The 54,552-nt window shown below is 65.9% G+C and carries 57 protein-coding genes and 1 riboswitch (1 of these 58 only partly in view); of the genes, 34 read left to right on the top strand and 23 right to left on the bottom strand.

Annotated elements, in window-relative coordinates:
• A protein-coding gene (locus tag Mrose_RS03710; protein ID WP_119276083.1) for a M20/M25/M40 family metallo-hydrolase crosses the window boundary here: on the top strand, positions 1–653 show its 3' portion. 376 nt of this gene lie to the left of the window's left edge; the window shows 653 of its 1,029 coding nt (coding positions 377–1,029); its start codon lies off the left edge, out of view; it ends in the stop codon at positions 651–653.
• Between the two features lie 147 nt (positions 654–800).
• Entirely contained in the window at positions 801–1,307 is a 507-nt protein-coding gene (locus Mrose_RS03705; RefSeq protein WP_119276082.1) for a DUF402 domain-containing protein, read from the top strand.
• Positions 1,308–1,314: 7 nt separating this feature from the next.
• Here the strand turns inward: Mrose_RS03705 and ddrC are convergent, their stop codons facing one another.
• Positions 1,315–1,998, bottom strand: a complete 684-nt coding sequence (gene ddrC, locus Mrose_RS03700; RefSeq protein ID WP_220452276.1) for a DNA damage response protein DdrC — start codon at positions 1,996–1,998, stop codon at positions 1,315–1,317.
• A gap of 127 nt (positions 1,999–2,125) precedes the next feature.
• Between ddrC and recF the strand changes: the two genes are divergently transcribed.
• Positions 2,126–3,148, top strand: a complete 1,023-nt coding sequence (gene recF / locus Mrose_RS03695) for a DNA replication/repair protein RecF (RefSeq protein ID WP_119276081.1) — start codon at positions 2,126–2,128, stop codon at positions 3,146–3,148.
• 2 nt (positions 3,149–3,150) lie between these two features.
• On the opposite strand, the gene Mrose_RS03690 is transcribed toward recF, so the two are convergent.
• Positions 3,151–3,900, bottom strand: a complete 750-nt coding sequence (locus tag Mrose_RS03690; protein WP_182482660.1) for a sulfite exporter TauE/SafE family protein — start codon at positions 3,898–3,900, stop codon at positions 3,151–3,153.
• A gap of 84 nt (positions 3,901–3,984) precedes the next feature.
• Here Mrose_RS03690 and Mrose_RS03685 point away from each other — a divergent pair, with 84 nt between their 5' ends.
• Entirely contained in the window at positions 3,985–4,791 is an 807-nt protein-coding gene (locus tag Mrose_RS03685; RefSeq protein ID WP_182482659.1) for a DciA family protein, read from the top strand.
• Between the two features lie 91 nt (positions 4,792–4,882).
• Complete coding sequence (locus Mrose_RS03680) at positions 4,883–5,842, top strand: branched-chain amino acid transaminase (RefSeq protein WP_119276079.1); 960 nt, start codon at positions 4,883–4,885, stop codon at positions 5,840–5,842.
• Positions 5,843–5,855: 13 nt separating this feature from the next.
• Here the strand turns inward: Mrose_RS03680 and Mrose_RS03675 are convergent, their stop codons facing one another.
• Positions 5,856–8,273, bottom strand: coding sequence for an AAA family ATPase (locus Mrose_RS03675; RefSeq protein ID WP_119276078.1), 2,418 nt, complete (start codon positions 8,271–8,273; stop codon positions 5,856–5,858).
• 367 nt (positions 8,274–8,640) lie between these two features.
• Here Mrose_RS03675 and Mrose_RS03670 point away from each other — a divergent pair, with 367 nt between their 5' ends.
• Complete coding sequence (locus Mrose_RS03670; RefSeq protein ID WP_119276077.1) at positions 8,641–9,882, top strand: LeuA family protein; 1,242 nt, start codon at positions 8,641–8,643, stop codon at positions 9,880–9,882.
• 11 nt (positions 9,883–9,893) lie between these two features.
• Here Mrose_RS03670 and Mrose_RS03665 read toward each other — a convergent pair whose 3' ends face one another.
• A complete protein-coding gene (locus Mrose_RS03665) occupies positions 9,894–10,097 on the bottom strand; it encodes a type II toxin-antitoxin system HicA family toxin (RefSeq protein ID WP_119276076.1) in 204 nt (67 codons plus the stop codon).
• A gap of 134 nt (positions 10,098–10,231) precedes the next feature.
• Here Mrose_RS03665 and Mrose_RS03660 point away from each other — a divergent pair, with 134 nt between their 5' ends.
• The 6 genes from Mrose_RS03660 (at position 10,232) to Mrose_RS03635 (ending at position 14,280) form a co-directional block, all read left to right on the top strand.
• On the top strand, positions 10,232–11,488 hold the full coding sequence (locus Mrose_RS03660; protein WP_119276075.1) for a 3-isopropylmalate dehydratase large subunit: 1,257 nt from the start codon (positions 10,232–10,234) through the stop codon (positions 11,486–11,488).
• Positions 11,481–11,981: a LeuD/DmdB family oxidoreductase small subunit gene (locus Mrose_RS03655; protein WP_119276074.1), complete on the top strand. Its 501-nt coding sequence runs from the start codon at positions 11,481–11,483 to the stop codon at positions 11,979–11,981. The genes Mrose_RS03660 and Mrose_RS03655 overlap by 8 nt, the downstream gene beginning before the upstream one ends.
• A 23-nt stretch (positions 11,982–12,004) precedes the next feature.
• Positions 12,005–12,313, top strand: coding sequence for a paraquat-inducible protein A (locus tag Mrose_RS03650; RefSeq protein ID WP_119276073.1), 309 nt, complete (start codon positions 12,005–12,007; stop codon positions 12,311–12,313).
• A gap of 103 nt (positions 12,314–12,416) precedes the next feature.
• Entirely contained in the window at positions 12,417–12,581 is a 165-nt protein-coding gene (gene lysW / locus Mrose_RS03645; RefSeq protein WP_018467475.1) for a lysine biosynthesis protein LysW, read from the top strand.
• 77 nt (positions 12,582–12,658) lie between these two features.
• A complete protein-coding gene (gene lysX, locus Mrose_RS03640) occupies positions 12,659–13,504 on the top strand; it encodes a lysine biosynthesis protein LysX (RefSeq protein WP_119276072.1) in 846 nt (281 codons plus the stop codon).
• Positions 13,505–13,629: 125 nt separating this feature from the next.
• Positions 13,630–14,280 carry an NYN domain-containing protein gene (locus Mrose_RS03635; protein WP_119276071.1) on the top strand — a complete coding sequence of 217 codons (651 nt, stop codon included), beginning with the start codon at positions 13,630–13,632 and terminating at the stop codon, positions 14,278–14,280.
• Between the two features lie 14 nt (positions 14,281–14,294).
• On the opposite strand, the gene Mrose_RS03630 is transcribed toward Mrose_RS03635, so the two are convergent.
• A complete protein-coding gene (locus tag Mrose_RS03630) occupies positions 14,295–14,864 on the bottom strand; it encodes an endonuclease dU (protein ID WP_119276070.1) in 570 nt (189 codons plus the stop codon).
• A 178-nt stretch (positions 14,865–15,042) separates the two neighbouring features.
• Here Mrose_RS03630 and argC point away from each other — a divergent pair, with 178 nt between their 5' ends.
• The 5 genes from argC (at position 15,043) to coaBC (ending at position 19,860) form a co-directional block, all read left to right on the top strand.
• On the top strand, positions 15,043–16,083 hold the full coding sequence (argC, locus tag Mrose_RS03625; protein ID WP_119276069.1) for an N-acetyl-gamma-glutamyl-phosphate reductase: 1,041 nt from the start codon (positions 15,043–15,045) through the stop codon (positions 16,081–16,083).
• Between the two features lie 91 nt (positions 16,084–16,174).
• The gene (gene panB, locus Mrose_RS03620) at positions 16,175–17,014 is read left to right on the top strand and encodes a 3-methyl-2-oxobutanoate hydroxymethyltransferase (RefSeq protein ID WP_119276068.1); all 840 of its coding nucleotides are present in this window, start codon (positions 16,175–16,177) and stop codon (positions 17,012–17,014) included.
• Positions 17,015–17,860 (top strand): pantoate--beta-alanine ligase, encoded by an 846-nt coding sequence (gene panC / locus Mrose_RS03615; protein WP_119276067.1) that lies wholly within the window; start codon positions 17,015–17,017, stop codon positions 17,858–17,860.
• Positions 17,861–17,875: 15 nt separating this feature from the next.
• Complete coding sequence (locus Mrose_RS03610; RefSeq protein WP_119276066.1) at positions 17,876–18,640, top strand: type III pantothenate kinase; 765 nt, start codon at positions 17,876–17,878, stop codon at positions 18,638–18,640.
• Positions 18,637–19,860, top strand: coding sequence for a bifunctional phosphopantothenoylcysteine decarboxylase/phosphopantothenate--cysteine ligase CoaBC (gene coaBC / locus Mrose_RS03605; protein WP_119276065.1), 1,224 nt, complete (start codon positions 18,637–18,639; stop codon positions 19,858–19,860). The genes Mrose_RS03610 and coaBC overlap by 4 nt, the downstream gene beginning before the upstream one ends.
• Positions 19,861–19,912: 52 nt before the next feature.
• On the opposite strand, the gene thiD is transcribed toward coaBC, so the two are convergent.
• The 10 genes from thiD to Mrose_RS03555 form a co-directional block, all read right to left on the bottom strand.
• A complete protein-coding gene (gene thiD / locus Mrose_RS03600; RefSeq protein WP_119276064.1) occupies positions 19,913–20,716 on the bottom strand; it encodes a bifunctional hydroxymethylpyrimidine kinase/phosphomethylpyrimidine kinase in 804 nt (267 codons plus the stop codon).
• Positions 20,717–20,732: 16 nt separating this feature from the next.
• The gene (gene thiC, locus Mrose_RS03595; protein ID WP_119276063.1) at positions 20,733–22,043 is read right to left on the bottom strand and encodes a phosphomethylpyrimidine synthase ThiC; all 1,311 of its coding nucleotides are present in this window, start codon (positions 22,041–22,043) and stop codon (positions 20,733–20,735) included.
• A 19-nt stretch (positions 22,044–22,062) separates the two neighbouring features.
• A complete protein-coding gene (locus Mrose_RS03590; RefSeq protein ID WP_119276062.1) occupies positions 22,063–22,968 on the bottom strand; it encodes an FAD-dependent oxidoreductase in 906 nt (301 codons plus the stop codon).
• Positions 22,965–23,762 carry a thiazole synthase gene (locus Mrose_RS03585; protein ID WP_119276061.1) on the bottom strand — a complete coding sequence of 266 codons (798 nt, stop codon included), beginning with the start codon at positions 23,760–23,762 and terminating at the stop codon, positions 22,965–22,967. Before Mrose_RS03585 ends, Mrose_RS03590 begins: the two co-directional genes overlap by 4 nt.
• Before the next feature lie 2 nt (positions 23,763–23,764).
• Positions 23,765–23,971: a sulfur carrier protein ThiS gene (gene thiS / locus Mrose_RS03580; protein WP_119276060.1), complete on the bottom strand. Its 207-nt coding sequence runs from the start codon at positions 23,969–23,971 to the stop codon at positions 23,765–23,767.
• Entirely contained in the window at positions 23,958–24,584 is a 627-nt protein-coding gene (gene thiE, locus Mrose_RS03575) for a thiamine phosphate synthase (protein WP_119276059.1), read from the bottom strand. The genes thiS and thiE overlap by 14 nt, the downstream gene beginning before the upstream one ends.
• A gap of 59 nt (positions 24,585–24,643) precedes the next feature.
• A riboswitch (TPP riboswitch) is annotated at positions 24,644–24,750 on the bottom strand.
• A gap of 199 nt (positions 24,751–24,949) precedes the next feature.
• Positions 24,950–25,783, bottom strand: a complete 834-nt coding sequence (locus Mrose_RS03570) for a hypothetical protein (protein WP_147371562.1) — start codon at positions 25,781–25,783, stop codon at positions 24,950–24,952.
• A gap of 92 nt (positions 25,784–25,875) precedes the next feature.
• A complete protein-coding gene (locus Mrose_RS03565) occupies positions 25,876–26,253 on the bottom strand; it encodes a hypothetical protein (RefSeq protein WP_119276057.1) in 378 nt (125 codons plus the stop codon).
• On the bottom strand, positions 26,250–27,095 hold the full coding sequence (locus Mrose_RS03560; protein WP_147371561.1) for a hypothetical protein: 846 nt from the start codon (positions 27,093–27,095) through the stop codon (positions 26,250–26,252). Before Mrose_RS03560 ends, Mrose_RS03565 begins: the two co-directional genes overlap by 4 nt.
• Positions 27,096–27,199: 104 nt before the next feature.
• Complete coding sequence (locus Mrose_RS03555; RefSeq protein ID WP_119276055.1) at positions 27,200–29,926, bottom strand: eCIS core domain-containing protein; 2,727 nt, start codon at positions 29,924–29,926, stop codon at positions 27,200–27,202.
• A 94-nt stretch (positions 29,927–30,020) separates the two neighbouring features.
• On the opposite strand from Mrose_RS03555, the gene Mrose_RS03550 reads away from it, so the two are divergent.
• From Mrose_RS03550 to minC, 6 genes are all read left to right on the top strand, one after another.
• Positions 30,021–31,121, top strand: a complete 1,101-nt coding sequence (locus tag Mrose_RS03550) for a phospholipase D-like domain-containing protein (protein WP_119276054.1) — start codon at positions 30,021–30,023, stop codon at positions 31,119–31,121.
• Between the two features lie 175 nt (positions 31,122–31,296).
• On the top strand, positions 31,297–31,902 hold the full coding sequence (locus Mrose_RS03545; protein WP_119276053.1) for a Maf family protein: 606 nt from the start codon (positions 31,297–31,299) through the stop codon (positions 31,900–31,902).
• Positions 31,899–32,693 (top strand): rod shape-determining protein MreC, encoded by a 795-nt coding sequence (gene mreC / locus Mrose_RS03540; protein WP_119276052.1) that lies wholly within the window; start codon positions 31,899–31,901, stop codon positions 32,691–32,693. The genes Mrose_RS03545 and mreC overlap by 4 nt, the downstream gene beginning before the upstream one ends.
• Positions 32,694–32,734: 41 nt before the next feature.
• On the top strand, positions 32,735–33,214 hold the full coding sequence (mreD, locus tag Mrose_RS03535) for a rod shape-determining protein MreD (RefSeq protein ID WP_119276051.1): 480 nt from the start codon (positions 32,735–32,737) through the stop codon (positions 33,212–33,214).
• Complete coding sequence (locus Mrose_RS03530) at positions 33,207–35,042, top strand: penicillin-binding transpeptidase domain-containing protein (RefSeq protein WP_119276050.1); 1,836 nt, start codon at positions 33,207–33,209, stop codon at positions 35,040–35,042. The genes mreD and Mrose_RS03530 overlap by 8 nt, the downstream gene beginning before the upstream one ends.
• A 165-nt stretch (positions 35,043–35,207) precedes the next feature.
• Complete coding sequence (gene minC / locus Mrose_RS03525; protein WP_119276049.1) at positions 35,208–35,750, top strand: septum site-determining protein MinC; 543 nt, start codon at positions 35,208–35,210, stop codon at positions 35,748–35,750.
• Between the two features lie 269 nt (positions 35,751–36,019).
• Here minC and Mrose_RS03520 read toward each other — a convergent pair whose 3' ends face one another.
• Positions 36,020–36,487, bottom strand: coding sequence for a CHRD domain-containing protein (locus tag Mrose_RS03520; RefSeq protein WP_119276048.1), 468 nt, complete (start codon positions 36,485–36,487; stop codon positions 36,020–36,022).
• 191 nt (positions 36,488–36,678) lie between these two features.
• On the opposite strand from Mrose_RS03520, the gene Mrose_RS18760 reads away from it, so the two are divergent.
• The 3 genes from Mrose_RS18760 (at position 36,679) to surE (ending at position 38,860) form a co-directional block, all read left to right on the top strand.
• A complete protein-coding gene (locus Mrose_RS18760; RefSeq protein ID WP_182482658.1) occupies positions 36,679–36,828 on the top strand; it encodes a hypothetical protein in 150 nt (49 codons plus the stop codon).
• A gap of 131 nt (positions 36,829–36,959) precedes the next feature.
• On the top strand, positions 36,960–38,060 hold the full coding sequence (locus Mrose_RS03515; protein ID WP_119276047.1) for a fatty acid desaturase family protein: 1,101 nt from the start codon (positions 36,960–36,962) through the stop codon (positions 38,058–38,060).
• 53 nt (positions 38,061–38,113) lie between these two features.
• The gene (gene surE, locus Mrose_RS03510; RefSeq protein ID WP_119276046.1) at positions 38,114–38,860 is read left to right on the top strand and encodes a 5'/3'-nucleotidase SurE; all 747 of its coding nucleotides are present in this window, start codon (positions 38,114–38,116) and stop codon (positions 38,858–38,860) included.
• A 16-nt stretch (positions 38,861–38,876) separates the two neighbouring features.
• Here surE and Mrose_RS03505 read toward each other — a convergent pair whose 3' ends face one another.
• The gene (locus Mrose_RS03505; RefSeq protein WP_119276045.1) at positions 38,877–40,370 is read right to left on the bottom strand and encodes a tetratricopeptide repeat protein; all 1,494 of its coding nucleotides are present in this window, start codon (positions 40,368–40,370) and stop codon (positions 38,877–38,879) included.
• 177 nt (positions 40,371–40,547) lie between these two features.
• Between Mrose_RS03505 and Mrose_RS03500 the strand changes: the two genes are divergently transcribed.
• Positions 40,548–41,240: a tetratricopeptide repeat protein gene (locus tag Mrose_RS03500; RefSeq protein ID WP_245969528.1), complete on the top strand. Its 693-nt coding sequence runs from the start codon at positions 40,548–40,550 to the stop codon at positions 41,238–41,240.
• Positions 41,241–41,273: 33 nt separating this feature from the next.
• Here Mrose_RS03500 and Mrose_RS03495 read toward each other — a convergent pair whose 3' ends face one another.
• Positions 41,274–41,888, bottom strand: a complete 615-nt coding sequence (locus Mrose_RS03495) for a trimeric intracellular cation channel family protein (protein WP_119276093.1) — start codon at positions 41,886–41,888, stop codon at positions 41,274–41,276.
• 11 nt (positions 41,889–41,899) lie between these two features.
• Positions 41,900–42,361, bottom strand: coding sequence for a 2-C-methyl-D-erythritol 2,4-cyclodiphosphate synthase (gene ispF / locus Mrose_RS03490; protein ID WP_119276043.1), 462 nt, complete (start codon positions 42,359–42,361; stop codon positions 41,900–41,902).
• 91 nt (positions 42,362–42,452) lie between these two features.
• On the opposite strand from ispF, the gene Mrose_RS03485 reads away from it, so the two are divergent.
• Positions 42,453–43,019, top strand: coding sequence for an HD domain-containing protein (locus Mrose_RS03485; protein ID WP_119276042.1), 567 nt, complete (start codon positions 42,453–42,455; stop codon positions 43,017–43,019).
• A 32-nt stretch (positions 43,020–43,051) separates the two neighbouring features.
• Here Mrose_RS03485 and Mrose_RS03480 read toward each other — a convergent pair whose 3' ends face one another.
• Complete coding sequence (locus tag Mrose_RS03480; protein ID WP_119276041.1) at positions 43,052–46,375, bottom strand: diguanylate cyclase; 3,324 nt, start codon at positions 46,373–46,375, stop codon at positions 43,052–43,054.
• Between the two features lie 80 nt (positions 46,376–46,455).
• Between Mrose_RS03480 and Mrose_RS03475 the strand changes: the two genes are divergently transcribed.
• Positions 46,456–46,770 carry an FUN14 domain-containing protein gene (locus tag Mrose_RS03475; protein ID WP_119276040.1) on the top strand — a complete coding sequence of 105 codons (315 nt, stop codon included), beginning with the start codon at positions 46,456–46,458 and terminating at the stop codon, positions 46,768–46,770.
• Positions 46,771–47,049: 279 nt separating this feature from the next.
• Here the strand turns inward: Mrose_RS03475 and Mrose_RS03470 are convergent, their stop codons facing one another.
• Positions 47,050–47,610, bottom strand: a complete 561-nt coding sequence (locus Mrose_RS03470; RefSeq protein WP_119276039.1) for a 5-formyltetrahydrofolate cyclo-ligase — start codon at positions 47,608–47,610, stop codon at positions 47,050–47,052.
• A gap of 126 nt (positions 47,611–47,736) precedes the next feature.
• On the opposite strand from Mrose_RS03470, the gene glyA reads away from it, so the two are divergent.
• From glyA to Mrose_RS03445, 5 genes are all read left to right on the top strand, one after another.
• Positions 47,737–48,969, top strand: a complete 1,233-nt coding sequence (glyA, locus tag Mrose_RS03465) for a serine hydroxymethyltransferase (RefSeq protein WP_119276038.1) — start codon at positions 47,737–47,739, stop codon at positions 48,967–48,969.
• A 127-nt stretch (positions 48,970–49,096) separates the two neighbouring features.
• Complete coding sequence (locus tag Mrose_RS03460; RefSeq protein WP_147371560.1) at positions 49,097–49,996, top strand: hypothetical protein; 900 nt, start codon at positions 49,097–49,099, stop codon at positions 49,994–49,996.
• Positions 49,997–50,138: 142 nt separating this feature from the next.
• Positions 50,139–50,558 carry a gamma-glutamylcyclotransferase family protein gene (locus Mrose_RS03455; RefSeq protein WP_119276036.1) on the top strand — a complete coding sequence of 140 codons (420 nt, stop codon included), beginning with the start codon at positions 50,139–50,141 and terminating at the stop codon, positions 50,556–50,558.
• Between the two features lie 138 nt (positions 50,559–50,696).
• Positions 50,697–52,031, top strand: coding sequence for a glycogen synthase (locus tag Mrose_RS03450; protein WP_119276035.1), 1,335 nt, complete (start codon positions 50,697–50,699; stop codon positions 52,029–52,031).
• Between the two features lie 108 nt (positions 52,032–52,139).
• Positions 52,140–52,844, top strand: a complete 705-nt coding sequence (locus tag Mrose_RS03445; protein WP_119276034.1) for a tetratricopeptide repeat protein — start codon at positions 52,140–52,142, stop codon at positions 52,842–52,844.
• A 62-nt stretch (positions 52,845–52,906) separates the two neighbouring features.
• Here Mrose_RS03445 and Mrose_RS03440 read toward each other — a convergent pair whose 3' ends face one another.
• Both Mrose_RS03440 and Mrose_RS03435 read right to left on the bottom strand, forming a co-directional pair.
• On the bottom strand, positions 52,907–53,665 hold the full coding sequence (locus Mrose_RS03440) for a DUF4388 domain-containing protein (protein WP_119276033.1): 759 nt from the start codon (positions 53,663–53,665) through the stop codon (positions 52,907–52,909).
• A gap of 64 nt (positions 53,666–53,729) precedes the next feature.
• A complete protein-coding gene (locus Mrose_RS03435; protein WP_275052653.1) occupies positions 53,730–54,413 on the bottom strand; it encodes a fructosamine kinase family protein in 684 nt (227 codons plus the stop codon).
• Positions 54,414–54,552: the final 139 nt, after the last annotated feature.

The following is a 54,552-nucleotide window of genomic DNA, read 5'->3' as shown; positions in this document are numbered from 1 at the left end:
TGGCGAGGCTCACCCCGCGCATGGTGGTGGCGGTGGACGGCTACATGCCCGGCGTGGTCACCGAGGCGGTGGGCTCGGTGCGGCTGCGGGGGTTGTTCGTGGGGCCGGGCGGGCACGCCTGGGGCGACCGTGCCAATCCCAGCCCTATGCCCGCTCTAGGGCAGGCCATTGCCGCGCTGTACGAGTTGAAGCAGCACGAGGACATGAGCGTGAACGTGGGCCGGGTGTGGGGCGGGGAGGCCATCAACGCCATCCCGGCGGAAGTGGGTTTCGAGCTCGACCTCCGCGCCAGCAAGGCGGCGATGCTGGAGCAGCTCGAGGCCCAGGCCCGCGAGGTGCTGATGGCTGCGGCCCAGAAGCAAGGGGTGAGGCTCGAGCTCGAGGTCCTGGGCCGTCGCCCAGCGGGGAGCACGGCTACGCCCGAGATGCAGCGGGCGGCCCGGCAAGCCCTGGCCGAGGTGGGCCAGGAAGTGCGCTGGCTCTCGGGCTCCACCGACGCCTCCGCGGCGGTTGAGGTGGGTATTCCTGCGCTGGCCTTCGGCACCTATCGGGGTGGGGGCGCCCACACTCCGGAGGAGTGGGTGGAGCCGGAATCGCTGGTGGAAGGGGCCAGGGCGCTGTGGGCGCTGGTACGCAGCCTGCGCGGGGCGTAGGGTGCTCAGAGGTCAAACACCCAAAGACAGCTTGTGGGAAGGGCTTTCCACGAACCACACGCCACAGATCACTTTCGCTGGAACTCTGGCTCTGCCAAGGTCAGCCCGGCCCAAATTGACCCTGGCCATAACCCGGTAGACTGGTTCATGGCCCCGAAGGTACAGATCCATAACCTCATCGCCAGGACGCACACCGTCAAGGCGGGCACTTTTCCGGTGCGGACTTACCTCGAGCATCCCCACGGCCTCTACGTCGAGCGCCCCTTCTACAACCACCCCCTCTACCGGCACTGGCAGGCCCACATCCTGCCGGCTTTGGGCTGGCAGATTTGCCGCTTCACGCCGCACGAAGGCGAGCACTGGTGCGAGTATTACGTGGACATGGTCAGCGTCAGGCGCGAAGGGCACATCTGGAGCGTACAGGACCTCTACCTCGACCTCGGGATTACCAAAGACCGCAAGCTGCTGGTGCTCGACACCGACGAGCTGTTTGCCGCCGTGGGGCAGGGACTGATCTCCCTCGAGCAAGCCGCCAGCTCGACTGCTTCACTGCACGAACTCATCAACCGGCTGGCCGAGCACGACAACGACCTCCCGGCCATGCTGAGCCTCCGAGGGATCGAGCTGGAGTGGCGCCTCGAGACGGTGCCCTGAGAGCGGTTTATCCCGCGCTGTCGGGCTCATCCCACAGCCTGCGCTCGGCTTCGGCGTTCTCCTGGTGGAGCTTGAGGATCTGCTCGTTGCCCCGCGCGCTGGCGCTCTCGAGGTAGCTCAGGCGCAGCAATTCGGCAGCACTCATGCCATCACGGGTGTTCTTCACCCGGCGCTTGCGGCGGAACTCGCCGGAATCCATCTGGAGCACGCTGCGGTTGGACAGCGAGCTGACCTGGCGGTAGATGCTGCCCTCCCCGCCATGCTTGACCACGATGGACATGAAGCGCTTGCGCGACTCGACGCTTTCCAACCGAGCAGCCAGCCAGCGGCGATGCTCGGGCGAGGGGCTGCGTTCGGCGACCTCGGCGGCGAGCTGGATGTCACCCTCGAGGTAGCGTCGCAACAGGTCGCGGGCCTTGCTGCGCCAGCGCCGGGCCTCGGGGGTTTCCAGGGCAAAGCTCAGGCTCACGAAGTCGCCGTAGCTCAGCACCGCTTCACGGCCCTTGCCGAAGTTGTGGAAGCGAGGCTCGAGGCCGTGCTGCTGCAGGATTTCTTGCAGGCGTTCGGGGCTCCCCTCCAGACCCAGCCCCACCAGGGCATCGCTGGCGCTGATCCGCCCATCCGGCGTGCTGCGAACCTGGACCTTGCCCAGCCGGACACTCTGAGGGGTTCGGGCCATGACATTGTTCATAGCCAAAAGTATAGTACTGATTATGTTATAAACATACTACCTGGCTCTCAATTCGGGCAGTACGCGCCTGGTCCAAAAGCATCCCCCCTCATTGAGCGTTTGGCCTTTAGCATATAGCCTGTAGTTTGTGCGTCTTTTACGGTTGCGGCAGAGCAACTTTCGCAATCTGGTGACCGCCGAATTCGCGCCGGGGCCGGGGCTTTCCACGCTGGTGGGGGGCAATGCCCAGGGGAAGAGCAACCTCCTCGAGGCCATCTTCCTGGCACTGGGCGGTGAGCTCAAGAACGGCATGATGGAGCGGGTGCGCTTTGGCCAGAGCGAGGCCCGTCTGCTGGCCGAGGTGGAGACCACCTTCGGCCACAGCCGCCTCGAGACCCGCCTCTCGCAAGGCGGGCGCGAGGTCTACCTCAACGAATCCTCGGCCAGCCTGCGTGAGCTGGCGCAGCTTCCCGGCGCGGTGCTGCTGGGACCAGACGACCTCGAGCTCGTGCTGGGCGCCCCCGAGGAGCGCCGCCGCTTCCTCGACCTGCTGCTCTCGCGCTTTTCGGCCCGTTATCGCGCGCTCCTGTCGCAGTACAACCGGGCCTTGCAGCAGCGCAACGCCCTCTTGAAGATGGGCGGGGCGGGGATCGGGGTGTGGAATCAGGAACTCGTCAAGTACGGCACCGAGATCCTCAGCCTGCGCCGGCGCATCCTGGGCAGGCTCAAGCCGCTGGCCCGCGACGCCTACAGCGAGCTGGCTCCCGGCGAGCTGGGCCTCGAGCTCTTCGAGAGCGTAGACCCCGAGCACTTCATGCAGGCCCTGGAGAATGGCCTGCAAGACGACCTCCAGCGGGGTGCCACTTCGGTGGGGCCGCACCGCGACGACCTGAGCATCCTTCTGGGCGGCCTCGAGGCCGGGAAGTATGCCAGCCGGGGCGAGGCCCGCAGCGTTGCCCTGGCCCTGCGCCTGGCCGAGCACCGCCTGCTGTGGGCGCACCACGACGAAGCCCCGCTGCTGCTGGTGGACGAGTGGCACACCGAGCTCGACGCCCGCCGCCGCCAGGCTTTGCTCAATTACGCCCAGAGCCTGCCTCAGGCCATCCTGGCGGGGCTCGAGGCGCCCAGCATCGGCAGGATGATCCCCATCGAGGCCGGAGTGTGGGGCTGATGTCATGCGGGCATCAGCAAACGCAGCCCTCCGACCAGGGCCAGCAAGAGCACCATGAGCTCGAAGACCCGCTGGTGGATGCGCCGCAGCATCCAGCGGCCCAGCAGCGCTCCGGCCAGCACCAGCGGCACCAGCAGCAGGTTGAAGCGCAGGGAATCCCAGGTGATGAGCCCCAGGTTGGTGGCGAAGGGCACCTTGAAGCTGTTGATCGCCAGGAAGAACCAGGCGTTGACCACCACGAACTCGAGCTTGCCCATGCGCATCGCCAGCAGGTAGAAGGCCATGAAGGGCCCCGCCGCGTTGGCGATCATGGTGGTGATGCCCGCCGCCGTGCCCATGCTGGCAGCGAAAGCCCTCGAGTTGCTGGAGGGCAGAGGGCTCGAGCCCCACACGAGGCGCTGAGCGAGTTGGTAGAGCGTCATGCCCACGATCAGCACGCCGATGATCAGCCGGAGCTGGGCGTTGTCGATGCGACCCAGCAGTCCCCAGCCCAACAGCACGCCCAGGGCAGTCCAGGGGAAGATGCGCAGCAAGAGCCGCCAGTCCGGGGGCTTGCGCAGCAGGCTCACCGCCAGCACGTCGGCGCAGATCAGCACCGGCAGCAGGGCGCCGGTGGACTCACGGGCGGGGAAAAGCTGGGCGAAGAGGGCGACGGCCAGGGTCACCCCGCCGGGAAGGCCCGTCTTGGAGGCTCCCACGATCAGCGCGGCCAGGGCAGCCAGGAACCAGTCGAAGGGGCTCAACGCCAGCACGCCTGATTCTATGGGGTTGGGTTGAGCCTTAATCCACTGCCACCTCCCTGGATGGGCCGGGTTCCGCCGGTAGACTATGAAAGCGTGGGCAAGCCAAGACACATCGGCGACCTCCTGGGGCAGGCCCTCAAGCAGCACGGCCTCGAGTCCGGCTTCAAGCGTGGCGCGGCTTTGGCGCTGTGGCCCGAGATCGCCGGGGAAAACCTGAGCCAGCTCACCGAAGCCGAGCGGCTGGAAGACGGGGTGCTCTACGTGCGGGTCTGTGACTCGGTGGTGGGGCACCAGCTCACCTACATGCGCGAGGACTTCCTGCGGCGCTACAGGGAGAAATTGCCGGGGGTGGTGCTCGAGCTGCGTTTCAGCGTGGGCCGGCCCGGTAAGAAGAAAAAGAAGGCGCAGGCTTCCAATGAGCCCCTGCCGCCCTTATCCGGCGAAGAGGAGCAACGGCTGCGCTCGCTGGCCCAGCAACTGCCCGAGGCCTTGCAGGGGGCCGTTTACAGGGCAGCCAGGGCTGTCGTGCAGCGGCAAAAGGCCAGCCCGCACCCCCCTTGTGTCGTCTGCGGTTCGCCCAGCGCCGAAAACCCCTGCAAGGGCTGTCAGCGCTTGCTGAAGGACCCCCTGATCGAGAAGGAGGCTCGCCGCCTGGCCCGCCGCCCCCTGAACCCCCGCCTGGACGGGGATCTGCTGCTGGCAGCCCGCTACCTGGCCTCGCGCGAACTCGAGGCCCAGCTACGCGAGCTGCTGCCCCAGGTGGTGCGCGAGCCCCAACTCCTCTCCATGCTCCAGGACACCGCGCGACGCTTTTTGCAGCTCCAGACGGGTCAGAAGGATGTAACGGCTTACCGTCACCTGCTGCCTGAAACGCTACAATCGCTGCTCAAGGAAGTATGATCTAGGCATCCGCTGGGCCGCTCCTGGCACACCAGGAGCGTCGTCCCTCGAGCCCTCCCCCCGAGGGAGGGTGGCCCCGCACGGAGGAGCGATGTCTACCGAGATCAAACCCAAAAGCTACGGCGGCGAGACCAGGATGAAGGCCGGCCTGATCTGGTTCAACGGCCATATGGTGGCTCAGGAGGAGGCCAAGGTCAGCGTGCTGACCCACGCCCTGCACTACGGCACCAGCGTCTTCGAGGGCATCCGGGCCTACGAAACCCCCAAGGGGCCGGCGGTGTTCCGGCTGCCTGAGCACGTCGAGCGGCTGTTCCACTCGGCCAGGGTGATGATGATGGAGCTTCCCTTCACTCCCCAGCAGATCAGCGATGCGATCGTGCAGGTAGTGCGCGAGAACGGCTACAAGAGCTGCTACATCCGGCCTCTGGCCTGGATGGGCGCCGGTAGCTTGGGCGTCAACCCTCTGCCCAACAACCCCGCCGAGGTGATGGTGGCGGCCTGGGAGTGGGGCACCTACCTGGGCGAGGAGGCCGTGCGCAAGGGAGCCAGGTTGGTGACCTCGAGCTGGGCCCGCTTCCCCGCCAACGTCTTCCCCGGCAAGGCCAAGATCGGGGGGAACTACGTCAACAGCGCGCTGGCCCGCATCGAGGCCCAGCACGCCGGAGCCGACGAGGCCCTGCTGCTGGACAAGGAGGGCTACGTGGCCGAGGGCTCGGGGGAGAACATCTTCTTCTTCAAAGGCGGCACCCTCTACGCCATCGAGCACGGGGTCAACCTCATGGGCATCACCCGCGACTCGGTGATCACCATCGCCCGCGACCTGGGCTACGAGGTGCGCGAGGTGCGGGCTACGCGCGACCAGCTCTACATGGCCGACGAGGTGTTCATGGTGGGCACCGCTGCCGAGGTGACCCCCGTCTCCTACCTCGACCGCCGGCCCATCGGCAGCGGCACCGCTGGCGAACACACCATGCGCTTGCGTAAGGCTTACCTCGAGGTCGTCCAGGGTCACAACCCCAAATACGATGAGTGGCTGACCTACGTGGCTTGAAGAGTCAGCACGTCTAGCGGGTGGCCTGGAGGCTTCCAGGGGAAACGGCGTTAGGCAGGCGGGTGGCCTGGAGGATGCGCAGGCGCAGGGTGAGGGCCCTGGGGTCATAGGGTTGGGCCTCGAGCAGGATGCGGCTCAGCCGTGCGCTCTCCAGCGGGTTGCTTTCCAGCAGGGCGCAGGCTTGCTGGTAGAGCCTGGAGTACAGGCACTCGCGCACCTGGGCCAGCCCGCCGGGGAGGTCCTGGCGGTAAAGCCCGCGCCACAGGCTGCTGTGGCCGCTTTGCAGGAAGCGCTCGGCGTCGGAGGTGACCGCGCCCAGGGCGTAGCCCTGTGGGGTCTGGACCACCACCTCCGCGCCCAGGGCACTGCGGGTGCGGTCTACGAGGTCTTCCAGCAGCACCGGGGCCAGCGCTTCTTCGGTGTGCGGGTAAAGCGCCTGCTGCAACTCCTCGCGGCTGACCTCCAGCCGCCCCAGCAGGCGGGCCTCGAGCAGGTAGAGCAGCAATTCCTGCCGCTTGACGCCCGCGATGGACCTGCCCGACAACTGCACGGGGCCGAGCACCTCGAGACAGTGGGTCGCAGCCGGGCAGGGGGTGGCCCTGGCCTGGGCTGGTGGGCTCGCCAACTCGGGGAAGTAGCGCTCGAGCCGCTGTGCGACCCCGTTCAGCCCGAGCTGCTGGAGCTTATGCAGGCGCCGGCGGGCAGGCTCGAGCCCGCCCGTGAGGCGGTCGAGCTCTAAGCCCAGACGGTGCCGTGCCAAGGGGATGGTGGCGAGCTCGAGGGCCTTGTGCAGGGCTGCCTGCGCCGCCTTGAGCTGCCCGGCGCTGAGCAGAACCTGGCCCAGGGCGCTCTGGGCGTTCTGTCGCTCGTCGGGGGTCTGGGCCGCACCCAGGGCTTCGTGAGCCAGCGCCAGGGCCCGCGGGGCGTGGCCGGTCCAGGCTTCGGCCAGGGCGGCCTCGCTCAGGCACAGCGCCAGCGTCGGGGTGTGAGCCAGGGAACGGGCTAGGGCGAGGGCGGCTCGAGCGGCCCGCAGGGCCGGCAACCGTCCCTCGGGCAGCTCGCGTTCACGGTGCAGCCGACAGAGGAGGGCGCGGCACCGGGCCAGCAGGGGATGGGGGTCACCCCGCCGCAGCAGGTCGCGGGCGGCCTCGAGCGCTTCGTGGGCCTGGGGGTATTTCCCCAGTTCGATTTGCAGGGCCCCCAGGCGAATCTGGGCCTCGGCCACGGCCCGGCCCTGACCGAGGCGGCCCGCGACCTGCGCCGCCTGTTCGAGCAGCCCCTCGAGTTCACGGTAGTGCCCGGCCTGCTCGAGCCCTTCGGCCTGTCGCAGCAATTCCGCGTACTGCTGCCGCAGCCCGGCCAGCCGTAGGGCGGGTGTGGGCCTCCGGACGGCCTCCGGCGGGATCTCCTGGAGGTACTGCTGCTGCTGTGCGGGCGACAGGAGTTCCAGACAGGTCTCCTGGTAAAGCGGGTGGGTAAAGGCCGACCCTTCCAGCAGTCCCCAGGTCTCGAGGCTCTGCCGGGCGATGCGCAGGGCTTCGGGGGAGAGCCCGGCTACCCAGGCCCACAACTCGTCGTTGGGGGCTTTGCCCAGGCAGGCGCGGGCTCCCAGGGCCCGTTGCAGCATAGGCGTGCGCAGGGCCTGCCCGACCACCTGCCGTGCTAGGTCCGAAAGGGTGGTGGGGGAGCAGCCTGCCGGGGGTTCGCGCCAGCGCCAGAACCTGCCGCCATGCCAGAGGTATCCCTGGACCGTCAGATGTCGCCGGTATTCGCGCATGAACAGCGGGTTTCCGGCGCTTCGCAAGTAGATCCACTCCAGCGCCTCCGGGGGGAGGGGCTCGCCTACTTGGGCCTGGAGGAAATTCTGGCTCTCCTCCCAGCCCATTGGCTCGAGGCGGTGGTTCTCGAAGGGGGCGGGAAGGGGGGTCAGGCTGGTGACCAGCAGGGCCACACCCGGGGTGCGGCTGACCCGGCGGGCCAGGGCCAGCACCCCCTCCAAGTCCTCGGGCCAGGCCCGGTGGAGGTCCTCGAGGCCCAGCAGCACCGGAGCAAGATCCGTGCACCGAATGGACGATCCCCTTCGGGACGCCGCCGCCTCCGACGGCGGGAGGCCCGTGCACCGAAGCGCAGCCAGCCACTCGCCCAGGGCCTCGGCCCAGTCTTCGGGCTCGAGAGGTTCGCCCTGCTCCAGATGCTCGGCGCAGTGTCGCACCCACTGGGGCAGGTGCTGGGGGCGGGGGAGGGCGGTAGCCAGCGCGCCGGGCAGGGCGGCGGCTTCGACACAGAAGCTCTGACAGGGGATGGCTTGTCGCAGGGCCTGCAGAACATGGCTCTTGCCAATCCCGCGCTCGCCCCACAGGGCCAGGGCCAGGCCCCTGCGCCCGCTGGCGAGTCGCGCCAGCCGCCGAGTGAGGTCTGGTTGAAGGCCCATCGCTCTCCTCTAACGGCGGGACTCGCCAGCGAAGGTCAAAGCCAGCAGCGCCAGCAGAAACGCACCCACAATCCAAGCATCCATAAAATGCGCCCTCCAAATCTCGATCTCGAAATCCAGGGTAGCCGCAGGAGCGTTACGGCGACGTTACAGGCCAGGAGAAGCGCTGGAATTCATGGGGGAGCGGCTGGAGTGGTGGGGAGCCGCTTGACAAGGTATACCAAATCCTTTACCCTCTGCCTCGGGATGATCTTAAGTGCAAAAAAACCAGTTGCCGGGGGACTAGTCTCGAGCTAGTCCGCGCGACTGCGTATCCCGGCCCGCCCCACCGCGCGGGCCGAGTTTTTTTTCAGGCTTCGAGGGAACCATGAGCAATGGCCAAGCACAAAACCGGCGTATCGAGATCGTGGACACCACCTTCCGCGACGGCCAGCAGTCGCCGCTGTTGTTCGATACGGAAAAATACCGCTTCACCCTCGAGGAGAAGAAGCTGCTGCTGGCGGGATTGATCGAGCTAGGGGTCACGCACATCGAGTTCTTCTCGCCCGTGGTGGGCATGGCCGAAGAGCAGGACGTGCGAGAGCTCATCGCCTACGCCAAAACCCTCACCGAGCGGGAATTGCTCTTTCTGGCCCACTGCCGCTGCCACCCCGACGACATCCAGCGCTCGCTCGAGGTCGGCTGCAACGGGCTCAACCTCTACTTAGGCGTCTCCCCGCTGGCCCAGCAGCACAACGCCCAGAAGAGCCTGGAGGAGGCCGTCGCCCTGGCAAGCGAGGTGATCGGCAGCACCCGCGAGCGCCATCCTGGCCTCTACCTCCGCTTCAGCGCCGAGGACGCCTTCCGCACGCCCAAAGAGGACCTCTTCCGGCTCTACGACGCGGTGTATCCCTACGTGAACACCCTGGGCATGCCCGACACGGTGGGTATGGCCGAGCCGGAGGACGTGACGGCGCTGGTGTGCGCGCTGCGCGAGCGCTACCCCGAAGTGAGCCTCGAGTGCCACTTCCACAACGACCGGGGCCTGGCCCTGGCCAACGTCCTGGCCGCGGTGCGCTCGGGGGTGCGCTACGTGGACGCTTCCATCTGGGGGCTGGCCGAGCGCTCAGGGATACCCTCGGTGACGGGGGTTTTGTTCAACCTCTTCAAGCATCACCCCGAGCTGGCCCGGCAATACAACCTCAGCCAGTGCTATCCGCTCAACGTGCTGATGGCCTCGATCCTGGGCACCCTGGTGCCCTACACCGAACCGGTCTCCCTCACCAACCGCACCCACACCGCGGGGGTCCACCAGAAGGCCGTGCTCAACGAGAAGAAGGTCTACGAAGCCCACAACCTGCACGACTTCGGCGTGGACAAGAACCAGCTTTTGCTGGGGCCGCTGTCGGGCTGGAACCTGATCTACTACTATTTGAAGGAGGTCGAGGCGCTCGAGATCACCAAGGAGCAGGCCAAGGAGATCACCCAGGAGTTCAAGGGCCGCACCCACGAGATCGGGCGCAGCAAGAAGCCCGAAGAACTGCTGCTGGAGATCGCCACCGCCCGCGGCATCCGCAAGCACCCTATGCCCGAGGAAGTGCCCACGGCGAGGCTGGAGAACCTGGACTAGAGGGAATTATGTCAGAGGTCGTTGAACTCTTCTTCGCTGATCCGGGCATCCCTGAGGATTTTGCAAAAGGTGCCTTGGGACAGTTCGCCGCCGTGAAAGGGCCCTACGGTGATTCGCCCGTCTGGGCGCTGGTAGAGGCGGTGTCTACCTTTGGCGCTACGTTCAGTGGATCCGGTTCGGGCCACTTCTTCAGACCTAGGGCACCGGTTTGGCATTCTTCATGGCTTCCTCGGGGGAGTAACCCTACGAATACGCCCCGTGAACGGCGGGAAATTCCGCGAGCTACTTTTCAGGGTCTTCGTAGAGCAAAACCGTGTGCTGGTGCGTACCCTGATGATAGGAGGTCGAGATGGGCCTAACCCTAGCCGAAAAAATCCTTTCCCAGCGGGCCGGGCGCGAGGTACGGGCCGGTGAGCTGGTGGTGGTGGAGGTGGACCAGGTGATGGTGGTGGACTCCATCGCCGGGAGCTTCTTCAAGCGGCTCGAGCAGCTTGGGGCCACGCCCCGTTACCCCGAGAAGGTGGCCATCGTCATCGACCACGTGGCCCCGGCGGCCAACGTGGAGGTGGCCAAGGCCCAGAAGGAAATTCGGGAGTGGGGTAATCGCCACGGTTGCCGAGTCTTCGACGTGGGGCGCGGCATCTGCCACCAGGTGCTCATCGAGGAAGGTCTGGCCCTGCCCGGTGGGATCGTGCTGGGCTCGGACTCCCACTCCACGACCTACGGGGCGGTGGCCTGCTTCGGTAGCGGGATGGGCGCCACCGATATCGCGCTGGCGGCGGCCTCGGGCCGCACCTGGTTGCGGGTGCCCGAGAGCGTGAAGGTGACCTTCCGGGGCCGGCTGAACCCCGCGGTGAGCGCGAAGGACGCGGCGCTGGAGATGGTACGCCTCCTCACCGCCGACGGGGCGACGTACATGAGCGTGGAGATCCACCTCGAGGACGGCGCCGAGTCCCTCACCCGCAGCCAGCGCCTGACCCTGGCCAACCTCAGCGTGGAGGCCGGGGCCAAGTGCGGGCTGGTGGTGCCCAGCGGCGAGATCTTGGAACTCTACGACGTGCCCGGCTGGCTCTACCCCGACCCGGACGCGGCCTACGTGCGCGAGGTGGAGATCGACCTCTCGGCCCTAACCCCCCGCGTCTCGGTGCCCTTCTACGTGGACAACGTGCAAACGGTGGACTCGGTGATGGGCAAAAAGGTGGACCAAGTCTTCGTGGGCACCTGCACCAACGGGCGTCTCGACGACTTGCGCGAGGTGGCCGAGGTGTTGCGCGGGCGCAGGGTCGCGCCCGGCGTGCGGATGCTGGTGATCCCGGCCAGTTCGCAGGTGCTCGAGGAGGCCACTGCTGATGGCACGCTCCTCACCATCCTGCAGGCCGGGGCCACGCTGGGCACTCCCGGTTGCGGGCCCTGCATGGGCCGCCACCAGGGGGTGCTGGCGCCGGGCGAGGTCTGCGTCAGCACGTCCAACCGTAACTTCAAGGGCCGCATGGGTGCCGCCGACGCTGAGATCTACCTGGCTTCTCCGAGGGTGGCGGCGGCGAGCGCGGTGGCGGGGTTCATCACCACGCCGGAAGCCCTCGAGCAGGAGGTCTCTCATGTCTAGGGTCTGGAAATTCGGCGACTCCATCAACACCGACGACATCCTGCCGGGCAAGTACGCCCCCTTCATGGTGGGCGAGGACAGGTTCCACACCTACGCCTTCGCCCACCTCCGCCCCGAGTTTGCCCAGGGGTTCAGGCCGGGCGACATCCTGGTAGCGGGGCGAAACACGGGCCTGGGCTCGAGCCGCGAGTACGCCCCCGAAGCCCTGCGCAAGCTGGGCCTGCGGGCCATCATCGCCAAGAGCTACGCCCGCATCTTCTACCGCAACCTGGTCAACCTCGGCATCATGCCCTTCGAGGCCCCCGAGGTGGTGGACGCGCTGAACGATGGGGAGGAGGTGGAGCTGGAGTTCGAGCAGGGGGTGCTGCGCCGGGGGAGCGAGACCTTCCGCCTCACCCCGCCCCCCGCCTTCTTGCTCGAGGCCCTCAAGGAGGGGAGCATCCTCGAGTACTACCGCAAGCACGGTAGGTTTCCGGGTGAAGGCACGCCTTAAACTGGGAGGGCTTGGAGGCTTATATGGACGAGGTCGAAGTGGTATGTCCCGCTTGTCATGATCCGATCTACATCCCCGCCGAGGAGTACGACGAGCTCGTAGAAGGCGACGTGATGGAGTGCGAGAACTGTGGGGCCGAGTTCGAGTTCCTATCGCTCGACCCCCTGGAAGTGGTGGTGGTGGAAGGTGGGGAGGAGGCCTTCTTCGTGGACTGCCCCCGCTGCGAAACCCCCATCGAAGTCGAGGAGGAAGGCGAGCCTGTCACCTGCCCGGAATGCGGCTATACCTTTAGCCCCGACTGGTCGGAGATCGGCGAGGAAGAGGAAGTGTGAAGCTCATAGCTTATAGCCGATAGCCCATAGCCAAACTCAAAAGTAAAGCCTCGCTATGAGCTATCAGCCGTCAGCTATTAGCAATGCGATGAGGAGGAAAACCATGTCAGCCGAATGCATCGAATGCGGAAGCCCTATCGAACTGGACAACCCCGAGCTGGGTGAGCTGGTGGTGTGCGACACCTGCGGAGCCGAGCTGGAAGTCACGGGCCTAAACCCTCTCAAGCTGGAAGCCGCCCCCGAAGAGGCCGAGGACTGGGGAGAGTAAAGCAGGGTACGGGGTGTCGGGTGCAGGGTTGACGCAAAGGCCCTGCCCGACACCCTAAACCCATCCCCCTGAACCCTATGCTAGCCATCCTTTACGACCGTATCCGCCCCGACGAGGAAATGCTCTTCAAGGCGGCTGAAGCCCTGGGCATTCCTTTCAAGAAGATCTATGCCAAGCAGCTTCCCATGCGGCTGGGGGAGCGCCCGGAGGAACTCGAGGGCGTCACCACCGCCGTCGAGCGCCTGGTGAGCCAGAGCAAGGGCCTGGCCGTTAGCCGCTACCTGAGCTCGCTGGGCATCCCGGTGGTCAACCGGCCCGAGGTGATCGAGGTCTGCGGCGACAAGTGGGCCACGAGCTGTGCCCTGGCCGCCTGTGGCGTGCCCCAACCCAGGACCGCTCTGGCCACCGAGAGTGAAGAAGCCCTCAGGCTCATCGAGGAGATGGGCTACCCGGTGGTGATGAAGCCGGTGGTGGGGAGCTGGGGCCGCCTGCTGTCCAAGATCAACGACCGCGACGCCGCCGAGACCGTCTTGGAGCACAAGGAAGTCCTGGGCGGCTACCAGCACCAGCTTTACTACATCCAGGAGCTCGTGAACAAGCCGGGCCGCGACATTCGGGCCTTCGTGGTGGGCGACACCTGCATCGCGGCGATCTACCGCGCCAGCGAGCACTGGATCACCAACACCGCCCGCGGCGGCAAGGCTTCGAATTGCCCCCTCACGCCCGAACTCGCCGACACCGCCGTGCGGGCGGCTAAGGCGGTGGGCGGGGGCGTGGTCGCCATCGACCTCTTCGAGAGCGAGCGCGGGCTCTTGGTCAACGAGGTCAATCACACCATGGAGTACAAGAACTCCGTGAGCGTCACCGGCGTGGACATTCCGGGGAAGATCCTCGAGTACGCCTGGAGCCTGGGCAAGACGTGAAGCCCTGGAGGGCAATGTTTGACATTTGTTGACAGAAAATAAACCCTGGCGGATAATATATCCACAACTCCCCGGTGTAAGCCGGTTGGGCAGCTTGCGGGCTGCCCGTCTTTTATAATCACACCATGCCTGGTGATAGCATCGTGTACGTCGACGGCTTCAACCTCTACTATGGAGCTTTGAAAGGTAGCCCGTACAAGTGGCTCGACTTGGAAGCGTACTTCAAGCGGATTCGCCCGAATGACCGTATCCGGAGAATTCAATACTTTACGGCCAGGGTCAAGGGTAAAAGCGATCAGGCAGCGTATTTGTCTGCTCTATCAACCAGGCCCATAGTTCATACCGAGTTTGGACTTTTCAAAAGCAAGCGCATTCAATGCGGCGTTTCTTCTTGCTCCTATACAGGGGATCGCAGGTTCCCGGCTTTTGAGGAAAAGGGAACAGATGTGAACATCGCTTTGAGGATGCTTGATGACGCCTATCAACAAGCCTGTGACCAGTTGATCTTGGTGTCGGCGGATTCGGATTTGGTGCCCGCCTTGAAGCTGATACGCCAGAGGTTTCCCCAAATACGCATCGTCGTCTACCTGCCTTATCGGGATGTCGTTCTTCCTGACGGAAGCGTCAAGCACAATCCGCGAGGAGCAGCCAGGGAACTGCGTAGTGTGGCGCATCGATGCAAACAACTGCCACTGGCGGAATTAGGCAAGGCCCAATTCCCCGACCCTCTACCAGATGGCAAAGGTGGCTTTATCCAAAAACCATCCTCTTGGTAGCTGCATATGGCCTTTCAAGGCCGTGCCCGACTCTGCCCGGTGGCGATTCCCCCCGCGATGAGGTGGGCCGTGCGCAGGGGCTCGGGGATGTTGGAGTGCAGGGCGAAGCGCCGGATGGCCTGCTCGGCCTGCTCGAGGCTCAGCCCGGCCCGCTGGACGTACACCCCGGCCACCCTCTCGGGGATGCCCGCTCTCTCGATGAGGGCCCACTTGCGCTTTCCACCCGGCACTTTGCTGAGCAAGGTGTCCCGAATGGCCTCGAGGTCGGGCATACGGCGCGTGACCACCAGCACGGGGCGCTCCAGCAACTCGGCCAGCTGGTGGATGTCTACCACGTTAAACCCGGCCATGGCGATGCCTTGCAGGAAAACGAGCTGGAGGTTGGCGTTGAACTTCGACTGCTGCACCAGCCTTGCGATGGTCACGGTGCTGTTGAGGCCATCACGGCGGATTTCTCCCCGCAGGACGCCCTCGAGGCGCACCCCCGCATACACCGCCCCCACGATGGGCACGTTGCCCCGGTGGCGGCGCGAGAAGGGGAAGTCGTCGAAGCCTATGGCGTGGGAGAGCTTGGAGGGCTTCATGGCCAGTGCGTACCTCTCCACAATATCGGGTCTGGAGCAGTTGCCGCCTGGCTTACGCCCTCAGCGAAGAGCGGGCGGCGGGAGGCTTGGGGCAAAGACCCCTACGATGAGCGACGTACGATCCCAAAGCAAACCGCGATAGGATGAAGCCTGGCTGGATATACCACCTGGAGTTGTGATGAGCGAGAAGAAGACCGTTTCCATCGTCGGGGGCTCCGGCTACGCCGGGGGCGAGTTCTTGCGGCTGGCGCTGGGGCATCCCTACCTCGAGGTGGGGCAGGTCACCTCGAGGCGCTACATGGGCGACCCGGTGAGCCTGGTCCACCCCAACCTGCGGGGCCGCACCAACCTCAAGTTCGTCGATCCTGCGGCGCTCGAGCCCTGCGACGTGCTGGTGCTCTCGATGCCCCACGGTGTGGCGGCCAAGGAGTTCGAGAAGTATCGGGGCCTCGCGCCCATCATCCTCGACCTCTCCGCCGACTTCCGCCTGAAGAACCTCGAGCTCTACAAGAAGTACTACGGCGAGGACCATCCCCGCCCCGACCTAGTCGGGCAGTGGGTCTACGGCAACCCCGAACTGCACCGCGAGGCCCTGCGGGAGGCCAACTACATCGCCTGCTGCGGCTGCAACGCTACCGCCGTCCTGCTGGGGCTCTACCCCCTGATCAAGGAGGGGGTGCTGGCCCCCAAGCCCATCTTCGCCACCGTCATGATCTCCACCAGCGCCGCCGGGGCCGAGCCCAGCTTGGCTTCCCACCACCCCGAGCGCTCAGGTTCCATCCGGGCCTACAAGCCCACCGGGCACCGCCATACCGCCGAGATCCTGGAGAACCTCCCCGGCAGGCCCGAGTTCTACCTCAGCGCCATCGCCACCGACCGGGTGCGCGGTATCCTCATGACCGCTCAGACCTTCCTACAGGACGGTTGGAGCGAGCGCGACGTGTGGCAGGCTTACCGCACCGTCTACGGCTCCGAGCCCTTCATCCGCATGGTCAAACTCAGGAAGGGCATCCACCGCTACCCCGACCCTAACGTGGTGGAGGGCACCAACTACTGCGACATCGGCTTCGAGCTCGAGGAGGACACGGGCCGCCTGGTGATCATCAGCGCCATCGACAACCTCGTCAAGGGCACCGCCGGTCACGCCATCCAGTCGCTCAACGTGCGCATGGGCTGGCCGGAGACGGCGGGGCTGGAGTTCACCGGGCTGCACCCCTGAAAGCACCCCACGGAAAGCCTGTCATCATCGCCGACCCAGGATGAGGGTAAATCGGTGGAAGGGCACTTGGGGTAACATCTAGGCGGAGTTTATGGAACCGGTCAGGGTTACCGACTTTGCTAAGGCCAAGCAGCGCGGGCACAAGCTGAAAATGCTCACCGCCTACGACTACCCTACCGCGCAGATCCTCGACGCGGCGGGCGTCGATGCGATCTTGGTGGGGGACTCGCTGGGGATGGTGGTGCTGGGGTACGAGGACACCACGCGGGTCACCCTCGAGGACGTGCTGCACCACACCAAGGCCGTGGCGCGGGGCGCCAGGCGGGCGCTGGTGATCGCCGACATGCCCTTTTTGAGCTATCACCTGGGGGTGTACGAGAGCGTGCGTGCGGCGGGCCGCCTGGTACAGGAGGGCGGCTGCAAGGCGGTGAAGCTCGAAGGGGGGCTGGAGGTACTGGAGAGCGTGCGGGCCATCCGGGCGGCGGGGATTCCGGTGATGGGGCACCTGGGCTACACCCCCCAGTCGGTCCACGTCTTCGGGGGGCACCGCTCGCAGGGCCGGACCCTCGAGACCGCTCGCCGGATCGTGCAGGGCGCGTTGGCGCTGCAAGAAGCTGGGGTGTTCGCGCTGGTGCTGGAGTTGGTGCCCCACAGGCTCGCCACCTGGCTCAGCCGGCGGCTCGAGATCCCCACCATCGGGATCGGGTCGGGGCCGGGGTGCGACGGTCAGGTGCTGGTGACGCAGGACATGCTGGGGCTGTTCCCCGGCTTCAACCCCCGGCACGTGCGCAAGTACCAGGATCTGCACGGGCTGTGCTCCGAGGCGGTGCGGCAGTACGTCCACGACGTCGATGTGGGGGCTTTCCCCACCGAGCAGCACTCCTTCAGCCTGGACGAGGCCGTGCTCGAGGCCCTGGAGACGGAGGTCTAAATGCGCCTGGTCCGAACCATCCCCGAGCTGCGCGAGGCCCTGGCCAAGGAGCGTCAGGCCGGGAGCATCGGCCTGGTGCCCACGATGGGCTATCTGCACCAGGGCCACCTCTCGCTGGTGGAGGCTTCGCGCGCGCAGAACCGCTTCACGGTCATGAGCATCTTCGTCAACCCCACGCAGTTCGGCCCCAGCGAGGACTTCGCCCGCTACCCGCGCGACCTGGAGCGCGACTGTGCCATGGCCGAAGCCGCCGGGGTAGACCTCTTGTTCCACCCCGAGGCCGCCGAGATGTACCCTGCGGGCTACCGAAGCTACGTCACGGTGGAGGGCCTTTCCGAGCGGCTGTGTGGCCGCTTCCGTCCGGGGCACTTCCGGGGCGTGGCCACGGTGGTGAGCAAGCTGTTCCACCTGGTGCAGCCCCAGCGGGCCTACTTCGGGCAGAAGGACGCCCAGCAGGTCGCCGTGCTGCGCAAGATGGTGCGCGACCTCAACTTCGACCTCGAGATCGTCGTCTGCCCCACCGTGCGCGAGCCCGACGGGCTTGCCCTGAGTTCGCGCAACGTGTACCTCAGCCCCGCCGAGCGCCAGGCCGCTACGGTGCTCTCGCGGGCTTTGTTCTGGGCCAAAGACCGGGTACAGGAGGGCGAGCGCGAGGCCGCGGTGCTGCTGGCCGGGATGCGACGGATGCTCGAGGCCGAGCCTTTGTGCCGCCTCGAATACCTCGAGATCGTCGATGCCGAGAACCTCGAGCCCCTCACCCACCTCGGCGGTGACGTGCTCATCGCCCTGGCGGCCCATTTCGGCAAGACCCGGCTGATCGATAACGTGCTACTCGAGGGAGTATGAGTGTGAGGGGGTCCTATGCTGCTGGCAATTGACATCGGCAACACCAACATCACGCTGGGCCTGTACCAGGGCGAGGAACTGGGGCCGCGCTGGCGCATCGCCACCGATCCCCAGCGGATGCCCGACGAGTACGGCATCAGCATAGTCAACCTGCTTTCCTTCAGCGGCTACTCGCCCGCCCAGGTGGACGCCGTGGTCATGGCCTCGGTGGTGCCGCCGCTGACGGGGACGCTGGTCCAGGCCGTGCAGAGCTACCTGGGGCAGAAGCCTTTGGTGGTGGACTCGAGCGTCCAGACCGGGGTGCGGGTGCGCTACGACGACCCCTCGCAAGTAGGCGCCGACCGCATCGTCGATGCCGCCGCGGTGCACAAGCTCTACGGCGGCCCGGCCTGCGTGGTGGACTTTGGCACCGCCACCACCTTCGACGCCATCACCGTCGAAGGGGATTACCTGGGAGGAGCCATCGCACCGGGGATCGGGATCGCTTCCGAAGCCCTGTTCCAGCGGGCCGCCAAGCTGCCCAAGGTCGAGTTGCAACGCCCCCCCGCGGCCATCGGGCGCAACACCGTGCACTCGATGCAGTCGGGGCTCCTGTTCGGCTACGTGGGCCTGGTCGAGGGCATGGTGGCCCGCTTCCGCGCCGAGCTCGGCCCGCAGATGAAGGTCATCGGGACCGGCGGCCTGGCGGAGCTCATCGCGCGGGAAACGCCGGTCATCGAGATCATCGCCCCCTGGCTGACCCTCGACGGTCTGCGCATCATCTGGGAGCTCAACCGGTGAACCCCCTGCAGGGCAAGCGCATCGTGCTGGGTGTCAGCGGCTCCGTCGCCGCCTACAAAGCCGCCGACCTTGCCAGCAAGCTCACCCAGGCCGGAGCCCTGGTGGACGTGATCCTGAGCGACGGGGCCGAGCGCTTCGTCACGGCGCTCTCCTTCGCCTCCCTCACCGGGCGCAAGGCCCACACCAGCCTGTGGGACAGCGACGCCCACGTGGTCCACGTCGGCCTGGGCGAGGGTGCCGACTTGCTGGTGATCGCCCCCTGCACCGCCAACACCCTGGCCAAACTGGCCACGGGTCAGGCCGACAACCTGCTCACCCTGACCGCGCTGGCCGCGCGCTGTCCCGTGCTGGTGGCCCCTGCCATGGACGGCGGCATGTTCGAGCACCCCGCCACCCAGGCCAACCTCCAGACCCTGCGTCAGCGGGGCGTGCAGATCCTGGGCCCAGCCCAGGGCCGCATGGCTTCGGGCCTGACGGGGCTGGGGCGGATGCTCGAGCCGGGCGAAATCCTGGGGCACGTCCGCCTGGCCTCGAGCCGAAACGGCCCCCTGGCCGGAAAGCACGTGGTGGTGAGTGCGGGCGGCACCCAAGAACCCCTCGACCCCGTGCGCTACCTCAGCAACCGCTCCTCGGGCAAGCAGGGCTTCGCCTTGGCCCAGGCCGCGCTGGATCTGGGAGCCAGGGTCAGCCTGGTGGTGGGGGCCACTGCCGCCCCTCTGAGCACCCCCACCGGGGCCGAGCGCACCGACATAGAGACCGCCGCCCAGATGGCCGAGGCCGTCCTGGAGCTCTCGCGCGTGGCCGACGTGCTGATCATGGCCGCCGCGGTGGCCGACTTCCGTCCCCGCCAGGTCCAGGCCCACAAGATCAAGAAGGGCGCTTTGCCCCGCATCGAACTCGAGCACACCCAGGACATCCTGCTGGCCGTGGCCGAGCAGCGCCGGCGGGTGGGCCGACCAGCGGTGGTGGTGGGTTTCGCCGCCGAGAGCGAGAAGCTGTTGGAAAACGCCCAGGACAAGCTCGAGCGCAAGGGCCTCTCCATGATCGTCGCCAACGACATCAGCGCTCGTGACGCCGGTTTTGCCGTGGACACCAACCGCGTCAGCTTGCTCTTACCCGGTGGGGTGGTCGAGCACCTGCCGCTCATGACGAAGAGCGAGGTCGCGGAAGCGGTCCTGGCACGGGTGGTCGGACTCCTCGCAGAAGTCGCTGGCAGCTAAGAACGGCTCGTGGCGCTTGGCGTACGACGTAGGACGTATGACCCGCATCCGGCTATGGGCCATCGACATCCCCCTCCCCCGCCCAGTGGTTGAGCGGCCCGATGCCCTGCCCGATGCCTGGGGCCGTTTCGATGGCCTGGCTCACGAAGCGCTTGGCTCGAGCGACCGCTTCGTGCAGGGGAATTCCCCTCGCCAGCAGGGCGGTGATTGCAGCCGAGAGGGTGCAGCCGGTCCCGTGGGTATGGGCCGAGGGGATTTTCCGCGCGGGGAAGAGGTACAGCGCGTGGCCGTCCCACAGCACGTCGGTGGCCTCCTCCCCGGCCAGGTGACCGCCCTTGAGCAGCACGGCCCGTGCTCCCAGGCTCCCCAACTGCCGGGCGGCTTCGCGGGCGTCGGCCAGGTCGCGTATGGGCTGACCCAGCAGGGCCTGGGCCTCGAGCAGGTTGGGGGTCAGCAGCGTGGCGAGGGGGAGTAGGCAGGACCGCAGGGCCTCGAGGGCGGGGGAGGGCAGCAATTCCTGCCCGCTCTTCGAGAGGAGGACGGGGTCTACGACCAGCGGCAGGGCGGCCTGGGCGAGCACGGGGGCGATGGCCTCGAGGATGGCGGTGTTGCCCAGGGCCCCGGTCTTGAGGGCGTGGGCTCCGGGGTCGTACAGCACGGCTTTTAGCTGGCGTGCGACCAGGGTGGCTTCCAGGGGCACGACCTCGCGCACCCCCAGGGTGTTCTGCACGGTCAGCACGCTGACCACGCTCATGCCGTAGACCCCGAAGCGGTGGAAGGTCTTGAGGTCGGCCTGGAGGCCGGCCCCACCGCTGGGGTCGCTACCGGCGATGGTGAGGGCGATGGGAACGGGCACCGGGGCCTCCGGGGGTTCAGGCGGGCTCGAGGTCGCTCACGCGGGCCCTGCCGCGCAGCACGGCCTCGACTAGGTTCATCGGGCAGAAGGGGCCGCACATGCTGCAGGCCTTGGTCCGGGTGGCGCGGGCTTCGTAGAGCCTGCGGGCCTCCTCGGGGAAGAGGCACAGCTCGAACTGGCGTTCCCAGTCGAGGGCGTAGCGGGCCTGGCTCATCTGGCGGTTGCGGAGGAGGGCGGCGGGGTGGCCTCGAGCCACGTCGGCGACGTGGGCGGCGAGCTTGAAGGCGATCACGCCCTCGCGCACGTGCTCGACGGTGGGCAGCGCCAGGTGCTCGGCTGGGGTGAGGTAGCACAGCATGTCGGCCCCGTGCCAGCCCGCGACCGCCCCCCCGATGGCCCCCGCTATGTGGTCGAACCCCGCTGCCGTGTCGATGGGGAGCATTCCCAGGATGTAGAAGGGCGCGTGGTCGGTGAGTTTCTTCTGCAACTGCACGTTGGCCTGGATCTCGTTCAGGGGGATATGCCCCGGCCCCTCGACCATAGCCTGCACCCCGGCCCGGCGCGCGCGCTCGACCAGCTCACCCACCAGCAGCAGTTCCTGGACCTGGGCGCGGTCGGTCGCGTCGGCCAGGCAGCCCGGGCGCAGCCCGTCGCCCAGCGAAAGGGTCATGTCGTAGCTGCGGGCGATCTCGAGCACGTCGTCGAAGCGTTCCCACAGCGGGTTTTCCTGCTCGTTGCGCAGCATCCAGGCCGCCAGCATCCCGCCCCCCCGCGAGACGATGCCGGTGACCCTCGAGCCGTTGCGGTAGCGGCGCAGGCTTTCCTGGGTCACCCCCGCGTGCACGGTGATGTAGTCGACCCCCGAGCGGCCATGCCGCTCGATGACCTCCAGCAACTCGTCGGCGGTCATGTCGAAGACGCTCTTGCGCCGGGCGGCCTGGAATTCGGCCTCGTAGATGGGCACGGTGCCCAGCGGGACGGTGCTGGCTTCCAACGTCATTTCGCGGATGCGCTCCAGGTCGCCCCCGGTGGAGAGGTCCATCACGGTGTCCGCACCCGCCTCGATGGCCGTCCGGACCTTCTGCACCTCCTGCTCAGGGTCGGCGAAGTCGTAGGAGGTGCCCAGGTTGGCGTTGACCTTCACCCGCATCCCCTCGCCGATGGCGGTGAAGTGGGTGAGGGTGCGGTGGTTGGGGTTGGCGGGGATGACCACCCGCCCTGCGGCTACCTGCTCCCGTACGAACTGGGGCTCGAGCCCTTCACAGTGGGCCACGTAGGCCATGGCTTCGGTGACGATGCCCTTGCGGGCGGCTTCAAGCTGGGTCATGTCGGCTCCTTCATGTCGGCTATCGGCGTGTCTTCCAGGTCTTCAGCACCAGTTCGGTGATGCGGCGGGCGGTGGCGGGGGCCAGCAGGATGCCGTTGCGCCCGTGCCCGGTGGCGGCCAGGATCCCCGGCTCGAGCCGCCCCACCGTCAGGGGGCCCGCCGGGCGGTAACCCCAGCGGCTCTCGAGGATGGCAGCGCCGCGGAGGTGGGGGAAGTGCGTGTCGCGGTAGTGTTGCAGCCAGTGGAGCCCCTCCGCCTCCACGCCCGGTTGCCAGCCCTCGCGCTGGGTGGCCCCCAGGTAGACCTGGGCCCCGCGCGGCAACGCGTAACCCGCTCCCACGAACATCGGGCCGGGCGGCGGCGGGGCCGCCAGCAGCAGGGCTTCGCCCTTGAGCGGGCGCACCTCCAGGCCGAAGCGACCCGACCAGGCCCCACTGGCGAGCACGATCTGGCGGGCCGCGAGGCGCCGGGTGGCGGTGTGCACCCAGCCGGGCTCGAGGTGCCGGGCTTCTTCCGCTCGCACGGTGCCGCCTAGGTTCACGAAGGCTTTCTGCACGGCGGCCAGCAACCGCACCGGGTCGAGGTAGCCGCCGGGGCGGGGCTCGAGGTCGCGCAAATCCTGCCAGCCCTGGCGCGGGGGCCGCTCCAGGCTCCAGACACCGCTCGGGGACAGAGGGATCTCGAGCCCGCTGGCGGCTTCGAGTTCGCGCACGAGTTCGGGGTAGCGCTCGAGCCCTTCCTGGGCCCACTCGAGCTCTTCCCCGCCCAGGCCTTCGGCGTGCGGGGCCAGCATGCCCGCCGAGGCCCGGGTGGCCTGCCCGGCCTTGCCCGCCTCCAGCAGGGTGACCTCGAGCCCCTCCTGGCGCAGGCGATAGGCGATGAGGCTGCCGATGATGCCACCTCCCACCACCACGACCTCGCTCATAAGGGCTCCTCCGGCTGGGGCAGGGGGACGCCTTGGGTCGGACTGGAGGGGCTGGCGAAGGCGCGTTCGGGCATGGGACCGGCTTCATAAGCCATGCGCCCTGCCCGCACCGCCTGGCCGAAGGCAGCGGCCATGGCTACGGGGTCTTGGGCCTCGGCGATGGCGGTGTTGACCAGCACCGCGTCGGCCCCCAACTCCATCGCCCCGGCGGCCTCCGAGGGCCAGCGCAGCCCGGCATCCACCACGACGGGCGGCAACACCGCGCGCTGCCGTGCGAAAATTTCCAGCATGGCCCGGTTTTTGAGACCCTGCCCTGAGCCGATGGGGGCGGCCAGGGGCATCACGGTGGCGCAGCCGAGACGGGCGAGCTTGTGCGCCAGCACCGGGTCGGGGGCGATGTAGGGCAGCACCGTGAAGCCCTCCTGCACGAGGACTTCGGCGGCGCGGTAGGTCTCCAGCGGGTCAGGTAGCAGGTAGGTGGGGTCGGGGATGACCTCCAGCTTGACCCACTCGCTCCCCGTGAGGGCTCGTCCCAGCCGAGCCAGGCGCAGGGCCTCGATGGCCGTGCGGGCTCCGGCGGTGTTGGGCAGCACCCGGTAGCGCCGCCAGTCCAGCGCTTCCAGCAGGCCCTGGTGCCCCGCCGCTCCCACCTCGACGCGCCGGACAGAGACGGTCACCACCTCGGCCCCGGAGGCCTCGAGCGCCTCCCGCATCAGCGCGAAGTCGCGGTACTTGCCCGTGCCCACGAACAGGCGGCTGTTCAGGCGCTGGCCTGCGATCACCAGTTCGCTCATGGCTAGCCCCCCTGCATCACGGCCACGACCTCCACCACGTCCCCCGCCGCCAGGGGGCGGGCCGGCCAGCGGCCTTTGACCCAGATTTCGTCGTTGAGCATCACGGCGACCGCCTCGAGGCTTATCCCCCGCTGGCCGCACACGGCCTCGACCACCTCGCTCAGGCTCTTCCCCTCGGCCTCCACGGCCTTGCCGTTAATCCAGACCATCCAGCCACCTCCGCATGCCCGCGGCGACCTGTTCGGGGTGGGGTGCGTCCAGGATGGCCCGCACCACCGCCACCCGCTGGGCCCCGGCCTCCAGCACCCTGGGTAGCGTGCGCTCGTCGATGCCCCCGATGGCAAACCAGGGCACGCGGAGGTTTTGCGCCGCCCACCGCACGTACGCCAGGCCCGTCGCGGTCCGTCCGGGTTTGGTGGGGGTCTCCCAGACCGGCCCCACCGAAACATAGCCCTCGATTCCCTCGAGTTCGGCCTGCTCGCGCAGGGCCTGCTCAGGTTCATGGGTGCTGCGGCCAATCCAGCCCGCGAAGAAGCGCCGAGCCTGGGCCACGCTCAGGTCCCCCTGCCCCAAATGCACCCCGTCGGCTTCCAGCACGGTCGCCAGGTCGGGGCGGTCGTTGATCACCAGCGGCGCCCCATAGCGCTCGCACAGGGCCCGCAGCTTCTCACCGAGCGCGAGGATGGCCTGGGCCTCGAGGCCCTTAGCCCGCAGTTGCAGCAGCTCGACCCCGCCGTCCAGGGCGGCCTCGAGGCGGCCCAGCAACTCCGCCTCTGGCTGGCCGGGTCGGGGGCTCACCACCAGGTACAGTTTTCCCAGCAAAAAATCACCTCCCGAACCGGCGAAGGGCCAGGAGGAATGGGGTATACGTTGGATTGGAAAAGTTTTTCCACGGGCTTCCCTCCGCCGGTACTAACCGGATCAGGTTCCAAGGGTTACAGGGCTCACCCTGTTCTCAGCCCCCGCGGGGGCACCCCTAGCCGATCAGTCCAAAGCTATCAGGCCGCCAGCAGTCCCGTCAAGGTCGGCGCTGGTGATTCTCTGGTCGGCTCGAGCAGGGGATGGGCGATGCCAGAGCCGAGGTACACCCTGTGGGAGGACAGGTGAGGGAAGGGGAGTGGAGGTGTCTCAGGTAGAGCGAGATCAGCCATGCCCTTATCTGAAGGCTAGGGCGAGGAGTGGCTTGTTCATCGCATTGAGGCGCTGACCAGCAAGGTGCCCCCCTCGCCGTGGGGGGTGTAGCTGATGGCAAAGCGCATAAACTTGTAGGCAAGGTTGTCTTCGATAACGTAGGACTCACGCAAAGCGCCAGGTTTGTACTCGATGGCATAAAGTGGTCTTTCTCGTCTTTTCCATCCAGGAGGCCTAACTGCAAACTCTCCCGCATACCTGAACGATTTCCTGGCGTTGTACAACCTCCAAAACATATCCTCTGGTCCGTCAAAATAGACATCGGACACTACCCTAGCGAACTCCCTGGAGCTCATGTCCAGCTCGAGGCAGTACTGGTGGGGCTGGAGGGTCTGGGTGCAGGCCTGCTCGGCTTTGCGCAGGCGGCTGGGGGAGTAACCCGCCCGGTAGAGCAGGCTCCAGGCGGCGTCCCTGGCCGCGGTGCCCAGGTCCACGAGGGCGTAGGTGCCTTTAGGCATCTCGGGGCTCCTCCAGGCTCCAATCTTTCGAAGGTACAAATCCACAATGATGCCTCCACCTCGGTAGACCATGTGAAACCAGATGTTGGGGTATTGCGCAAGGGTCGCACTGGTTTGGGTTTCATCGCCCACTTCAAAGTCATTTACCTGAATACCCCTGGCTTGCATGCTAGGAATTAGCTCACTGTTGAGTTCATAAAGGCCATAACTTTCCTCCATGCTGTAACAGCGGGTATAGCGGTAGTCGCTAAGCGCCCCCAGTCCACAGGTGCTGCGCCTGATCCAGGGGACCGACTCGATGGCGCGGCTGATCTCCTCGAAGACCCGGTCCATGCCCTCGACACTTTGGATGTCCACAATCTCCCCCTGCATAAAATCGCTCCCTCGCTTTTGCGCCCTGCAACCGCCCAGGAGAAACAGAGCGATCCCTACACAACTCCACCTAAGCCACGGTGAAATCAAAATCATAAGTATCCCCGCTCTTTGCGCTTAGGATCAAAGTACTCAACCGCTTCTTGCCACAGCCTCACCGTGGCCTCGTCGGCGCGGGGGTGCTGGGCGTACCACAGGTCGGCCATCAAGCGATGCAGTTTCCGACGATTGGTCTGCAAAACTTCATCTTCAAGCCGCAGATACTCCCCCAGATAGGCGCTCTCCAAGTCCCTCAGCGCGGCGACGCGGTACGGGATGAGGGCTTTGGGGACGTGGTGGGGGTTGAAGGGGCCTCGCTCGGGAAGCTTCCCCCCGAGGATGGCCTCCAGCGTGCCGATCTCCCTGCGTACCGCCTCCGGCGTCGTGCCAAAGGCCAGGGTGAAGTTGAAGTTGAAGTGTGGCTTCCTCATCGCATGGCCGCGCTGACCAGCAGGGTGCCCCCCGCGCCGTGGGGGGTGTAGCCGAAGGTCAAGCGCATGGACTTGTAGGCAACGTTATCCTCAATAGCGTAAGTATCAACCGAACCGTTTTGTCGGTAGCTCATGACGTAGTTGGGGGGAAGGCTCCTCACCTCAGGGGGATCATTGGGGTCGGGTGGCGTAGCCCACAGCTCACCCCTGTAAGTAAATGCCCCGGTGGCGTAGCGCTTCCAGAACTCGTCTTTAGGGCCGGAAAAGTATCGTTCGGCTATGGCAGCAGCGAACTCCCTGGAGCTCATGCCCAGCTCGAGGCAGTACTGGTGGGGCTGGAGGGCACGGGCGCAGGTCTGTTCGGCCCTCTGCAGATCAGGAATCCTGTATCCCGCTCGAAACAACAAGGCCCAGGCGGCGTCCCTGGCCGCGGTGCCCAGGTCCACCAGGGCGTACGCTCCATCAGGCCCACTCTTTTGACCCCAGTACCCCTCGCCCTCGAGGGAGAGCTTCACATCGACCACGCTTCCCAAGTCCACCAGGGTGACGTACAGGTTGGGGTATTGCTCGATGTAGGCGTAGGTGCGGGTATCCCCGTCACCAACCTCGAAGTTCTCGACGGCGACACCACCGGCCCGCAGCGCAGGGACGAGGTCGGCGTTCAGGTCGTGGTGGGAGTGCTTGGACTCGTCGTAGTGATAGCAGCGGGAGTAGCGATAATCGGGCAGGTGGCCGCAAGGACCACGCTCCAGCCAGGCCACGGACTCGATGGCCCGGGTCAGCTCGGCGAAGACTCGGTCCATGTTGTCCATCTGGCGAATGTCCAGTTTCACTCCCTGCATGAACGACACGGTGGCCCCTCTCTTCAGGGCTTTGCAACCGCTGCCTGGTAGAAGCAAAGCCCCTAACAGCATTAAGACCAAGTTCAGCCTTGGTAGGTTCAAGCTCATCCGGGGGGCTCCTGAGCGGCACGGGTGCCCTTCTGGGCCGCCTGCCACAGCCTCACCGTGGCCTCGTCGGCGCGGGGGTGCTGGGCGTACCACAGGTCGGCGATGTGGAAGCGCAGCTTCGCCCGGTTGGAGTTTAGTACCTCTTTGTCCAGGTGCAGGAAACCGCCAAGGTACTTCCTCTCCAAGTCCCTCAGCGCGGCGACGCGGTACGGGATGAGGGCTTTGGGGACGTGGTGGGGGTTGAAGGGGCCTCGCTCGGGAAGCCTCCCCCCGAGGATGGCCTCCAGCGTGCCGATCTCCCTGCGTACCGCCTCCGGCGTCGTGCCAAAGGCCAGGGTGAAGTGGCGCAGGCACTGCGGGGTGTTGGGGATCTGCTCCAGGGCGTTGGCCTGCTTGAGGATGCCCTCAAGCCGGTCTACCAAGTAAGCCACGCCACCCTTCGCCGTGACTGCTTCAGGTGTGAGGGATCTGAGCTTGGGCTGCACCCACTCGACGAGGGCGTTGTAGCCGACGCTGTAGGCGTAGGCGGCGCGGAAGGAGGCGGTAGAAACGAGGGGCAGGAGCTTCTGCTTGGCGGCCTCGCCGCGCAGGATGGGGTCCTTCTGGCTGGGATGGACGGAGACGGCCACCGGGGTGACGCCGTCCTGGGCGGCGCTGGGCTCGTCGGGGTCCTGGCTGCCCAACCGGACGATGGCCTGCTGCTCGGGGGTGAGGTGCTGGGGGCCCAGGCTCTGAAGGGCCTCGGCCAGGGTGGGCAGGTTGTGGGTCTTGGTGGGGTCGAGGGCCTGGAGGGCTTTCCCTCGCCGGTAGGTGTGGACGCGGCCATCCACCAACTGCTGCCCAGCCATGGGCACCACGTCGTTGGAAACCCGCAGGTGCAGGGCCTGGAGCCGGGGGTTGGCCCGGCGCAACTTCTCCACGTCGGCCTTGCGGATACCGGGGGACTGGAAGGTGAAGACGTGGCGGAAGTGCTGGGGGTGATCGGCGGCGGCGATCTGGGCCAGGGCTCCGCCCAGGCTGTGGCCGCAGATGGCCATGGGGCCGGGGCTGGCCTGGCGGGCTTCCTGGATGACTTTGGCGATGACGTCCCGGTTGGCTTCGTACTGGCTGTAGCCGGTGTGCTCGCTGGCGAAGTCGGTGAGGGTGTCGAGATCGCTCTCCAACTCCTTGGTGAACTGGGCGGCGGACATGGTCTTGAGGTCGGCCGCCTTCATGAACGGCAGGTTGACCCCCTCGGTGCCGCGCATGGCCACGAAGGCAAAGGGGAAGCGGGCCCGGCCAGGGAGGGGCAGGAAGACCCGCATCTGGAAGCCCCACTCCCCCTGGATGGCGGGCAGGGCCCGGTAGCCGAAGGTGGCCAGCAGCCGAGCAGGGTTGGCGTTGCCCTGGCTCCCAGAGGGTTGGGGATAGCCCTTGGCGTCGGAGAGATCAAACTGGTTGGCGTAGGCCAGGCTGATGGCAAGTTGCTCGGCGAAGGCCGCGAGGGTCACCTCCTGCTGCGAGCCGAGGGCGGCCAGGCCCAGCCGGTTGAGCAACTGGGGGCTCAGGCCGGCCCACTCCAACTTGTATAGCTCGTTGAGCAGGGGGCGCCCCTCGCCCCGCTCATACTCCTCGGCTACGGCGCGCAATTGCTCATGGCTGAGGGGCGAAAGCAGCTTGGTAATCCTGAAGCCACGCTGATGGGCCAGTGCCTGTCGGACAGCCGCCACCAGATCGGAAATCACCTCACCCTGGCCGGCCTTCTCCTTGCGCTGCAGGACGGGCTGGAGCTGCACGGCAGCAGGGACAGGGGGAGCAGAGGCAGGCTGAGCTTGGGCCTCGACCCCGGCGACCCCAGCCTGTTGGTGATGTTCGCGACCTTGTTCCTGGTAGGCCCGCAGCAGGCTGGCCTTCAAGCCCTCGGCCCTTCCCAGGAAGCTGAGGACGGCCTGGAGCAGGGGCATTTGCGTGGCCGCTTCAGCTTTGTGAAGGGCGTGGGCTACTTCGGCAGCGCTCAGACCCTGCCGGTAGGCCGCGGCGAGGCGCTGGGGAATCCGGCGGTACGCCCCCCGCAGGGCCAGGGCGCTGCCCTCGTCCAGCCAGGGCCGCTCCTGGGCAGGAATGCGCACCTCGAGGCCCGGCAGGAGCCGGAGGGTATAGGCCGGACGGGGCACGAAGCCCTGCTCCACCCGCTGGGCCTGAAGCTCCAGCGTCTCGTCGGGGTCGAGGCCGGGCTTGACCAGGCCCCGGCTCTGCTGCAGGACGTGGGCGGCCTCGTGGGCCAGCAACTTCTGCCCTTCCAGGCTGTGGGGGTCGTAGGCCCCCTGACGGAAGAAGATGTCGTGGCCGGTGGTGAAGGCTTGGGCTCCCAGGGCCTCGCTTAGGCGGTGGGCTTCGTCGTCGGCGTGGATGAGGATCTTGGGCAGGGGGTGGCCCAGGTGTGCTTCCAGCCGCTGGTGCAGGGGGCCGGGGAGGGGGGTGCCCCGGCCCCGGCGCTGCTGGAGGCGGACGGCGAGGTCCTCGGGAGGCTCGAGGGCCTCCCCGAGCTGCCGCCGGTAGCGCTGGACTTCCAGGTGCAGCCACTCCCGCTCCAGGCGGGCTCTGTGGGGTGTCGCCGGTGCCTTTGCCTCAGCCCGCCGGTGGGGTGCGGGAGGAAGCGTGGATTCGGCTTCGTGTCCCGTACTGCTCGGGCGTGGGCGGTAGGGATATACCGGCTCCTTGGAGCGGTCATCATAGACGGGCATGGAGGGATTATACAAACTGGGTCCAAGTTATGCACGAGACCTTGCCTTAATAAACCCGCTATGATGCTCGTCGGTAGGGCTCGAGGTAGAGAACATGGCGCGTCGTAAAGTCAATTCCCTTTCCCGTCGCAAGGGCGACTCGAGTGGGTGGCGTCTGCTGTTGCTGGTCTTGCTTTTGGTCGGGGCCTGGCTGTATCAGCAGTGGCAGCGGAACCAGCCTCCTCCGGTTGTGGGGTCGGCTGCGGACGGGGCACAGATCGAGCTGTACCTGATGCCCGGCGACGGAGCGAAGGCCAAGGCCCGCCTGATCGGGCTCATCGGCTCGGCCAAGCGCCAGGTGGACGTGGCGGCCTTCGAACTCGAGGACCGCGAAATTGGCCAGGCCCTGCTCGAGGCAGCGGCTCGAGGGGTACAGGTGCGGCTTTACACCGACCGTGACTACCGGCGCGAGGCCAGGGAAAGCCTGCGGGCTGGCGGGCGGGGTGGCCGCGAGCGCTGCGAGGAGGTGCAACAGGTTGCCGTCTGCTACGACGACCGCGAGGCGCTGATGCACCACAAGTTCGTGCTCATCGACGAGGTGGGGGTCTGGACCGGCAGCACCAACCTGACCTGGAACGCCTTCGAACGCAATAACGAGAACAGCCTGTTCTTTCCCCTGCCGGGGCTAGTACAGGCTTACAGGGGTGAGTTCGAAGCGCTCTGGGGCGGTAAGCCTGAGGGACGGGGGGCTCCTGCGAGCTTCATCCTCGGCCCTACCGAGGGCGAGGTGTACTTCAGCCCTGCCGGCGGGGATGCTGGCCACGCGGCCTTGCTCAAGACCCTGAGCCTAGCCCGCAAGGAGGTGCTGATCGCGGCCTACGTCCTCACCGACCGTCGCTTCGTGGAGGGGCTGGTGGCCCTCAGGCGCAAAGGCGTGCGGGTGCGGGTGGTGATCGACGCGCGCAACCTCGTCAACTCCCTCGACGAGGAGATCAAGCGTGCGGGCATCGAAGTGCGCAAGGACGGCAACCCCTACACCCAGCACAACAAGGTCATCGTGCTCGACGATACCTGGGTGGTCACCGGCAGCTACAACTTCTCGGCCTCGGCCTACCGTTCCAACAACGAGAACCTGCTCATCCTCAAAAGCCCCGAGCTGGCTGCGCGTTACCGGAAGGAACTCGAGGCCATCTGGCGGGTGGGGGAGCCGCTGTAAGGGTTGATGGCTGATAGCCAAACGCAAAACGCGAAACGCCCTTTCTTCACCCCCCTTAGCAAGGGGGCGAGGGCCGGGGTGGGGTTCCCACGAGCCGCAAACCTTTCGCTGACCGCTGACGGCTCATCGCTTCCCGCTTACACCCTGCCCCTCATCGCTATACACTCTTACCGGAATGGTGCTGGACCCTGCCCGCCTGCCGACCCTGATCCTGGCTTCGCAAAGCCCCCGTCGCGCCCAGCTTCTGGAGCGCCTGGGGTTGCCCTTTCAAACCCGTCCGGCCCACCTCGACGAGGAAGCCTCCAACTACCTCGCCCCCGAAGCGCTGGCCCACGCGCTGGCCCTGCACAAGGCCCAGGCGGTCTGGCGAAGCGGGGAGTGGGTGGTCGCCGCCGATACCGTGGTGGCCCTGAACGGGGTGCTGCTGGGCAAACCGGTCAGCGTGGCCGAGAACAGGGTTTTCCTGAAGCGGCTCTCGGGCCAGACGCACACGGTTTTCACCGGGCTGGCCCTTATCCTGCCCGAGGGCAGGGCTGTGGCCCTGGTAGACGCCGCCCAGGTGCGCTTCCGGCGGCTGGAGGACTGGGAGATCGAGTGGTACGCCTCGAGCGGGGAGGGGCTGGACAAGGCGGGGGGCTACGGGGTGCAGGAGCGGGGAATGGTGCTGGTGGACAGGATCGAAGGCGATTTCTACACGGTGATGGGGCTGCCGGTGCGGCGGCTGTGGCAACTCCTGGCCGAGGAGGGCTATTTCTCCGGTGGGAAAGGCGGAGCAGCTTGAGAGAAACCATCCTCCGCCGGCTGTTGTTCGTGGGGTTGCTGGGGCTGGCGCTGCTGGCCTCGAGCCTCACCCGCCAGCTAGCCCCCGCCCTGCCGGCTGAGTTCTCTGCCCGAACCGCACCGATCTTCGGCCTGGGCTACCGGCTGGGCTCCAACCTCCACGCCGCCCTCGCCGCGCTCTACGACCGCCGCGACCTGCGTGCAGAGAACCGGGCCATGCGGCAGGAGATCGCCACCCTGCGGCTGGAAAACGCCCAGTTGCGCGAAGAGAACCGCCGCCTGAGTGCAGCTTTGCAGGTACGTGAGCAGAAGGCTCTGGGGGCCAAGGCCATCGCTCCCGTGATCGACGAGGACCTCTCGGGCCTATACCGCCGCCTGATCATCGGGCTGGGCGAGAAGGACGGGCTCAAAGTGGGCGATCCGGTGGTGGCCACGGGCTCGGCGGGCTTGGTGGGGGTGATCGTGAGCGTCACTCCCAAAGAAGCCGTGGTGCGCACCCTGGTGGATCCCGAGTCGCGGGTGGCGATCCTGCTGCCGGGAAAGCGGGGCCGAGGAATCGCCTTTGGACAGCCTCCCCGATTGCTCAGGGTCGAGCTTTCCCCCGATGCTGAGGTCAAGGTGGGAGACCGGGTGGAATCCGGGGCCTTCCAGGGGCTCTATCCCCGTCTGCCGGTCGGCGAGGTGGTCGAGGTGTTGCCTCTCAAGCCGGGAGCGCTGAAGCGAGTGGTCATGGTCAGACCCTTGGTGCAGTTCTCGCTGCTGGAGGAAGTGATGGTGTTGCGCTCCCTCTGAGCGCCACTAAAGGGCAAATCTAATATCGTTGTGCTTGGCATATGCGCGCGGCCATTCTGATCCTCCTTACCTTCTTGCTGCAGGGCCTGGTTTCCGGTCTGATGCCGGCTGAGCTTGCCCCGCCCGACCTGCCCTTCCTGGCAGCGCTGGCTTTGGCCAGCTTCTATCCCATCTACGTGGGCCTGCCGCTGGCCTTTGCCGTCGGAATGCTTCAGGATTTGCTCTCCGCCGGGTATCCTGGATTGCACACGGTGGGGCTGCTCTGCGGGGTCTATGTCTACTACCGCTTCTCCCGCAGCTTTCACCCCGACGAACTTCTGGGGCAGATCACCATTCTGGGAGGGAGTTTTCTCGCCAAGTGGCTGGGCTATGCCTTGATCGGATACTGGTTGCGCGGGGGGCCGTTCGGCTTCGCGGCCCTCACCGGGGTCTTCGCATCGGAGATCATCCTCACCCTGGGCCTGGCGCCGTTCTTGCTAAGCTGGGCCCGTGGCGTGCTGGGGGAGAGGCGCCGTGAATAATCGCATCTGGCTTTTGCTGCTAGTTGTCTACGCCGTGCTGGGCCTCTACACAGCGCGGCTGTTTCAGCTCCAGGTGGTTCGTTACGAAAAGTACGCCACCCGCAGCCAGGGCAACTACCTGCGCACCGAGACGCTGCTGGCTCCCAGGGGCCGTATCTTTGACCGCAATGGCAAGATGATCGCGGGCAACCGCCTGACCACCGACCTGGTCTACTCCGGGGGCGAAATCCTCTTCAAGGAGCGCATCCTGCGGCTGCTGGGGCTCAAGGAACTGCCGGAGGTGGGCCAGGAACCGGTCACGCTCAAGGCCAACCTGCCCGAGAACCTGGTGCTGACGCTGGCTGAACTCACTGCCGGACAGGACAACCTGCAACTGGTGGAGCGCCTCGAGCGCACCTATCCCCGCCCCATCTCCGGTCCGGTGCTGGGCTACGTGCTCTTCGCCAACAAGCAGGAAGTCGAGGATGAAGGCTACGACCCGCGCGAGCTGGTGGGGCGCACCGGCCTGGAGGCGGCGCTGGAGAAGTACCTGCGCGGTCAGAGAGGCCAGCGGGTGGTGGAGAAGAACGTGCGCGGAGAGCGGGTCAGTGAGCAGATCACCAAGGAGCCCGTGCCCGGCCAGGATGTCTACCTCACCATTGACATTGAACTCCAGCAGGTGGCCGAGCGGGTGCTGAAGGAGAGTCTGGACAACATCAACAAGGGGCGCAGAAAGTATCGCTTGCCGCTGGAGAGCGTGGTCAAGGGAGCCATCGTGGCCGTGGACCCCCGCACCGGCGAGGTCTTGGCCATGGCCAGCGCCCCCAGTTTCGACTCCGCCCTATTCGCCCGCTACCCCCGCACTCCCGAGGACAACAAGAAGATCGCGGCCTTCAACTCCGACAAGTCCCTCCCTACCCTCAATCGCGCGGTCACGGCCTATGCGCCGGGCTCGACCTTCAAGCTCGCCAGCAGCAGCTACTTCATCGAGAAGACCGGCGTCACCCCCAACACCGTGTTCACCTGCAGCCCTTACATCAAGTACGGCGGCATCCGCAAGAACTGGTACGCCGGCAACATGGGTCCCATGACCGTGCGGGAGGCCATCGCCCAAAGCTGCAACACCTGGTACTACCAGGCGGCCATCGCTGCCGACCCCTACAAGACCGTAGACGGCATCGCGGAGTGGGCTAACAAGCTGGGGATAGGCCGTGCGACTGGCCTCGAGATCGCCGAGGATAAGGGTTTTCTCCCCACGCGCAGGTGGAAGGAAGAGACCTTCAAAGAACCGTGGTACCCCGGCCAGTCGCTCTCGGTGGCCATCGGTCAGGACGCGGTGGAGGCCAGCCCGGTGCAGATCGCCCGGATGCTCGCCACCATCGTCAACTCGGGCCGCCAGCCCGAACTGCACCTGGTGCGTAGGATCGGCAGCCGGGCCGTGCAGCCGCGCTTCACCCAGATCGAGGGCAAGTACTGGTCGGTGCTTCAGGAAGGCATGCGCAAGACCGTGACCTGGGGCACTGCCCGCCCGGTGATGGGGTCGCTCGAGGTGCCTACTGCGGGCAAGACCGGCACCGCCGAGAACGGCATGAGCTACCGCAAGGGCTACGGTTACACCCACGCTTGGTACATGGGCTACGGGCCCGCGGTACCCGGCGACCCCAGACCACCCCTGGTGGTGGTGGCCTTCTTCGAAAATGGCGGGGAGGGGTACAACGTAGCCCTGCCCGCGGTCAAGCGGGTCATGGAGGCCTACTGGAAGATCGGTGAGTTCAAACCTAGGCCACCGGAACCTGAGACTCCGCCAGCGCCCGTGCCGGAGTCTGGCCCTTCGAACGCTGTACGGTGAACGCCGATGGCCAAAGTGCGCCAAACGCTAAACGCAAGACGCCGTTCGATCGGGCTTCTGGGCTTTCGACGTCGGGCGCCTCGCATACGACTTAGGACGTACGACCCTGACGCTCAGGGTCTTATGCTTTGCCTTTTCCCCCCGACAAAGGTATAACTTTCCCAGATGCGTATCCGAGCCACCCTCAACGGCCTTTCACTCCGTCTCGACGGCAACGAGACCCCGGAGGCCCTGCGCAAGGCTCTGGCCGAGGTGCCCGAGTTGCCGCTGGAGGTCGAGGTCTCCGGGGAGATCGGGGTGGAGGTGTTGGAGGTGCTGTGCGAACTGGGGCGCGAGCGGGGCCTCAACCTGCGTCCTCCGAGGGGGGAGCGCTTCATCCCGTACACCGAGGTGGTGAGCCAGACTTTGCGTGCTGGGCAGCGCGTCGAGTCGCCCGGAACGGTGGTGGTGCTGGGGGATGTCAACTCAGGTGCCGAGGTCATCGCTGGGGGCGACGTGATCGTGGTGGGGAAGCTGCGTGGCCTAGCCCACGCCGGAGCCGGCGGCAACGAGGAGGCCACCATCTGGGCTACGGTCTTCGAGGCCAAGCAGATTCGCATCGCTCATCACGTGGCCCAGGCTCCCGACGATCCCCACACCGCCAGGAGCCCGGAGCGGGCTAGGGTAGCCGAGGGGCGAATCGTGCTCGAGCCCTGGGGGAAGCGCTAGGTGTCGAACGCCATAGGGACGACCGACAGGTCGTCCCTATACGCTCCGCCCTGGCACTCCCCGCTAGCGTCAAGGGTCTAGGGCCAAGGCGTCTTGCGTTTGGCGTCTAGCGCTCGGCCATCGACCATCGACCACTGAACCGGATTCAAAAAGATAATCATCCAACCCAAAGATTCCCAAAGGCTATCTTTTTGAATCCTAGAGCACTCCCTTCGGTCGGGTTGATTCGTCACCATTCGGTGACGAATCAACCGAATCTGGTATGACGCTCATCGCTGCCCTAGCTTGATGGTCAACACGTCGCCGCAGCTAATGCTGGGGCCCACGGCCTGCGGGCTGTTGGCGTGCACGTTTACGTAGGTGGTGCCCTTGGGGTAGGTGGGGACCTGGGCGGCTGGGATGCGGGTGTAGGTGAGGGCGGTGCCGTCGGGGCCGGCCATGGCGTCTTTGAGGCCGAGGATCTTGTTGCCGTTCTGGGCTTTGCAATTGGCGTCGCCTGCGTCGTTGAAGTGGATGTGGTTGGCGTACATCCCCGAGTTTGGCTTGAGCCCCTCCAGCCGCAGCCACACCTCGAGGTCCCCGTTGGGGAGGGTGATCAGCACCGCCGATCCCTTGACTCCGCTGTTGCCCATCGCGCTCAGGTCGGTATAGCGCACATCGGCTTTGGTGTCGTGGGCGGCCAGGGCCCCCACAGCCAGCAAGCTCGTGATTGCCAGAAACATCCATTTCCTGTTCATACTTGTCCTCCAGCCAGCCGTACGTGGGGTTGGGCCGGTTTGGATTGCCCCTGTTGGAGTACACCAGGCTCGAGGGCCGGGTGGTGTAGTGGTTCGAGCTACACGCTAAGTGCGGGTGTATGCAGCCTCGATCTGTAAACGCGTGTAGGTTTTATACCTGGTCTAGGCTAAGCCTACGGGAGGATCAACCTATGGAAAGCCCTAGCCTCGAGCTTCCATCCGGCTCCGTGACCTGTGTGCCCCAGCACCTGCTCCAGGAGCAACCCAGCACTACCCCCCACGAGCAAAGCCGCCTGTGGGAGGAGGTGCTCGAGCTCTACGACGTGGAGAATGCCGAGTAGCCGAACCGATGGGTGGGCGGGTCTTCGCAGGCCCGCTCAGCTTCGTTTGTATCGCCTTGGGTAGTTTTCTCCTATGTTTCTAAGTTTCCTCGAGTATACTGTCTTATCCCCGAAGCCGTCGAGGAGAACGAATGACTGAAGAACAACACCTGCGTGAGTACACCAAAGTCCTCAAAGCCCACCTACCCCGCCACTTTTTCGAGCCCGTCCCTGCCAGGATGATCTACCTGCCGATCTTCCTGGCCCTGTTTGCTTTGTGCGCCTGGGGCATCGTGGCCACCCCATATATACTGCTCAAGTTGCTCTTATCCTTCGGGATCGGCTATGCCTTCGTCGGAATGGGTTTCCTGGCGCACGAGATTCTTCACGGGGCGGTCACCAAGAACCCCGTGCTGCGCTCCGTCACCGGCACTATCGCCTTCGTGCCGCTGATGGTGGGCGCGCGGCTGTGGCGCAAGTGGCACAACGTCGAGCACCACGGCAACACCCAACACCCGCACGACGACCCCGACGCCATGGGGGCCCTCGAGTCGGCCATTCAGCGACCCCTCGTGAAGTGGATGTTCAAGCAACTCCCGGCGCTACGGAGCGCGTTCTTATTCTTCTCCTTCACCTTCTGGTTTACCCTGCACGCCCACATGATGCTGCGGCGCTTTCTCCCCGACTTCAAGCCCAACGAGCGTCCGGTGGTGGTCTTCCAGGCCATCCTGCCGGTGCTGGTGTGGTTGGGAGTGCTGCTGCTGGTGGGGCCGCTCAACTTCGTGTTCGTGTTCGTGCTGCCCTGGCTGATGGCCAACTTCATCGCCATGAGCTTCATCGCCACCAACCACCTCCTCAACCCCATCACCCAGACCAACGACCCCCTGCTCAACAGCCTCACCGTCCGCAACCCACGCTGGCTCGAGTGGCTCACCCTGGGCTTTGGCTACCACATCGAACACCACGTCTTCCCGGTGCTCTCCCCCAAATACGCCCACGTCGTCGCGGCCAAGCTCAAGGAACTTTGGCCTGAGCGCTACAACGAGCTGCCCCACTGGAAAGCTCTGCTCTACCTCTGGAAGACCCCCCGCCTCTACCGCGACCACCGCAACCTGATCGAACCCACCACTGGCAGGCTCTTCGGCACCTTGGGCTTTGGCCTCAACGACAGCAAGGTTTTCCCCAATAGGGCCAGGGTAGCCAAATCCCGCAGAAAGGCTGCTGATAGCCGCACGTCGAATGCCGAACGCTAAACGCCAAAGGTGCGTGCTTCCCGACCTTGGTCTTTAGGGTTAGGCTATCTTCCATGCGGATTCTGGTTGCCAACGACGACGGCATTTTCTCCCCCGGCATCAAGGCTCTGGCCTTTGCCCTGCGCGAGTTGGGTGAAGTCAACGTGGTAGCCCCCGACGTGGAGCAGTCCGGAGTAGGTCACAGCATCACCTTCCGACGACCCCTGCGCTTCAAGCACACGGCCTCAGCGGGCTTTGGTGAGGTTCCCGCCTACCGTGTGGACGGCACTCCTGCCGATTGCGTGGTGCTGGGCAGCAACCTGCTGGGCCGTCCCGACCTGGTGGTCTCGGGGATCAACATCGGAGTCAACATGGGGCTCGACCTGACCCACTCCGGCACGGTGGCAGCGGCCCTCGAGGGGGCTTCCTTGGGCATCCCCTCCATCGCCTTCAGCCTCGATGCTTCGGGTGAGGAACTGCGCTTTGAAGAAGCGGCAAAGCACGCGCTGAGGATTTCTCGTTGGGTGCTGCAAAATGGTCTCCCGCCCAAAACTCTGCTCAACGTCAACTTCCCCAACCGTCCCCCGCGGGGAATCCGCATCACGAAGCTCTCCACCCACCGCTACGAAGACTCGGTAGTCGAGCGCCACGACCCCGACGGGCGACCCTACTACTGGGTGGCGGGCAAGCCTACGGCTGAACTCCAGGAAGGCACCGACTTCTGGGCGGTGCAGCACGGCTTCGTCTCGGTCACGCCGGTGAGCCTGGACTACACCGCATACGGCTTCCTCGAGCAGCTAGGAAGCCTGGCGGAGGGATGAGGCGGGCTTGCGAGGGCTATAGTAGCCTACGCATGAAAGGCAACTCGGCCACCAGGGTCAGGATCAGGCCCACGACCACCCAGGCCACCATCCCTGCGAGGGTTCCTCCCGTGCGCCTGCGCAGCCAGCCCAGGAATACCCCAGCCCCTGCCCCCAGCAGCGTGGGGCCGAAAATTGCCAGCCCCGAGAGCAGGGGCAGCATGTAGGTCGAGAGTTCACGGTAGCGCTCGCGCAGGGAAAAATTAGCTGCCCCTCGCAACACCGGCTCCATCATCGCCAGACCGAGGAAGCTGATGTAGATGTTGGGGAATTCCCCCAACCCCAGAGCTTTGCGGATGAGGCCATAGATGGCTATGATCGCCAGCAGCACGATGCCAGCCCATACGCCCTCGATCCAGTCTTGTCGCGCGCCCAGGTGCAAGTTGGCCAGGCCGATGCGGGTGTAAGCGATGAGAAAAGCCACCGCGCCCAGCAAGAGGTAGAACATCGGGCGCACGGTCTCGGCCTGGACTGGGGTAAAGGCCGCCAGCCAGTTTCCGTAGAGGAAATATCCGATGCCTGCGGTCAGAGGACCGGCGATCAGGGGGGCCAGGATCAGCCAAGCGTGGACCGTGCCGGGTCCGAGGCGGAACTGGCTGTCGAGTTCGACAGTGCGCATGGGCTCGATGCGGCTCTCCCCGATGAGGATCAGCGCCAGGTAAAGGACGAAAACCGCCAGCCAGGGCCAGATGTGAGCCAGCACCTGCGTAGGCAGGCTCATCTGCTGGCTGAGCAGGCTCAGGTAAGCTCCACCGCGCTCGAGATCGCCCCTGCCGTAGTAGATGGCGCTGAGCAGCTTGAGGGCTTGGGTATATTCGTCGTCCAGGCGGCTGAAGCGGGAAAGGGTTGGCTCGAGCACCTCTGCGGCTTCCTGCAGACGCCCTGCACTCCACAACAACTCGCCCCTGAGCAACTCTTCGCGTGGGCTATCCCGCAACAAGAAGAGGCCCTCGGTAGGCTGGCCCAGCCGCTGGGCCATGCGCCCGGCGCCCAGCCGCCCCTCCAGCAGCCGATCAGCCCGGCGGTAGGCGTTGTAGGCTTCCTCATAGCGCCCCAGGGTTTCGAGGGCGACTCCCTGATAGAGGTAGGACTCGGGGTCGCGGTTGTTGGGCAGAATCCTCAGGGCTTCGGCGGCTCGCCCCCGCAACAGCAGCAGCCTCGCCTGCAACAGCTGCAAGGTGGCGTTGTCCGAGCCGACTATTCCCCGAAGCTGCTCGAGGCTTTGCTCGGCCTCGGCGACGCGCTTCTCGTCGAGGTTGATGCGGATCAGGAGCTCGAGGCTAGGCACGTGTTGGGAATTGGCGGTGAGGGCCAGTTCGCAGGTGGCTTTGGCGCTGCTCAGGTCGCCGCGCGCATATAGGCTTCGACACTGGAAAAAATAGTCATCGGCTCCCAGTTGGGCTAAGGCAAGACTGCCCAAAAACAGCATCCAGAGCCCAATTCCGGCGAGCATACGGGGGGCCAAAACCATGCGGTAAGTCTACCATGTAACGCTAAGCGTTCCGGGCTGTGACGAACCACGCTGGAGGGTCGTAACTCTAGGTGGGGAAGGAAATCCTTGAACCGGGTAAACTTCTGTGGAAAAACACATTTGCATGGAGTAAGTTAAATCGTCACTGTTATCGGCACTCAGTGGAGGTAGTCAGAGATGAAGCGATGGATCGTGCTTGGCATGGGGGTGTTGGGGCTGGCTGTAGTCCTGGCCCAGACCCCCGCATCCGTGGGAAAGCTGATCGACGAGGGCAAACTGCAAGCGGCCTATACCGAAGCCCTCAAGCTGGGTAATGCGGGCTACGTGCTGGCGGCGAAGGCCGCGAGTTACTATGCCGGATACCAGGCTGCCGACAAGGAAAAGGGTTCGTGGTACGACAAGGCCGAGGAGGCGGCCAAGAAGGCCATTCAGGCCGACCCCGACGACCCCGAGGCCTATTTCGAACTGGCCCGCGCCCATGGCCGCTTGGCCCAGTTCCGTGGCATCCTGGACAGCCTCAACCTGGCCTCGAGCGTGCGCGACAACCTCAACAAGGCCCTCAAGCTCAACCCCAATCACGCTGGGGCCAAAGTGGCCCTCGCCCTGTGGCACCTCGAGCTGACCCAGAAGGGCGTGGGCTGGCTCTACGGCGCCAACATGGGGCAGGTGGTGCCCCTGTTCGAGGAGGCCATCAAGCTCGAGCCCCAGACCATCATCCACCGTGTAGAGTACGCCACCGCACTCGCCCGGATGAACCGCAAGGCCGAGGCTATCAAGCAACTGGAGTTCGCCCTTTCCCTCCCGGCCAAGACCTACGCCGACCAGAAGGATCAGGAGCGAGCCAGAAAACAGCTCGAGGAGCTGAAGTAGCCTGAAATACGTGATAGTCGATAGCTGGGGTGTTTAGCTTTCAGCCCTGGGCATGGGCAGCCTCAGCCCAAGCCAGCGGCTCGACAGGCGCAGGGCGATGGTGGTGAGGGCGCCCAGCACCAGGGCTAAGGCGGCCAGGTCGGGCAGGAAGCGGTAGATCGCGTAGACCAGCGCGGCCCCCCCGGCGGCGGCGGTGGCGTAGAGGTCGCGGTTGCGGTAGAAGATACCGGGGATTTGCCCGGTGAGCAGGTCGCGCAGCACGCCCCCACCCACTCCTGAAACCGTCCCGGCGAATACGCAGCCCCAGAAGCCCAGCCCGAAGGTGAAGCCGCGCTCGGCGCCCAGCGCCGCGAAGATGCCCAGTCCCAGGGTGTCGAGGTAGTAGATGGGGCGCTCGAGCCGCTCCACCCGGCGGTAAAAGCGCCACACCAGCAGCGAGACCACGAACACCACCCACAGCACCGCCTCGTTGCGGAAAGCCTGCGGCGGCAGCGAGCCCACCACGATGTCGCGGATCGAGCCTCCGCCCACCGCCGTGACCCCCGCCAGCACCAGCACGCCTACCAGATCGAAGCGCTTTTGCACTCCCATCAGCGCGCCCGAGGCCGCGAAGGCCAGCGTGCCCAGCCAGCCCAGCCATTCCAGCACCTGCCAGGGGTTCACAGCGCCTCGAGCAAGGCCATGCAGCGGGCCTGGACGTGATCGGGAGCCAGGCCCTCGGAGGTCTTGAAGGTCAGCCCCACCCGTTCCTCGGGCAGTGAAAGCAACTCGGCCAGGCGGGCCTGGATGGTGGCGCGGTGGGGGCTGAGCTTGGGTCGGTCGAGGGTGACCACCCCGCTGAGTTGGCTCACGCGGTAGCCCGCTCGAGCCACCCGCTCCAGTACCGCCTCCAGGATTACCCGGCTTTGCAGATCCTTCCACCGCGCGTCGGTGTCGGGGAAGAGGACCCCGATGTCGCCCAGGGCGCAGGCCGAGAGCAGCGCGTCGCACAGGGCATGCAGGAGCACGTCGCCGTCGGAGTGGGCCCGCGCGCCGCGCTCGGAGGGGATGTGGACGCCGCCCAGCCAGAGGGCGCGACCGGGCTCGAGGCGGTGAGTGTCTTCGCCAAAACCAATTCGCATGGTTCTCATTGTCCGGGGTTGGCGGTTTGAGGTCCAGTATCATCCCGAATGACCCTTGACGCTCGCCCCCTCGAGCCTGAAGACTCTTTTCATGGCGATCTACATGGTCTACGACGATGCTCTGAGGCTGATGCAGCAGTGGACGCCCTCCGAAAGCCTGCGCCGCCACATGATGGCGGTGGAGGCGGCCATGCGGGCTTATGCCCGGCACTTCGGCGAGGACGAGGAGAAGTGGGCCATCACCGCTATCCTTCACGACTTCGACTACGAGAAGGAGCCCGAGACTCACCCCTACAAGGGGGTCGAGCTGCTGCGCAAGATGGGCTATTCCCCCGAGATCTGCGAGGCCATCCTGGGCCACGCCGACGTGCCCGAGCACCCCCGCACCACCCTCATGGCCAAGGCGCTGTTCGCCGTGGACGAACTCACCGGCCTGATCACCGCCGCCGTCTACGTGCGCCCCGACAAGAGCATCCTGGGCCTTGAGCTCAGCAGCCTCAAGAAGAAGTTCAAGGACAAGGCCTTCGCCGCCCGCGTAGACCGTGAGGGCATCGTGCGCGGAGCCGAGGAACTGGGCGTGGACCTCGACACCCACATGCAATTCGTCCTCGAGGCCATGAAGGCCGATGCCCGGCGGCTCGGTCTGGCGGGTAGCTGAAGCCGGCTTCGCAAAGATCGGCGAGCGGCGTCTTAGAGAAGGCGCACCTCGAGCACGGTCTGGCAGGCTTGCTCGAGGCTGGTGGCCTGGGCTTGCTGGTAGATCGCCTCGGCGTCTGCTCCCAGGACTTCCCTGGCCTTCTGGAGGTGCTCCTGGAGGGCCTGCTGGGTTCCCGGTGGCAGTTTGGTCGGGCGTTCCTGGTCCCAGCGCTCCAGCACAGCCGCGATTTGCAGAGCCTGAGCCGGCAGGTGCAGACCCAGCAGGGCCTGCGCGCAGCTTGCGAGCACCTGAGCTAGCGAGGCTAGTTGTCCCATCTGGCGGAAGAGAAGCAGGCTCTCCACCAGCAGCGGCCAGGCCTCGAGGGGGCGGGCGGTCTTGAGCAAGCGGTCGGCGATGTTGGCGAGGGCGTTGGCGATGCCCTGCTGATCCTTGAGCCGCCGTTTGATCTCCAGGCTCTCGTACAGCCAGCGCACAGCCTCCTCGTGGTCTTCGCTGACTATCGCCAGGTTTCCCAGAGCGTAGGCTGCGCCCTTTTCATCGCCGATTTGCCGCTTGATCTCGAGGCTGCGCAGGAAGTAGGTGCTGGCCGCCCGGTCCTGTCCCTGTAGCCCGTAGACGATGCCGATGTCGTTGAGGGTGGTGGACTCGCCGTAGCGATCCCCGATTGCCTGTTTGAGGGCCAGCGATTCCTCGAACGCTGCCAGCGCTTGTGCGAACTCGCCCGATTCACGCAACAGCAGCCCCTTCATGTGCAGGGCCTCCGCCAGCAACTGGGGGTCTTGCAAGGCACGACTGGTCTGGAGGCTTTGCTCCAGCAAGTCCTTGCTCTGTTCCCACTGCCCCAGGTTCTTGAGCTGAAGGGCCAGCGACTGCTGGGTTCGGGCCTGCACCGCCGGGGGCACCTGATGCGGCATCTCCAGAAAAACCCGGTGCCAATGGGCAGTCTCGCGATAGAAGCCGTGCCAGGCATAGAAATTACTGAGCCAGGTGGCCATCTGCTGGCCCTGGGTGGCCCAGCCCAGACGCTGCATGGTGGAAAAAGCCAGCCGCAAGTTGTCGAACTCGAGTTCGATGCGCCGCACCCAGCGGCTTTGCTCGGGGCCCTGCAAGGCGGGTTCGGCCTGCTGCGCCAGACTCCAGAAATACTCGGCGTGAGCGGCCAGGCTGGGCTCGAGAGCTTGGGGAGGAAGCTTTTCGTGGGCAAACTGCCGCAGCAACTCGTGCATCAGATAGCGCCCGCTGTGGTGGGGGTCGCGCTGCACGAGCGAGAGGTTGACCAGCCCTAAAAGGCCCGAGACCGAGGCCCCGGCCACCTGCGCGGCTCCTTCGCGGTCGAAGCCGCCCCGGAAGACCGACAGCCGCGCCAGGACCTGCTGCTCCTCGGGGTGCAGCAGTTGCCACGACGACTCGAACACTGCCCGCAGTGAGCGGTGGCGCTCGGGACGGACTTCGTCGCCCTCGGGCGAGTTCAGGAAGCTCAGGTTTTTCTCAATCTCCTCGGCAATCTCGCCCAGGCTGAGCACCTTGGCCCAAGCCGCGGCCAGCTCCAGTCCCAGCGGCAACCCCTCCACCACCCGGCAGATGCGGCGGGCGGCCTCGAGCTCGGAGGGGCTCGGGCGCAGGCCGGGGTTGACCCGCTGGATAGCTTGCAGCAGCAGCCGCATGGCCGCCGAATCACCCCCGTCCTCGCCCAGCGCCAGCCCCTCCAGCGGCAGCGCCCACTCCTCCGGCAGGCTCAGCCGCTCGCGCGAGGTCACCAGCAGGGTGAGTTTGGGCAGAGCCTGCAGCAGAGCGCGCAGGAACTCGCCGGCCTCGAGCAGTTGCTCGAAGTTGTCCAGCACCCACAGCACCTGGCGGCCCGCGAAGTGCTGCACCAGGCTTTCCTGGAGGTTGCCGGAAGCCTTGAGCCCGAACTCCTGGATGAGACGGCCCGGCAACTCCTCGGCTTCATCCAGACCGGCCAGGGAGACGAAATAGGCCCCGTCGCGGTAGAGGTGGGCCACCTCGAGCGCCGCCTGCATGGCGAGGTGGGTCTTGCCCATGCCCCCCTGGGCCACCAGCGTCACCAGGCGGCGCTCGCGCAGCAGCCGCTTGAGCTCCAGCAACTCGCCATCGCGCCCGATGAGGCTGTGCTTGGGGACCGGCAGGCTCGGTATGGATGGGGCTTCGGCCTCCCTCAGCCTCTGGGCGTAGTCGGGGCTGAGGCTGTAGCCCTTGCTACCCACGCGCAGAACCCCGCTGCGCTCGGCCTGCTCGAGCCGATCCAGCAGGGGTCTGGGCCAGCCTCCCGATTCCTGCCACAGCCACCGCACGAAGTCCTCGGGGGCCTCCCAGCGCAGGCGGCTGCGCAGCAGGACGCGGGCCGACTCAAGCGAGAGGGCTCGCAACTCGACCTCCTCGACCAGCGCGGGCACGGGCCACTCGGCGTCCCCTCCGCCGACGGCCACGCCCATCACCGGCCCCTGGGGGTCGCTCAGCAGCTCGGCGATCACCTTGCGGCTGGCCACATCGAGCTCATCTGGCCGGTCCACCAGCCACAGCAGTGGGCCTTCCAGCGCCCTCAGGGCAGCGTTGCCCTGCCGGATCACCGCCTCGGTGAGCTCGAGGCCCACGCCGTCGAGCAGCGCCCCGTAGGGGTGGGTGGCGTAGGCCCGGCGGCCCGTGAGCCAGAAGGTCCGGTAGCCCAGCAGCCGGGCGTGGCGCTGGGCTTCCTCGAGGAAGCGGGTGTGCCCGGCCCCACCGGGCCCCACCGATCGCAGCAGCCCCCGGCGGTGTTTGGGCAAGGTGCGCAGGAAGTGCTGCAGGCCGAGTTGGGCGGCTTCCCGCTCGAGCCAGCGCGTCTGCTGGGTCTCGCCCTCACCCTGCGCCTCCACCAGGCGGGCACGTCCTTGGCGCTTGGCGGTGAGCAGGTACTGGTCGGCCCGTTCGAAGAGCGCTTCGGGGGTGTCGGCTCCGGCCCGGCTGGTCGCCAGCCCGATGCTCAGGGTGAGGGAGAGGGGTGGATCACCCGCGAAGGGCCGCGACTGGACTACCTCCATCAGCCGCTCGGCCAGCAAGGTGGCCTGGGCCTGGTCGGTGCCCGGTAGCAGCAGCACGAACTCGTCGCCGCCGTAGCGAAACAGGCGGTCGCCTGTCCGGATCGCGCCCTGGATGCGCTCGACCAGCTCCCGCAGGATGGCGTCACCGCGCGGGTGGCCGAAGGTGTCGTTGATGCTCTTGAAGTGGTCGAGATCCAGGATCAGCAAGGCGGTCTCGTCGCCGCTGAACTGCGCCTCGTTGAGGGTAGCCTCGAGGGTGGGGAATAGCTCAGCCCGGCTCAGCGCTCCCGTCAGAGGGTCGAGCTGTGGCGAGATCATGGGCGGCCCCCGAACATGACTAGAGCCATTTTACGGGCAAAAGAACCGAAGCCCTATCGAGCCTATGGCATCATAAGCCCGTGGATTGGATACAACCCTACATCGGCCAGATCAGTTTCGGCGGTATTGCGGGCTTCGCCACCGGCTACGCCATCAACAAGGTGGGCAAATTTGTAGCGGTGGCCTTCGGGATCATCTTCATCGTGGTACAGGTGCTGGCTTCGATGGGCTATATCAGCGTTGACTGGACCCGCATACAGCGCGACGTGGAGCCGCTGTTTCAGCAGGAACAACTCAAGGGGGCCTGGGAGCGTTTGGTGGCCGTTCTGACCACCAATCTGCCCTTCGGGGGGGCCTTCGTGGCCGGGCTGGTCCTTGGGTTGCGCAGAGGGTAAGGCGTGTAAGAGTGGATGCGTCTTCTCGGCTTGCTCTTTCTCCCGCCCTTCTTGCCCTTTGGCTTGGCGGTGTTCCAGGACGTGACGCGGGCTTCACGGCGTAGCCTTTGCTCTTGCTCGGGCTGGACGCTCTGGATTACCCCTGCACAGCGATGCAATACCTGGGTGATTGGGCGCTGAGTTCCTTCGGGCTGGGGGCGTTTTTCGGCGGAACCGGGCTGCACTACGTCCGGTCTAAAGCGAAAGCGGTTGAAGGTTGAAGGGGAGGACGGCCCGGTCTCATCGCCGCAGCACCTCGAGCGGCGTGGCGATGAGGTCCACGCGCCGCTCGGGTTCGGCGTAGAGTTCCTCCATCAGCATCATGGGGTGGGCCAAGGTGGCCCAGGGAGCGGCCATCGGCAGGTGCTTGGGGGGAAAGCCGTAGCCCTTGCCGATCCAGCCAAACTTGCGGTCTACCGCCACGCAGCCTACGAGCACCAAATCTACGGGGGTCTCCTCGAGCCTGACCGGCTTGCCGTAGCGGGTGATGTCCCGCACGCGTTTGAGCAGTGCGGGCTGCACCCCCTCCAGCAGCAGGTAGTGCCCGGCCTTGTCAGGGTGGGGCATCACCAGCCGCCTGCCCGATTTGAGGATGGCCTCGCGCAGGGGCTTCAAGACCTGGTCGGGCCCGGCCAGGAACACATGGGCCTCGAGGAAGACCTCGAGGCCCATGAGCCGCTCAGCCGCCTTGTTCGCACCCACGAAGTTGGGGTGATGCCCATGCGGCGGGGTGGGATAGACGGCGGCCCTGCGCTGGGAAAGGCTGTTCCAGACCTGTTCACGTAGCTGGCCTGCGGTCACGAGACAAGTATAGGGGGGGTCGAGGGCCGGTGGATCGTGGGTACTCCCTTGCCCCCTGGACCCGCAGGAAGAGGATGGGTTTCCCAAGTTCTGCCACCGACCCCCTTCCCCGCTTATACTGTTGGGGTGATTCAGTCGCCCGAAACCCCCGCCCGTGACGACGTGCTCTTCGATTTGATCGCCAAAGAGGAAGCCCGCCAGCGCGAGGGCCTCGAGCTCATCGCCAGCGAGAACTTCACCTCCCGCGCCGTGCGCGAAGCCACCGGGAGCGTGCTGACCAACAAATACGCCGAGGGCTACCCCGGCAAGCGCTACTACGGCGGCTGCGAGGTGATCGACGAGGTCGAGGCCTTGGCCATCGAGCGGGCCAAGCAGCTTTTCGGCGCGGCCTGGGCCAATGTGCAGCCGCACTCGGGCTCTTCGGCCAACCTCGCGGTGTACTACGCCCTGCTGGAGAAGGGCGATACCGTGATGGGCATGGCCCTCGACCAGGGGGGGCACCTCACCCACGGTTCGCCCGTCAACTTCTCCGGGCTCAACTACAACGTCATCGGCTACCCCGTGGACCCCCAGACCGAGTACATCGACTACGACGTCGTGCGCAAGCTTGCCCTCGAGCACAGGCCCAAGCTGATCATCGCCGGGGCCAGCGCTTACAGCCGCATCATCGACTTCGAGAAGTTCCGCGCCATCGCCGACGAGGTGGGAGCCTACCTGATGGCCGACATCGCTCACATCGCCGGGCTGGTGGCCGCCGGGCTGCACCCCTCGCCCATCCCTTACGCCCACGTGGTAACCTCCACCACCCACAAGACCCTGCGCGGACCGCGCTCGGGCATCATCCTCTCCAATGACACCGAGATCGGGGCCAAGATCGACAAGATGATCTTCCCCGGCCTCCAGGGGGGGCCGCTCGAGCACGTGATCGCGGCCAAGGCGGTGGCCTTCTGGGAGGCGCTGCAACCCTCCTTCAAGGACTATGCCCGCCGCATCATCGAGAATGCCCAGGCCCTGGCTAAGAGCTTCATCGAGCGCGGCTACCGGGTGGTCTCGGGCGGCACCGACAACCACCTCTTCGTGCTCGACCTGCGTCCGCAGGGCATCAAGGGCAACAAGGCCTCCAGCCTCCTGGACAAGGTCAACATCACCGTCTCCAAGAGCACCGTGCCCTACGACCCTGAGAAGCCCTGGGTGACCTCGGGCATCCGCATCGGCACCCCTGCTATCACCACTCGCGACTTCACCGCTGAGGAGATGCCCCTCATCGCCGCCTTCATCGACGAGGCCCTCACCCAGGGCCCCAGTGAGGAACTGCGTGAGCGGGTGCGGGCCTTCGCCTCGGCCCACCCGATGCCCTGAGCCAGGGTTGCCTTCAGACCCCCGCCGCTCGAGGGGCGGGGTGATCGACCATGATCCCGGCCTTGTATGCTGCTGGAGTGGAACGCTGGTGCCGGATTCTCCCGGCGGCTTCGGAAGGTGGTTGCTGATGTGGCGGCGAAGCGTCTTCGTGCTGCTGGGTGGGGTGGTGCTTCTGTTGATCTTCGTGCTGACCCGACCCAAACCCCAACCCACAGTCGTCCCCGCCCTGCTCGAGCCCTCTGCCGGAACCTTGCTGGACTCCTCCAGCCTCACGCTGGTGGGAAGCGCCCAGCCCAACAGCCTGGTCGAGGTCTGGATCGACGGACTCAAAGTCAGCCTGATCGCCAGCGACGAGGCCGGGCGCTGGCGTGCCGAGGTTAACCTGAGTGGTCCCGGCGACCACCTCCTTCAGCTCAAGGCGGTGGATGCTGATCGCAACCTGCTGGCCGAGAGCGAGGAGTTCAGCTTGAGCGTCAAAGGACCGCCGCTCTCGAGCACCGGGACCGCCATTACCGCCCCCCCTGACGGCAGCACCCTGGGCAGTGGCATCGGGGTGTTCAGCGGCACCGGGCCGGTAGGCAGAACGGTGGCGGTATTGGTGGAGGAGAGGGTGGTGGGCCGGGTTCCCGTGCGACCTAACGGACGCTGGACCTTCGCCTACGATTTCCGCCAGTCCGGGGAGTACAACGTGCGGGCGAGGGCCATCGACCTGCAACAGAACATCCTCAGCGAGAGCAACATTGTCCGGGTCAGGGTGCCCGAGGCTAGCATCGGGCGCACAGGATGTCCGTGCACCCTGCGCCTGTCCACCAACGCCCCCGAGGCCACCTTCGCCTTGCGACGGGAAAGCGGGGAAGTGGTCTCGAGCCGTTCATCCTCCTACGTGGCCTTCACCAACCTGCCCACGGCCACTTACCGCTACACGGTTGAAGCTCCCGGCTTCAAGAGCCACGAAGGAACCGCCAGGACTCCTGACAACCGCGCGCTCTCGGTGTGGCTCGAGCCCCTCCCCAAGCCCCGGCAATGAATGCAAGAGGCGTCGATAGTCAAACGCCAAACGCTGTAGGGGCGAGCACGGGGCCTACCCTTCTTGACCTATGGCATTTGGCATCCTGCATCCTGCCGTTCCCCCTTGCCCGGCCTCGTTCCATCCACTAGGGTGTAGGGCGATGTCGGAATCGCTTTCTCCCGTCGCGGTTTTCGTCTATGGCACCCTCAAGCAGGGGCAGCGCAACTTTGGGGTTTCCCGGCGGGCCGGGTGGGTACGCTCGGAACCGGCCTGGCTCGAGGGCTTTGCGCTTTATCACCTGCCCAGGGCCTCCGAGCGCCCCTACAGCTACCCGGCCATCGTGGCGGGGGATGGCCGGGTGTGGGGTGAGGTGCAGTATTTCGCCGACCTCGAGGCCGCCCTGGTCGCCCTGGACGCGCTCGAGGACGCCGGGCGGGAGTATGAGCGCGTCCAGGTGGAAGCTCAGCGTCCGGACGGCGGTGCGGTGCGGGTGTGGGCCTATGTGTACCCCAGCCTCGAGGCCATCCGGCGGGTGAATGGAGTATGGGTGCCTGAGGGCGATTGGACTGAGCGGGCTTGAACCGCTCTGCTTCAGGCCTTGCCCCACACCTTTTCGGGTGTGGGGTGCTTTGACCAAATAACCCGCGCAAGCCCCCGGCTTTAGCCGTGGGGTAAGTCACAGTAGCCACTGCCTGCCCCAGCGGTGTAAAACTGTCGCATGCGCGTAGCCTTCGTAGCATCCGAGGCGTTCCCCTTCGCCAAGGTGGGCGGCCTGGCCGACGTGGTGGGCAGCTTGCCGCAAGCGCTCAAGCGCCGGGGTCTCGAGCCCACCATCTTCCTGCCGTGGTACTGGGGCATCGACGGCTACTACGTGGGCGAGACCTGGTTCAACTTCGCCGGAGGGCGCGAGAAAGCGGGCATCGGGCACGCTGAGCACGAGGGCGTGCGCTACGTGCTGGTGGGCCTGCCCGAGTTTGCCCGCGAAAAGCCCTATGGCTACGACGACGACTTCCGCCGCTTCCTCAAGTTCCAGATGGCCGTGGCCGAGATGTTGCAAGGCTACGACATCGTGCACGCCCACGACTGGCAGGCTGCGCTGCTGCCGCTGTTGCGCAACCTGGGCCGCTTCGGCGGGCGCACGGTCTACACCATCCACAACCTGGCCTATCAGGGCGTTTGGGGTTCGCACGACTTCTACGCCTGGAGCGGGCTTCCCGGCGAGACCTACTACGGGGCGGGCCTCGAGCACAACAATGCGGTCAACCTGATGAAGTGCGGCATCGTCAACGCCGACCGGGTAACGACGGTCTCACCCAGCTACTCCCAGGAGATCCGCTCGCCCGAGTTCGGGGAGGGCCTCGACGGGGTGCTGCGCGCGCACGAGTGGAAGCTCAGGGGCATCCTCAACGGCCTGGACACCACCTACTGGAACCCCTGCGACGACCGTTACCTGCCGCACCACTACGACAGCAACGACCTGAGCGGAAAGTGGAAGGTCCGGACCGAGTTGCTGGCGGAGCAGGGCCTCGAGGACCGCCCCACCCTGGGCGTGGTGTCACGCTTTGCCCACCAGAAGGGCATCGATATAATCCTCGGTGCCCTGCCCGGCCTGATGGACATGGGGGTCAACCTGATGGTCCTGGGCAGCGGCGACCCCCACCTCGAGCGCAGCTTCACCTGGGCTGCCCAGCACCACCGGGGCCGGGTTGCCTACGTCCAGGGCTTCAACGAACCATTAGCCCACCGCATCTACGCCGGTTGCGACGGTTTTTTGATGCCCTCGCGCTTTGAACCGTGTGGCCTGGCCCAGATGATCGCCATGCGCTACGGCACCCCGCCCATCGCGCGGGCGGTGGGCGGCCTCAAGGACACCGTGCAGCACTGGGAAACCGGCTTTTTGTTCGAACACGCCGACGCCGGAGGGGTGTTGTACGGAGCGAGCGAGTTCCTCAAACACCCCGACCGTAATGCGGTGGCGCGGAACGGGATGCTGCGTGACTTCTCCTGGGATGGCCCGGCGCAGGAGTACATCGAGCTGTACAACTCGATGTAGTGGCTAAATGCCAAACACGAGTAGCTATCGGTGGCAGCCAGGGGGATCACCTTCGTCATCCGAGGCGCACTTTTCGCCGATGGCCGATGGCGTACGATGTACGACGTGATGGAAGACCTGCTCAGACAGGGCCGGTATGACGAGGCCAAGCAGCAGAGCCTGCTGGGGTCCAAAGGTGACGAGGCTGGGCTGGCGGCGCTGCTCGAGCTGCGCTCCTGGCTGCGGGATAAGCGCTACGAGATGGCCCGCAACAGTCTCGAGAAGGACGCCAGATTTCTCATCCCCTACCTCAACCTGACCGATGCCCGCGAGGCCCTCAAGGCCTTCGAAGCCGAGGACCCGGTGGCCCTCGAGCCCTACCTGAACAACCCCCACCTCGGAGCCGAGGCCTACTGCGTGCTGGGGGTGATCCGGGTGCGGGAGGGGGACACGGAAGGGGCCCGGCTGGCTTTCAACAATTCCCTGCAACTCGACCCGGGCCATTACCGCTCCATCACCAATCTGGGCAACCTCGAGCTCGAGGCCGGACGCATCGCCGAAGCGGTGTTGATGTACGAGAGGGCTCTGCAAGCCAACCCCGACTATCCCCATGCCCACCACAACCTGGCCGTCGCCTACCGCAAGCTGGGCCGCATCGACAAGTCGGTCCATCACCTCAAACGCGAACAGCGCATCCTCTACCGCAGCCCCGCTCGCAAGCTCACCGACACCGGGCTCCCCCAGCCCAGTCGCTCCGTGCTGGGCCACCTTTCCAGCCGCTGGCTGCTGTGGGTGGGGGTCATCGCGGTGATTTACTGGCTGCTCAGGAGGTGAGGGTTTTTATCGCGTTTCCCCCAAACACCCGCCGATCCCGGCGGGTGTTTGGGGGAAACGCTCTAGATCGCAGGCCACACCAGCACTTCTGAGCCTACGTGCAGGTTGTAGAACATCAGGCCTTCGGGGGAGACCAGGAGCTGGGCGCCCAGGCCGCTGGCTGGCTCTACCGGGATTCGCAGGTTGCGCCCATCGACGCTGACTTCGACGGCGTCGAAGGAGCCGAACTGACGCTTCCAGGCCTTGTGCAGCATGGCGTCTATGCGGCTGATGCCTTCTTGCAGCAGCATTTCTACCCGCATCCGGACGGTGTGAGGGGTGCGGTGGATCACCCGCACCAGGCCCAGCCGCGCTATGTGCCCCACCAGCGTGACGATGGCCTCGAGGGTCATCCCGGTCTGGCCCATGAGGTCGATCACCGAGATGGGTTTGCTCAGCATCATGATGAGCTTGTGCTCGTCGGGGGAGAGTGTGAGGCTGTGGGTGCGCTGGCTGTCGGCCACCATCAACTGATCGAAAGGGCCGATCTCTACGCGGCTGTCGAGGTAGCGCAGGGCTTGCAGGAGGTAGTTGTCCAGGGTGCCCACCAGGGTTTCCTTGGTAGCCACCTCTCCCTTCAGAAAGCGGAATTGCCCTTCCTTGAGCGCCAGGATTTGGTATAGCCCGTCCGGTCCGCTGCGCCCACGGTACTCGGCGTGGATGGGGTTGCCCTCGTCGATGAAGACCTTACCTCCTGGCACCTGGAACACTCCAGTTTGCCGGGCCTGCGAGAGCATTTGCAGCAGGTCGATGGGCCCTAAGAGGCTGAAATCTCCGTCCATACCCGAGCCTTCAGGGTAGCTCAGGCCCGGCGGGAAGAAACCGGAATCCGAACAGTTACGGCAGTTACCTAAAGCCAAGCTCAAGCAGGGTGCGCTCCAGGGCCGGAAGATAGCCCTGGCCGAAGAAGTACACGTGAAGCAGCAGGTAGTAGAGCTGGTAACGGGGGATGGCCGCCTCGAGTTCGGCAGGAATAGGGTAGAGCGCCCGGTAGCAGCGCCAGAACTCCGCTGGAAAGCCACCGAACAGGCGCATCATCGCCAGGTCCACCGCTCGTTCTCCCCACCACACCGAGGGGTCGAGCAGCACCGCGCCACTCGAGAAGTGCACGTTCCCGTGCCACAGATCCCCGTGTACGAGGGCGGGGCCTTCGGTGGGGAGGGCTTCTTGCAAGGAGCGCTCGAGCAGAGGCCCCAGGCGACCCAGCTTTTCCCAGGTGGCCTCGAGCAGAGGCCGCATGCGGTACTCGGCCCAGAACAGGCTCCAGTCCTCCAGGGTGCCCTCGGGGAGCCTGAAACTGCCCAAAAACACCGGGGTGTCCCAGCCGTAGATTGGCGGGCGTAGCCTGTGCAACGCGGCGATGGTGCGGGCCAGCCCTTCCCAGTCGGGCTCGGTAGGCGGCAGGTACTCCAGCACCAGCCCTTGCTCGCTCACCCACACGATTTCCGGCACCCTGGCTCCGGCCTGCATCAGCGCGTAAAGTCCCCTGGCCTCCGCCTGGAACATTCCAGGTGGAGGGTCGCGGTACAGCTTGAGTACGTAATACCAAACCTATGTAGATAATAATGCATGCCGAGCAAAGCCATACCCCTACACCCCCACCTGAGCCTGGAGGAACTCGAACAGCGCTACCGTAGCTGCAAGGATGCCAAGGAGAAGACCCGCTGGC

This window comes from Calidithermus roseus (assembly GCF_003574095.1).
In the GTDB taxonomy this organism is placed as follows: domain Bacteria; phylum Deinococcota; class Deinococci; order Deinococcales; family Thermaceae; genus Calidithermus; species Calidithermus roseus.
The sequence above is the reverse complement of the archived record's forward strand: the minus strand, read 5'-3'. Positions and strand labels throughout refer to the sequence as shown.

Bases quoted from the DNA above. Each gene is read 5' to 3' on its own strand.
- Mrose_RS03705 (WP_119276082.1), top strand. From the start codon at position 801: ATGGCCCCGAAGGTACAGATCCATAACCTCATCGCCAGGACGCACACC.
- ddrC (WP_220452276.1), bottom strand. From the start codon at position 1,998: ATGAACAATGTCATGGCCCGAACCCCTCAGAGTGTCCGGCTGGGCAAG.
- Mrose_RS03680 (WP_119276079.1), top strand. From the start codon at position 4,883: ATGTCTACCGAGATCAAACCCAAAAGCTACGGCGGCGAGACCAGGATG.
- Mrose_RS03675 (WP_119276078.1), bottom strand. From the start codon at position 8,273: ATGGGCCTTCAACCAGACCTCACTCGGCGGCTGGCGCGACTCGCCAGC.
- Mrose_RS03670 (WP_119276077.1), top strand. From the start codon at position 8,641: ATGAGCAATGGCCAAGCACAAAACCGGCGTATCGAGATCGTGGACACC.
- Mrose_RS03665 (WP_119276076.1), bottom strand. From the start codon at position 10,097: ATGCCAAACCGGTGCCCTAGGTCTGAAGAAGTGGCCCGAACCGGATCC.
- Mrose_RS03660 (WP_119276075.1), top strand. From the start codon at position 10,232: ATGGGCCTAACCCTAGCCGAAAAAATCCTTTCCCAGCGGGCCGGGCGC.
- Mrose_RS03655 (WP_119276074.1), top strand. From the start codon at position 11,481: ATGTCTAGGGTCTGGAAATTCGGCGACTCCATCAACACCGACGACATC.
- Mrose_RS03650 (WP_119276073.1), top strand. From the start codon at position 12,005: ATGGACGAGGTCGAAGTGGTATGTCCCGCTTGTCATGATCCGATCTAC.
- lysW (WP_018467475.1), top strand. From the start codon at position 12,417: ATGTCAGCCGAATGCATCGAATGCGGAAGCCCTATCGAACTGGACAAC.
- lysX (WP_119276072.1), top strand. From the start codon at position 12,659: ATGCTAGCCATCCTTTACGACCGTATCCGCCCCGACGAGGAAATGCTC.
- Mrose_RS03635 (WP_119276071.1), top strand. From the start codon at position 13,630: ATGCCTGGTGATAGCATCGTGTACGTCGACGGCTTCAACCTCTACTAT.
- Mrose_RS03630 (WP_119276070.1), bottom strand. From the start codon at position 14,864: ATGAAGCCCTCCAAGCTCTCCCACGCCATAGGCTTCGACGACTTCCCC.
- argC (WP_119276069.1), top strand. From the start codon at position 15,043: ATGAGCGAGAAGAAGACCGTTTCCATCGTCGGGGGCTCCGGCTACGCC.
- panB (WP_119276068.1), top strand. From the start codon at position 16,175: ATGGAACCGGTCAGGGTTACCGACTTTGCTAAGGCCAAGCAGCGCGGG.
- panC (WP_119276067.1), top strand. From the start codon at position 17,015: ATGCGCCTGGTCCGAACCATCCCCGAGCTGCGCGAGGCCCTGGCCAAG.
- Mrose_RS03610 (WP_119276066.1), top strand. From the start codon at position 17,876: ATGCTGCTGGCAATTGACATCGGCAACACCAACATCACGCTGGGCCTG.
- thiC (WP_119276063.1), bottom strand. From the start codon at position 22,043: ATGACCCAGCTTGAAGCCGCCCGCAAGGGCATCGTCACCGAAGCCATG.
- Mrose_RS03590 (WP_119276062.1), bottom strand. From the start codon at position 22,968: ATGAGCGAGGTCGTGGTGGTGGGAGGTGGCATCATCGGCAGCCTCATC.
- Mrose_RS03585 (WP_119276061.1), bottom strand. From the start codon at position 23,762: ATGAGCGAACTGGTGATCGCAGGCCAGCGCCTGAACAGCCGCCTGTTC.
- thiS (WP_119276060.1), bottom strand. From the start codon at position 23,971: ATGGTCTGGATTAACGGCAAGGCCGTGGAGGCCGAGGGGAAGAGCCTG.
- Mrose_RS03570 (WP_147371562.1), bottom strand. From the start codon at position 25,783: ATGCAGGGGGAGATTGTGGACATCCAAAGTGTCGAGGGCATGGACCGG.
- Mrose_RS03565 (WP_119276057.1), bottom strand. From the start codon at position 26,253: ATGAGGAAGCCACACTTCAACTTCAACTTCACCCTGGCCTTTGGCACG.
- Mrose_RS03560 (WP_147371561.1), bottom strand. From the start codon at position 27,095: ATGCAGGGAGTGAAACTGGACATTCGCCAGATGGACAACATGGACCGA.
- Mrose_RS03555 (WP_119276055.1), bottom strand. From the start codon at position 29,926: ATGCCCGTCTATGATGACCGCTCCAAGGAGCCGGTATATCCCTACCGC.
- Mrose_RS03550 (WP_119276054.1), top strand. From the start codon at position 30,021: ATGGCGCGTCGTAAAGTCAATTCCCTTTCCCGTCGCAAGGGCGACTCG.
- Mrose_RS03545 (WP_119276053.1), top strand. From the start codon at position 31,297: ATGGTGCTGGACCCTGCCCGCCTGCCGACCCTGATCCTGGCTTCGCAA.
- mreD (WP_119276051.1), top strand. From the start codon at position 32,735: ATGCGCGCGGCCATTCTGATCCTCCTTACCTTCTTGCTGCAGGGCCTG.
- minC (WP_119276049.1), top strand. From the start codon at position 35,208: ATGCGTATCCGAGCCACCCTCAACGGCCTTTCACTCCGTCTCGACGGC.
- Mrose_RS03520 (WP_119276048.1), bottom strand. From the start codon at position 36,487: ATGAACAGGAAATGGATGTTTCTGGCAATCACGAGCTTGCTGGCTGTG.
- Mrose_RS18760 (WP_182482658.1), top strand. From the start codon at position 36,679: ATGGAAAGCCCTAGCCTCGAGCTTCCATCCGGCTCCGTGACCTGTGTG.
- Mrose_RS03515 (WP_119276047.1), top strand. From the start codon at position 36,960: ATGACTGAAGAACAACACCTGCGTGAGTACACCAAAGTCCTCAAAGCC.
- surE (WP_119276046.1), top strand. From the start codon at position 38,114: ATGCGGATTCTGGTTGCCAACGACGACGGCATTTTCTCCCCCGGCATC.
- Mrose_RS03505 (WP_119276045.1), bottom strand. From the start codon at position 40,370: ATGGTTTTGGCCCCCCGTATGCTCGCCGGAATTGGGCTCTGGATGCTG.
- Mrose_RS03500 (WP_245969528.1), top strand. From the start codon at position 40,548: ATGAAGCGATGGATCGTGCTTGGCATGGGGGTGTTGGGGCTGGCTGTA.
- ispF (WP_119276043.1), bottom strand. From the start codon at position 42,361: ATGCGAATTGGTTTTGGCGAAGACACTCACCGCCTCGAGCCCGGTCGC.
- Mrose_RS03485 (WP_119276042.1), top strand. From the start codon at position 42,453: ATGGCGATCTACATGGTCTACGACGATGCTCTGAGGCTGATGCAGCAG.
- Mrose_RS03480 (WP_119276041.1), bottom strand. From the start codon at position 46,375: ATGATCTCGCCACAGCTCGACCCTCTGACGGGAGCGCTGAGCCGGGCT.
- Mrose_RS03460 (WP_147371560.1), top strand. From the start codon at position 49,097: ATGTGGCGGCGAAGCGTCTTCGTGCTGCTGGGTGGGGTGGTGCTTCTG.
- Mrose_RS03455 (WP_119276036.1), top strand. From the start codon at position 50,139: ATGTCGGAATCGCTTTCTCCCGTCGCGGTTTTCGTCTATGGCACCCTC.
- Mrose_RS03450 (WP_119276035.1), top strand. From the start codon at position 50,697: ATGCGCGTAGCCTTCGTAGCATCCGAGGCGTTCCCCTTCGCCAAGGTG.
- Mrose_RS03445 (WP_119276034.1), top strand. From the start codon at position 52,140: ATGGAAGACCTGCTCAGACAGGGCCGGTATGACGAGGCCAAGCAGCAG.
- Mrose_RS03440 (WP_119276033.1), bottom strand. From the start codon at position 53,665: ATGGACGGAGATTTCAGCCTCTTAGGGCCCATCGACCTGCTGCAAATG.